48 protein-coding genes, 1 tRNA gene and 1 pseudogene (1 of these 50 only partly in view) are annotated in these 57,291 nt (G+C 70.3%); 28 read left to right on the top strand and 22 right to left on the bottom strand.

Annotation, left to right across the window (positions count from 1 at the left end):
- The 7 genes from ACJMNC_RS15500 to ACJMNC_RS15470 all read left to right on the top strand — a co-directional run.
- A protein-coding gene (locus tag ACJMNC_RS15500; protein WP_408948862.1) for an LLM class flavin-dependent oxidoreductase crosses the window boundary here: on the top strand, positions 1-352 show its 3' end. The gene continues 887 nt to the left of window position 1, outside the view; the window shows 352 of its 1,239 coding nt (coding positions 888-1,239); the start codon falls outside the window, past its left edge; it ends in the stop codon at positions 350-352.
- Between the two features lie 15 nt (positions 353-367).
- On the top strand, positions 368-1,261 hold the full coding sequence (locus ACJMNC_RS15495) for an LLM class flavin-dependent oxidoreductase (RefSeq protein ID WP_408948861.1): 894 nt from the start codon (positions 368-370) through the stop codon (positions 1,259-1,261).
- Positions 1,258-2,466, top strand: coding sequence for an acyl-CoA dehydrogenase family protein (locus ACJMNC_RS15490; RefSeq protein WP_408948860.1), 1,209 nt, complete (start codon positions 1,258-1,260; stop codon positions 2,464-2,466). The genes ACJMNC_RS15495 and ACJMNC_RS15490 overlap by 4 nt, the downstream gene beginning before the upstream one ends.
- A gap of 123 nt (positions 2,467-2,589) precedes the next feature.
- On the top strand, positions 2,590-3,615 hold the full coding sequence (locus ACJMNC_RS15485) for an aldo/keto reductase (protein WP_408948859.1): 1,026 nt from the start codon (positions 2,590-2,592) through the stop codon (positions 3,613-3,615).
- A gap of 35 nt (positions 3,616-3,650) precedes the next feature.
- On the top strand, positions 3,651-4,682 hold the full coding sequence (locus tag ACJMNC_RS15480; RefSeq protein WP_408948858.1) for an aldo/keto reductase: 1,032 nt from the start codon (positions 3,651-3,653) through the stop codon (positions 4,680-4,682).
- Between the two features lies 1 nt (position 4,683).
- Positions 4,684-5,772, top strand: a complete 1,089-nt coding sequence (locus ACJMNC_RS15475) for an LLM class flavin-dependent oxidoreductase (protein WP_408948857.1) — start codon at positions 4,684-4,686, stop codon at positions 5,770-5,772.
- Positions 5,769-7,088, top strand: coding sequence for an NtaA/DmoA family FMN-dependent monooxygenase (locus tag ACJMNC_RS15470; RefSeq protein WP_408948856.1), 1,320 nt, complete (start codon positions 5,769-5,771; stop codon positions 7,086-7,088). Before ACJMNC_RS15475 ends, ACJMNC_RS15470 begins: the two co-directional genes overlap by 4 nt.
- Before the next feature lie 6 nt (positions 7,089-7,094).
- Here ACJMNC_RS15470 and ACJMNC_RS15465 read toward each other — a convergent pair whose 3' ends face one another.
- The 3 genes from ACJMNC_RS15465 to ACJMNC_RS15455 all read right to left on the bottom strand — a co-directional run bounded on the left by ACJMNC_RS15465 (position 7,095) and on the right by ACJMNC_RS15455 (position 10,912).
- Positions 7,095-7,853 (bottom strand): metallophosphoesterase, encoded by a 759-nt coding sequence (locus tag ACJMNC_RS15465; RefSeq protein ID WP_408948878.1) that lies wholly within the window; start codon positions 7,851-7,853, stop codon positions 7,095-7,097.
- An 81-nt stretch (positions 7,854-7,934) separates the two neighbouring features.
- Positions 7,935-9,560 (bottom strand): substrate-binding domain-containing protein, encoded by a 1,626-nt coding sequence (locus ACJMNC_RS15460; RefSeq protein WP_408948855.1) that lies wholly within the window; start codon positions 9,558-9,560, stop codon positions 7,935-7,937.
- Positions 9,561-9,682: 122 nt separating this feature from the next.
- Complete coding sequence (locus ACJMNC_RS15455; protein ID WP_408948854.1) at positions 9,683-10,912, bottom strand: GAF domain-containing protein; 1,230 nt, start codon at positions 10,910-10,912, stop codon at positions 9,683-9,685.
- A 165-nt stretch (positions 10,913-11,077) separates the two neighbouring features.
- Between ACJMNC_RS15455 and ACJMNC_RS15450 the strand changes: the two genes are divergently transcribed.
- Positions 11,078-12,919 (top strand): NAD(P)-binding domain-containing protein, encoded by a 1,842-nt coding sequence (locus ACJMNC_RS15450; RefSeq protein WP_408948853.1) that lies wholly within the window; start codon positions 11,078-11,080, stop codon positions 12,917-12,919.
- Positions 12,920-12,992: 73 nt separating this feature from the next.
- Here the strand turns inward: ACJMNC_RS15450 and ACJMNC_RS15445 are convergent, their stop codons facing one another.
- From ACJMNC_RS15445 to ACJMNC_RS15425, 5 genes are all read right to left on the bottom strand, one after another.
- The gene (locus ACJMNC_RS15445; RefSeq protein ID WP_408948852.1) at positions 12,993-16,421 is read right to left on the bottom strand and encodes an arabinosyltransferase domain-containing protein; all 3,429 of its coding nucleotides are present in this window, start codon (positions 16,419-16,421) and stop codon (positions 12,993-12,995) included.
- Positions 16,418-19,759: an arabinosyltransferase domain-containing protein gene (locus ACJMNC_RS15440; RefSeq protein WP_408948851.1), complete on the bottom strand. Its 3,342-nt coding sequence runs from the start codon at positions 19,757-19,759 to the stop codon at positions 16,418-16,420. The genes ACJMNC_RS15445 and ACJMNC_RS15440 overlap by 4 nt, the downstream gene beginning before the upstream one ends.
- 82 nt (positions 19,760-19,841) lie before the next feature.
- On the bottom strand, positions 19,842-23,174 hold the full coding sequence (locus ACJMNC_RS15435) for an arabinosyltransferase domain-containing protein (RefSeq protein ID WP_408948850.1): 3,333 nt from the start codon (positions 23,172-23,174) through the stop codon (positions 19,842-19,844).
- A 58-nt stretch (positions 23,175-23,232) separates the two neighbouring features.
- A complete protein-coding gene (locus tag ACJMNC_RS15430; protein ID WP_408948849.1) occupies positions 23,233-23,826 on the bottom strand; it encodes a hypothetical protein in 594 nt (197 codons plus the stop codon).
- Between the two features lie 145 nt (positions 23,827-23,971).
- Positions 23,972-24,322, bottom strand: coding sequence for a hypothetical protein (locus ACJMNC_RS15425; RefSeq protein WP_408948848.1), 351 nt, complete (start codon positions 24,320-24,322; stop codon positions 23,972-23,974).
- Between the two features lie 261 nt (positions 24,323-24,583).
- Here ACJMNC_RS15425 and aroQ point away from each other — a divergent pair, with 261 nt between their 5' ends.
- A complete protein-coding gene (aroQ, locus tag ACJMNC_RS15420; protein ID WP_408948847.1) occupies positions 24,584-25,030 on the top strand; it encodes a type II 3-dehydroquinate dehydratase in 447 nt (148 codons plus the stop codon).
- Between the two features lie 252 nt (positions 25,031-25,282).
- Positions 25,283-26,848 carry a DEAD/DEAH box helicase gene (locus ACJMNC_RS15415; protein WP_408948846.1) on the top strand — a complete coding sequence of 522 codons (1,566 nt, stop codon included), beginning with the start codon at positions 25,283-25,285 and terminating at the stop codon, positions 26,846-26,848.
- Between the two features lie 36 nt (positions 26,849-26,884).
- Here ACJMNC_RS15415 and ACJMNC_RS15410 read toward each other — a convergent pair whose 3' ends face one another.
- Genes ACJMNC_RS15410 through ACJMNC_RS15395 form a run of 4 tightly spaced genes read right to left on the bottom strand, consistent with a single transcriptional unit; the run spans position 26,885 to position 31,813 of the window.
- Positions 26,885-27,628: an MBL fold metallo-hydrolase gene (locus ACJMNC_RS15410; protein ID WP_408948845.1), complete on the bottom strand. Its 744-nt coding sequence runs from the start codon at positions 27,626-27,628 to the stop codon at positions 26,885-26,887.
- Positions 27,625-29,583, bottom strand: coding sequence for an arabinofuranosyltransferase (locus ACJMNC_RS15405; RefSeq protein ID WP_408948844.1), 1,959 nt, complete (start codon positions 29,581-29,583; stop codon positions 27,625-27,627). Before ACJMNC_RS15405 ends, ACJMNC_RS15410 begins: the two co-directional genes overlap by 4 nt.
- A gap of 5 nt (positions 29,584-29,588) precedes the next feature.
- Positions 29,589-30,350: a decaprenylphospho-beta-D-erythro-pentofuranosid-2-ulose 2-reductase gene (locus ACJMNC_RS15400; protein ID WP_408948843.1), complete on the bottom strand. Its 762-nt coding sequence runs from the start codon at positions 30,348-30,350 to the stop codon at positions 29,589-29,591.
- A 44-nt stretch (positions 30,351-30,394) separates the two neighbouring features.
- Positions 30,395-31,813, bottom strand: coding sequence for an FAD-binding protein (locus ACJMNC_RS15395; protein ID WP_408948842.1), 1,419 nt, complete (start codon positions 31,811-31,813; stop codon positions 30,395-30,397).
- A gap of 134 nt (positions 31,814-31,947) precedes the next feature.
- Between ACJMNC_RS15395 and ACJMNC_RS15390 the strand changes: the two are divergent.
- Positions 31,948-32,322 (top strand): annotated as a pseudogene (locus ACJMNC_RS15390) (universal stress protein); the annotation flags it as partial.
- Between the two features lie 107 nt (positions 32,323-32,429).
- Here ACJMNC_RS15390 and ACJMNC_RS15385 read toward each other — a convergent pair.
- Both ACJMNC_RS15385 and ACJMNC_RS15380 read right to left on the bottom strand, forming a co-directional pair.
- A complete protein-coding gene (locus ACJMNC_RS15385) occupies positions 32,430-33,638 on the bottom strand; it encodes an alpha/beta hydrolase family protein (RefSeq protein WP_408948841.1) in 1,209 nt (402 codons plus the stop codon).
- Between the two features lie 36 nt (positions 33,639-33,674).
- Entirely contained in the window at positions 33,675-34,187 is a 513-nt protein-coding gene (locus tag ACJMNC_RS15380; protein ID WP_408948840.1) for a hypothetical protein, read from the bottom strand.
- A 138-nt stretch (positions 34,188-34,325) separates the two neighbouring features.
- On the opposite strand from ACJMNC_RS15380, the gene ACJMNC_RS15375 reads away from it, so the two are divergent.
- From ACJMNC_RS15375 to ACJMNC_RS15365, 3 genes are all read left to right on the top strand, one after another.
- Positions 34,326-34,757: a GtrA family protein gene (locus ACJMNC_RS15375; RefSeq protein WP_408948877.1), complete on the top strand. Its 432-nt coding sequence runs from the start codon at positions 34,326-34,328 to the stop codon at positions 34,755-34,757.
- A 16-nt stretch (positions 34,758-34,773) separates the two neighbouring features.
- Positions 34,774-36,189 (top strand): phytoene desaturase family protein, encoded by a 1,416-nt coding sequence (locus tag ACJMNC_RS15370; protein ID WP_408948839.1) that lies wholly within the window; start codon positions 34,774-34,776, stop codon positions 36,187-36,189.
- Between the two features lie 145 nt (positions 36,190-36,334).
- Complete coding sequence (locus ACJMNC_RS15365; protein ID WP_408948838.1) at positions 36,335-37,294, top strand: hypothetical protein; 960 nt, start codon at positions 36,335-36,337, stop codon at positions 37,292-37,294.
- A 35-nt stretch (positions 37,295-37,329) separates the two neighbouring features.
- Here ACJMNC_RS15365 and ACJMNC_RS15360 read toward each other — a convergent pair whose 3' ends face one another.
- The 5 genes from ACJMNC_RS15360 to ACJMNC_RS15340 form a co-directional block, all read right to left on the bottom strand.
- Entirely contained in the window at positions 37,330-38,208 is an 879-nt protein-coding gene (locus ACJMNC_RS15360) for a TIGR03619 family F420-dependent LLM class oxidoreductase (protein ID WP_408948837.1), read from the bottom strand.
- Positions 38,209-38,290: 82 nt separating this feature from the next.
- Positions 38,291-39,208: a glycosyltransferase gene (locus ACJMNC_RS15355; RefSeq protein ID WP_408948836.1), complete on the bottom strand. Its 918-nt coding sequence runs from the start codon at positions 39,206-39,208 to the stop codon at positions 38,291-38,293.
- Positions 39,205-40,014 carry an ABC transporter ATP-binding protein gene (locus tag ACJMNC_RS15350; protein WP_408948835.1) on the bottom strand — a complete coding sequence of 270 codons (810 nt, stop codon included), beginning with the start codon at positions 40,012-40,014 and terminating at the stop codon, positions 39,205-39,207. Before ACJMNC_RS15350 ends, ACJMNC_RS15355 begins: the two co-directional genes overlap by 4 nt.
- A gap of 48 nt (positions 40,015-40,062) precedes the next feature.
- A complete protein-coding gene (locus tag ACJMNC_RS15345; RefSeq protein ID WP_408948834.1) occupies positions 40,063-40,926 on the bottom strand; it encodes an ABC transporter permease in 864 nt (287 codons plus the stop codon).
- Between the two features lie 24 nt (positions 40,927-40,950).
- Entirely contained in the window at positions 40,951-41,520 is a 570-nt protein-coding gene (locus tag ACJMNC_RS15340) for a bacterial proteasome activator family protein (protein WP_408948833.1), read from the bottom strand.
- A 107-nt stretch (positions 41,521-41,627) separates the two neighbouring features.
- Between ACJMNC_RS15340 and ACJMNC_RS15335 the strand changes: the two genes are divergently transcribed.
- Both ACJMNC_RS15335 and ACJMNC_RS15330 read left to right on the top strand, forming a co-directional pair.
- The gene (locus tag ACJMNC_RS15335; RefSeq protein WP_408948832.1) at positions 41,628-42,821 is read left to right on the top strand and encodes an aminotransferase class V-fold PLP-dependent enzyme; all 1,194 of its coding nucleotides are present in this window, start codon (positions 41,628-41,630) and stop codon (positions 42,819-42,821) included.
- A 129-nt stretch (positions 42,822-42,950) separates the two neighbouring features.
- Positions 42,951-43,415: a MarR family winged helix-turn-helix transcriptional regulator gene (locus tag ACJMNC_RS15330; protein WP_408948831.1), complete on the top strand. Its 465-nt coding sequence runs from the start codon at positions 42,951-42,953 to the stop codon at positions 43,413-43,415.
- 16 nt (positions 43,416-43,431) lie between these two features.
- On the opposite strand, the gene ACJMNC_RS15325 is transcribed toward ACJMNC_RS15330, so the two are convergent.
- Entirely contained in the window at positions 43,432-44,397 is a 966-nt protein-coding gene (locus tag ACJMNC_RS15325) for an NAD(P)H-quinone oxidoreductase (RefSeq protein ID WP_408948830.1), read from the bottom strand.
- A gap of 88 nt (positions 44,398-44,485) precedes the next feature.
- The gene (locus ACJMNC_RS15320) at positions 44,486-45,100 is read right to left on the bottom strand and encodes a TetR/AcrR family transcriptional regulator (protein ID WP_408948829.1); all 615 of its coding nucleotides are present in this window, start codon (positions 45,098-45,100) and stop codon (positions 44,486-44,488) included.
- A 284-nt stretch (positions 45,101-45,384) separates the two neighbouring features.
- Between ACJMNC_RS15320 and ACJMNC_RS15315 the strand changes: the two genes are divergently transcribed.
- From ACJMNC_RS15315 to ACJMNC_RS15270, 10 genes are read left to right on the top strand one after another with little or no spacing between them, the layout of a single operon-like run.
- Positions 45,385-46,146, top strand: coding sequence for an MlaE family ABC transporter permease (locus ACJMNC_RS15315; RefSeq protein ID WP_408948828.1), 762 nt, complete (start codon positions 45,385-45,387; stop codon positions 46,144-46,146).
- 1 nt (position 46,147) lies between these two features.
- A complete protein-coding gene (locus ACJMNC_RS15310; protein ID WP_408948827.1) occupies positions 46,148-47,011 on the top strand; it encodes an MlaE family ABC transporter permease in 864 nt (287 codons plus the stop codon).
- Positions 47,008-48,027 (top strand): MlaD family protein, encoded by a 1,020-nt coding sequence (locus ACJMNC_RS15305; protein WP_408948826.1) that lies wholly within the window; start codon positions 47,008-47,010, stop codon positions 48,025-48,027. The genes ACJMNC_RS15310 and ACJMNC_RS15305 overlap by 4 nt, the downstream gene beginning before the upstream one ends.
- Positions 48,024-49,076 (top strand): MlaD family protein, encoded by a 1,053-nt coding sequence (locus ACJMNC_RS15300; RefSeq protein WP_408948825.1) that lies wholly within the window; start codon positions 48,024-48,026, stop codon positions 49,074-49,076. The genes ACJMNC_RS15305 and ACJMNC_RS15300 overlap by 4 nt, the downstream gene beginning before the upstream one ends.
- A complete protein-coding gene (locus tag ACJMNC_RS15295) occupies positions 49,073-50,080 on the top strand; it encodes an MlaD family protein (protein WP_408948824.1) in 1,008 nt (335 codons plus the stop codon). Before ACJMNC_RS15300 ends, ACJMNC_RS15295 begins: the two co-directional genes overlap by 4 nt.
- Positions 50,074-51,111, top strand: coding sequence for an MlaD family protein (locus tag ACJMNC_RS15290; protein WP_408948823.1), 1,038 nt, complete (start codon positions 50,074-50,076; stop codon positions 51,109-51,111). The genes ACJMNC_RS15295 and ACJMNC_RS15290 overlap by 7 nt, the downstream gene beginning before the upstream one ends.
- 60 nt (positions 51,112-51,171) lie before the next feature.
- Positions 51,172-52,197 (top strand): MlaD family protein, encoded by a 1,026-nt coding sequence (locus ACJMNC_RS15285; protein ID WP_408948822.1) that lies wholly within the window; start codon positions 51,172-51,174, stop codon positions 52,195-52,197.
- Positions 52,194-53,153 carry an MlaD family protein gene (locus ACJMNC_RS15280; protein ID WP_408948821.1) on the top strand — a complete coding sequence of 320 codons (960 nt, stop codon included), beginning with the start codon at positions 52,194-52,196 and terminating at the stop codon, positions 53,151-53,153. Before ACJMNC_RS15285 ends, ACJMNC_RS15280 begins: the two co-directional genes overlap by 4 nt.
- Positions 53,154-53,165: 12 nt before the next feature.
- Positions 53,166-54,122 (top strand): serine/threonine protein kinase, encoded by a 957-nt coding sequence (locus ACJMNC_RS15275; RefSeq protein ID WP_408948820.1) that lies wholly within the window; start codon positions 53,166-53,168, stop codon positions 54,120-54,122.
- Positions 54,119-54,661, top strand: a complete 543-nt coding sequence (locus ACJMNC_RS15270) for a hypothetical protein (RefSeq protein WP_408948819.1) — start codon at positions 54,119-54,121, stop codon at positions 54,659-54,661. Before ACJMNC_RS15275 ends, ACJMNC_RS15270 begins: the two co-directional genes overlap by 4 nt.
- A gap of 24 nt (positions 54,662-54,685) precedes the next feature.
- On the opposite strand, the gene ACJMNC_RS15265 is transcribed toward ACJMNC_RS15270, so the two are convergent.
- Positions 54,686-55,420, bottom strand: a complete 735-nt coding sequence (locus tag ACJMNC_RS15265; RefSeq protein WP_408948818.1) for a glucose 1-dehydrogenase — start codon at positions 55,418-55,420, stop codon at positions 54,686-54,688.
- A gap of 159 nt (positions 55,421-55,579) precedes the next feature.
- Between ACJMNC_RS15265 and ACJMNC_RS15260 the strand changes: the two genes are divergently transcribed.
- The gene (locus tag ACJMNC_RS15260) at positions 55,580-56,656 is read left to right on the top strand and encodes a diacylglycerol kinase (RefSeq protein WP_408948817.1); all 1,077 of its coding nucleotides are present in this window, start codon (positions 55,580-55,582) and stop codon (positions 56,654-56,656) included.
- A gap of 129 nt (positions 56,657-56,785) precedes the next feature.
- Positions 56,786-56,870 (top strand) — tRNA-Ser (locus ACJMNC_RS15255).
- Positions 56,871-57,291 lie beyond the last annotated feature (421 nt).

Raw genomic sequence — 57,291 nt, 5'->3', positions numbered from 1 at the left:
GACCTTCTACCGGGTCATCCGCGGCATCATCGAGCGCGAGAATCCCACTCTGCGTCAGTTGCTGGTGAAGCTCTCCGGAGGGGGCGGGCACCGCATCGTCGTCGGGACGCCCGAACAGGTCGCCGACGACATCGAGGTCTGGTTCCGCTCCGGCGCCGCCGACGGCTTCAACGTGATGCCCGACGTGCTGCCCTCGGGCTTCGACGATTTCGCCGACCAGCTGGTGCCCGAACTGGTGCGCCGCGGCCTGTTCCGCTCCGAATACCGTTCCGGCACTCTGCGCGACCATCTGGGGCTGGCCGCACCGGCCGTCCCGCAGCCGTCCACCAACCCGCTGATCAGCGCCATCTAGGAGCGTGTCTCACCGATGACTGTCTTCCTCGAATTCTCCGTCGACGACCGCCCGGGGGCGATCTCCCCGGATGACGCCGGCACCATCGCCGCGCTCGCCGGCGCCGCCGGTCTGGCCGGCCTGCGGCTGACCGATCCAGGTGTCCCGCACCGCGGCCTCGATCCCTCGCTGGTCGCCGCCTACCTGGCCGACCGCTATCCCGGACTGCCGATCGTCTTCGACGCGCCGACCACCGGCAACGCCCCCTACAACCTCGCCCGCCGGGCGGCCTCGGTGGACCGGGCCAGCGGCGGCCGGACCGGGCTGGTGCTGCGGGCCGGCGGCGGCGACGAGGTCAGTGCTGCGCTGACCCCGGACGGGCCCGCCGATCCGGCGGAGCGGTGGAGCGAGTACAGCAGGATCCTGCGGGAGCTGTGGGAGTCGTTTCCGGCCTCGGCGCTGATCGGCGATCAGGACGCGGGCCGGGTGATCGACGACGCGCAGCTGACCCCCATCGACCACGAGGGCGACTACTACCGGGTGCGCGGGCCGCTCGACGGGCCCGCCTCGCCGCAGGGACGCCCGGTGCTGCTGGCCGCCGATCCGCACGTCCTCGGCTACCGCCGCATCGCCGATACGGCCGACGCTGTGCTGCTGACCGCAGATCAGTTGCCGGCGGCGATCGCCGAGTTCGCTGCGGCACGGCGCCGGCCCGCACTGCTGTTGACCGCACCGGCAGACACCGGGGTTCCCGAGCTGCGCCGGCTGCGGGGCGAATACCCGCTGACCGGGGTGGTGCTGAGCGTGACGACCCCGGACGAGGCGGTGCACGCGATCCGCTCGGTGGCGCCGCGCCTGCACACCGCCTCCCCGACCACGCTGCAGGCCGTTCTCAGCGCCGATCCCGTGCCGGCGGGGGCGGGCCGATGACCGTCACCGTTCCCGCCGAACGCATCGCCGTCGACGGCGTCTCCGGGATCCGGCAGACCATCGCACCGGTGCTCGCGACCCTGGCGGCCACCGCACACGCCCGGGAAGCCCGGCGCGACTACGCCTTCGGCGAGGTCGCCGAACTGGCCCGGGCCGGAATCGGCCTGACCGAGATCCCGGTGACCGAGGGCGGTGCGGGCGGCACGGTGCGCGACGCCGTCGAACTGGTGTCGGCCATCTCGCGCGCGGATTCGAGTGTCGCGCAAGCCCTGCGGCCCACCTTCCTGGCTGCGCACCAGGTGGCCGAACGCCCGGACGGACCGCTGCGCGCGGTCACTCTGGACCGGCTGCGCACCGGGGCGCTGTTCGTCGGCACCGGCAACGAACGCAACGGCGGCGCCAGCGGCAGCGTCTCCACCACGGCTCGCCGCCACGCCGACGGCTATCTGGTCACCGGCCGCAAGTTCTACTCCACCGGCGGCCTGTACGCCTCCTACTTCTCCACCCAGGCCGTCACCGAGGACGGCACCGTCATCCGCTTCACCATCCCGGTGGACCGGCCCGGCCTGCAACGGCTCGACGACTTCGACGCCGTCGGCCAGCGGCTCACGCAGAGCGGCACCACGGTGCTCGACGAGGTGTGGGTCTCGGATGAGGAGGTGGTGATCGTCGCCGAGCAGACGCCGGACAATCCGTGGACCGGTTCGTTCGCGCAGCTGTATCTGGCGGCGGTGCAGGCCGGGGTGGCCGCACGCGCCCTCGACGACGCGGTGAGCTTCGTCCGGGAGAAGGCACGGCCGATCAAGCACAGCACGGCCGCCACCAGTGCCGAGGATCCGTATGTGCGGATCACGGTGGGGGAGATCGCGGCTCGGGCGCAGGCCGCGGAGGCCGTCGTCGTCCAGGCCGCCGAGGCCCTGCAGGAACTGCGCGGGCTGACCGGTTCGGCGGCGCGCGAGGCCGGTGCCCGGGCCGCGGTCCGGGTGGCCGGTGCCGGTCAGATCGCGATCGAGTCGGCGCTGCGGGCCGCAGAACTGCTCTTCGACGTCGGCGGCGGCTCCATCACCGACCGCTCGCTGGGCTTCGACCGGCACTGGCGCAACGCCCGGACCGCAGCCAATCACAATCCGCGGCAGTGGAAGGCGGCGGTGGCCGGGGCCTACCACCTCACCGGGGAGGAGCCGCCCACCACCGGCCTGTTCTGACCGCCCCGACCCGACCGCCCCGACCCGACCACGCCGCCGCGCGGTGCGACCCGCCGGCGGCGTCATCACCCGCACCACCTCGTACGACACTCACGACCTTCACGAAAGGAACCGGATACTCCCATGTCCGTTGAACTCGACCGCACTCTCGGCCGCACCGGGGTGCGCGTCACCCCGTTGACGCTGGGCACCATGAACTTCGGCCGCTGGCAGAGCGAGGAGGAGAGCCTGCGCATCGTCGACGCCGCCCTCGACGCCGGCATCCGGGTGGTCGACACCGCCGACGCCTATGCCGACGGGGTCACCGAGGAGATCGTCGGCAGAGCCCTGCGCGGGCGCCGGGACCGCGTCTTCCTGGCCACCAAGTTCCACTTCCAGATCGGCGACGACCCGTCGCACGCCGGCAACTCCCGGCGCTGGATCACCCAGGCCGTCGAGGACAGCCTGCGCCGGCTGGGCACCGATCACATCGACCTCTATCAGGCCCACCGCCCGGATCCGGAGACCGACCTGCTCGAAACCCTGCAGACCCTCAACGACCTGATCCGGGCCGGCAAGATCAGCTACTACGGAACCTCGGTGTTCCCGGCGCACGAACAGGTCCGGGCGCACTGGCTGGCCGAGAAGCACGGGCTGATCGCGCCGCACACCGAGCAGTTGCCCTATTCGTTGCTCGTCCGGGGCGCCGAACGCGAGGTCTTTCCCACAGTCCGCGAATACGGGGTGGGCGTGCTCACCTACGGTCCGCTCGCCGCCGGCTGGCTCTCCGGCAAGTACCGGATCGGCGGCGCACAACCGGAATCGGCGCGCGCCGACCTGATTCCGGGCCGCTTCGACGTCGACGCCCCGGCCAACCGGCACAAGCTGGCCGCCGCCGACGCGCTCGCCGCGCTGGCCGAGCAGAACGATCTGAGCCTGGTGGAGCTGGCGGTGGCCTTCGCGCTGAACCATCCCGCGGTCAGCAGCGTGATCATCGGTCCCCGTACCCGCGAACACCTCGATGCCTATCTGCGCGGCGCGCAGGTGCAGTTGTCCGACGAGATCCTCGACGCGGTCGACGCCATCGTCGAACCGGGAACCCAGTTCCACGACCGGGACACCGGACGCAACACGCCGTCGCTGCAGCCGGCCGCGCTGCGCCGCCGCTGACGCCCCCACCCCCGTACCTCCCGAAAGGAACCCTCATGTCCTACGGACCCGTCGACACCGTCTACACCGCCGATACCGACCGCTACGAGAACGCGAGCTTCCGCCGCACCGGCGACTCCGGCCTGCAGCTGCCGTCGTTCTCGTTCGGCCTCTGGCAGAAGTTCGGCACCGACTACCCCTTCGAGACGCAGCGCGAGATCATCCGCCACGCCTTCGATCTGGGCATCACCCACTTCGACAACGCCGACCGCTACGGGCCCCCGCACCGGGCCGCGCAGCAGAACTTCGGCCGGGTGCTCGCCGAGGACCTCGCGCCCTACCGGGACGAGCTGATCCTCTCGACCAAGGCCGGCAATGCGATCGGTGCCAGTCCCTATCTGAAGGGCGGTTCCCGCAAGTCGCTGCTCACCTCGCTCGAGCACAGCCTGCGCGACCTGCGCACCGACTACGTCGACATCTTCTACAGCCACAGCCCGGACCTGAACACCCCGCTGGAAGAGACCGTGGAAGCGCTGGTCTCGGCGGTGCAGCAGGGCAAGGCGCTCTATGCCGGCATCTCCAACTATCAGCCCGATCGCGCCCACGAGGCGGCGGTGCTGCTGCGCGAGGCCGGGGTGCCGCTGCTCATCCATCAGCCTCGGTACTCGATCTTCGATCGCAGCGTCGAGCGCAACGGACTGCTGGAGCTGGCCGAACAGGACGGCTTCGGGCTGATCGTCTATTCGCCGCTGGCCCAGGGGCTGCTCACCGACAAGTACCTCGAGTCCATTCCGGACGGCGCGCGGGCGGTCAACAGCACCTTCCTGAATCCGGACGTGATCACCGACGGCTACCGGGAGCGGGCGGCCCGGCTCAACGAACTCGCCGCCGCCCGCGGTCAGTCCCTGGCCCAGCTGGCCCTGCAGTGGGTGCTGCGGCGGCCGGAGATCAGCTCGGCGCTGATCGGTGCGAGCTCGGTGTGGCAGCTCGACCACAATGTGGCGGCGCTGGACTTCCCCGAACTGACCGACGACGAGCTGGCGATCATCGACGAGCACGGTGTGCACGGGACCGGACTGGCGGCCTGACATGAGTACCCCGGATTCCCCGGACTCCCTGGCGCGCAACGCGATACCGGCGCCGACCCTGCGACTGGGCTTTCTGCTGCACCTGGATCGGGACGTGGAACCGGGGCAGGCCTACCGGGAGGCGATCGAGCTCTTCGTCGCCGCCGAGGAGCTGGGATACGACTCCGGCTGGGTGATCCACCGGCACTTCCGGCAGGGCAACGAACACGTCTCCTCGCCGCTGGTGCTGCTGGCGGCGATCGCCGAACACACCAGCCGGATCCGGCTGGGCACCGGCGTCTACGTGCTGCCTCTCGACGACCCGCTGCGGGTGGCCGAGGACGCCGTCACCCTGGACGCGCTCTCCGGCGGGCGCCTGGAACTCGGGGTGGGGTCGGGTCCCTTCCCGAGCGCCTGGGAAGCCTTCGGGCGGGACCTGGGCGATCGGCACCGGATCTACGCGAACTCGGTGCGGCGGCTGCACGAGGTGCTCGACGGCCGCCCCCTGAACACCGCCGGGGAGCGCCTCCACCCGTCGGGAACCGCTGTGCGGCAACGTCTGTGGCAGGCCACGACCAGTCATCCGGAGCATGCGATCGCCGCGGCGGAGGCGGCCGGCCGCGCCGGCGACGGGCTCGCGCTGTCCCGCGCCAACGTCTGGCGCGGTGCCGGTGATGCGGCCGCGGCCCGTCGCGAGCAGGCGGACTGGATCCGCGCCTACCGAGAGGCGTCTGCGGCGGTGGGCGCCGCCCCGCGGGTGCAGGTCTCCCGGGCCGTGTACCCGCATCGGGACCGCGACCAGGCGGTGCGGCTGGTGACGCCGGGTGTGCGGCGCTGGCAGAGCTGGAGCACCTCGGGGGAGCCGAAACCGGCGGAGACCGTCGAGGAGTATCTGGCCGCCGACGGGGCGCTGCTCGGGCCCAGCGAGGAGATCGCCGCGACCCTGGCCCGGGATCCGGCGGTGGCGCTGGCCACCGACCTGCTGGTCAGCTTCGTCCCCGGAGTTCCAGGTCACGCCGAACATCTGCGGTTGCTGCAGGAGACGGCGGGGCAGCTGGTGCCCGAACTGGTGCGACGGCGGTCCGCGCAGGTCGCGGGGGCGGCGTCGTGACCGGCCTGCACCTGAACCTGTCGCTGCTCACCCCGGGGCACTTCCGGCAGGCGTGGCGGCTGCCCGAGGCGGATCCGCTGGCCTATCTCGACGTCGACAACTTCGTGCGGCTGGCCCGGCTGGCCGAGGACGCGAAGCTCGATGCCGTCTTCCTCGGCGACGCCCCGGCGCTGCGCGGGGAGATCGCGTCGGCGCCGGGCAGCGGACTCGATCCGCTGGTGCTGCTCGGGCATGTGGCCGCACGCACCGAGCGGGTCGGCGTGGTGATCACCAGTTCCAGCACCTTCAATTCGCCGTACAACCTGGCTCGCCGGTTCCAGACCCTCGATCATGTGACCAAGGGGCGGGCGGCGGTGAACATCGTGACGACGGCGGCCGCGTCGGCGTCGGCGAACTTCGGGCTCGAGAGACATCCTGGCCGGGCCGAACGCTACCGGCGGGCCACCGAGTTCCTGGAGGTGGTGACCGGCTTGTGGGACGGCTGGCAGCCGGACTGGCTGATCGCGGACAAGGAGTCCGGGCGGTACGCCGACACCGCGCGCATCGGGTCGCTGGATCATCGCGGCGAGTACTTCAGTGTGGCCGGTCCGCTGCCCACACCGCCCGGGCCGCAGGGGCGCCCCGTGCTGGTGCAGGCCGGCGGATCCGCGGGCGGGCTGGCGCTGGCCGGCCGCTTCGCCGACGTGGTCTTCACCGTCGCGCAGACCGCGGACGAGGCTGTCGCCTTCCGCTCGGAAGTCCACGCGGCGGCCGTGCAGGCCGGCCGCGGTCCGGAGCAGGTGAAGGTCTCCCTCGGGGTGGTGGTGCTGGTCGGGCGCACCGATGCCGAGGCGCAGCAGCGGCTGACGGAGCTGGCCGCGACCCTGCCGATCGAGCGGCTCGGCGCGGGGCTGCTGCACGGGCTGGGGCTCGACCCGCGGGCCTTCGGCCCGGACGATCCGATCACCGCCGCCGACCTGCCCGACGAGCTGCCCGACGACGCCTTCTCGGCCGGCTTCAGCCGGGCGCTGCGGTCGCTGATCGCACAGCGCCCGGTCACCCCGCGCGAGCTGGTGATCGCCAGCGCCGGCGGCTCCGGTCATCGGCTAGTGGTCGGCGGCCCGGAGACGGTGGCCGCGGACCTGCGTGACTGGTATGCGGCCGGGGCGGCCGACGGCTTCACCGTGATGCCGGCCGACAGCGCCGTCGACGCCGCCAACTTCACCGGCCTGGTGGTGCCCCTGCTGCAGGAGTGGGGTCTGTTCCGGCGTGACTACCCGGCGGGCTCGTTGCGCGACCGGCTGTTCGGGGCGGTGCCGGCGGACGTCGGCGGCTGAGCCGGCTCACCAGGAGTCGATGACCCGGAAGTGCGAGGTCATCCGGTGGCCGTCGATCAGGTGGAAGACCAGGCCCGGGCCCTGGGAGGCGTTGATGATGCCGCCGTCCTCGACGGGCAGGTTCAGCGTCGACGCCACCCCGGGTCCGACGATCAGCGGGCGGCCGGCGAAGACGGTGGCCGCTGCGGTGTGGGCGTGACCCACCGCGACGCCCACGATGTTCGGGTGATCGGCGATCAACTGCTCGAGGCCGCTCGCGTCGAAGAGGCGCATGTCGTCCATGAACGGCATGCCGATCGTGGTCGGCGGATGGTGGAAGGCCAGCAGCACCTGGGCGCCGTCGGCGGCGCGGATCTGTGCGGCCGCCCATGCCAGGGTCTCCTCGCTCAGCTCGCCGTCGGCCCGGCCGGGGATCGACGAGTCCAGGGCCAGGATCAGCAGGCCGCCCGGGCGCTCCGGCGTACCCGGCAGCAGCAGCGCTGAATTGACCGGCTCGGCACTCGCGGCACCGGCGGCGACGCCGGTGAACTCGGCCCGATCGTCGTGGTTTCCCAGCAGCAGCGCCCGCGGCCACGGCACCACCAGATTCTCCAGTGCCTCCCGGTACTCCGCGGCGGCGCCGTGATCGGTCAGATCTCCGGTCACCAGCAGAGCGTCGATCGGTCCGTCGCAGGAGGTCAGGTAGTCCAGTACGCCGTGCACCCGGGCCCGGTTCCCGGGGGTGCCGTTGAAGTGCAGGTCGCTGATCTGAGCGACGACGTACATCGATACCTCCGGGCCGGAACCGTCCGCGCCTGCGGACACGTCTCCAGCCTAGACGCCGCCGGGCGGCCGGCCCGGCGCCGGTCAGCGGCCCGCGGCGGCGACCCGGGCGGAGATCGCGTCGACGAGCACAGTGCGGATGTCGCTCGCCTTGCGCTCGACGTGCGTGGTGCCGCCGGTGGCCTCGGCGATCTGCTTCAGCGAGGCGGTGTCGGCGTCGTCGGAGATGCCGATGGTCACCACGATCACCGGGCGGGCCGGATCCTGCAGCGTCTTCAGTTCGCCGAGCAGCTGATCGAGCGAGATCCCGTTCGGATCCTCGTTGGCGCCGTCGGTCATGATGATGACGCTGTTGCTGTACTTGGGATCCCAGTTCTTCTGGACGGCCTTGAAGGCCGCCAGCGTGGTGTCGTACAGACCGGTGCCGCCGCCGAGGCGCGTACGCATCGCCTGCTTGGTGCGCGCGCCGAGCAACTCGCGGTGCGTCTGGTCGCCGTCCTGAGCATCGAGGCGGCGGATGGGGGCGAACTCGTCCCAGTCCTGTCCCTGCCCGCCTTTGTCCACCCCGAACAGCCAGCCGCCGACCTGCGCATTGTTCGGCAGGATCTGCAGTGCGGTCAGGCAGGCCTGGGACAGGAGCTGTGCGCGTGTTCCGCTGCCGGCCGCCTGCTCCATCGAACCCGAACCGTCCAGGGCGACGATCGTGCGCATCGGCACCGAGACCACCTGCCACTGCTGCAGGGCGGTGTCGATCTGGTCTGGATCGGCCAGCTTGAGCGGTGCCACCGGATCGCCGACGCCGGTGCCGTCCGCGGCCCGGAATCCCGCGTCGCTGAGTGCCTTGCGGCCCGAATCGGACGCCGCCGCGGCGGCCAGCAGCGCGCCGGCCTCGGCCGCCTTCTGCCTGTTCTCCGGTCGTGCCGTGTTCACCAGCGGAAACTCCAGCAGGACTGCACCGCTGGCCGGCATCGACTGCTGCAGACCGGAATTCGGGTGCAGCTTGGTGAACCGCAGGAACTGCTGCTCGGTGGTCACCACCGGCGCTTGGCCGTCGGCGGCCGTCGTCAGCCGGGTGGCGTCCGTGTCGAATGCCGGCCGCGCATTGTTCTGCTGCTGGCCCAGGGTGGTCAACGCCCCCAGCAACTGCTTCTGGGTGAGCTTGCCCGCCTGCACCTCGGTGAGCGCGCCCACCACGGGACTGTCGCCGGTGGAGGTCTCCACCGGCGAACCCATCCGCAGGTCCGGCAGCGTCATCACGTCCACCCAGCTGTCGAGTTCGGGAACGCTCTTGCCGGCGATCACCGTGGGTGTGGTGGCCAGCGACTCGGACACGTACTCGGGGGTCTGATCGATCTGGCCGAGGATCCGGCGCGAGCGTTCCTGCGAATCGGAGACCCACAGGTCGGGCGCGTTCTCGGTGTCGGTGACCCGGGACGGGATGTCGGAGGCCTGGATCCGTTCGACGTGGAAGGAGTAGCACTCGTCGTCGGGCACCGCGCCGGCCACCGCGTCGACGGTGTCCGACATCGTCGGATCGGTGACGACGGTCACCGAGGTGCGGTCGCCGCAGCCCCGGAAAGCGGTGAACCACACCAGATAGGCACAGGCGAGGATCGCGATCGCCGACAGTGCCAGCAGCGGCCACAACCAGCGTCGACGATCATCGGTACCGCCGGCCGCAATGCGGCCGGACGTAGTGTGACGCCCCATGTATATGTGCTCCCCTGTGTGATCGGCCACCGGTACCTTACCGAGAGGTCAACTCAGATCAAACCTGGGAATCGTGAACGGCCCGAACGGTCCGGACGCTCAGCCGCCGGTCCGCGTGCAGGTCACGGTGCCGGAGTGCCGTCGACGACCGGCACCACCGTGGCGGCCAGGCGGTACGGTTCGGCCAGCAGCAGGGCGCCGAACCGTTTGCGCAGCCGGGAGATCTCGGCGCGCACCGTCACCGTGCGCGCCGCGTCGCCGAACAGTGCCACCGCCAGTTCGGCCGCCGTCATCCCGCCCGGGTTGCGGGCCAGCAGCCGCAGCAGCTGGGCGTGGCGGGGCGAGGGCCGATGCACCCACGAGCCGTCCGCGCCGGACACCCGCACCAGCGGATCCGCGGCCTGCTCGCCGGGGATCTCCAGCAGCACCTGCCGGGTCCGCCCGTCGTCGGGGGCGGTCACCCGCACCAGCCAGCCGCCGGGCAGCGGCTCCAGATCGCAGTCGCCCAAGCCGTGCAGATACAGCCGGCCCGGCGGGCACGCCTGCGGCAGCGGCAGCCGCTCGCGCGGCGACACCCCGTCGACGGCGGCCACCCAGCCGAAGCCGTCGACGGCCAGCACCGGTCCCGACGAACGCGCCAGCATCGGGGCGGCCACCGTGCGCAGCGTGTCGAGCCGGGAGCGATGACGTTCGCGCAGTTGTGATTCGGCGAGTTTGGCGACGGTATCGACCAGTGCCAGGGTGGTCGGGTGGATGGTGGCGGCGGGCCCGCTCACATCCACCACGCCCAGCACGCCGCCGGTGCGCGGATCGTGGATCGGCGCACCCGCACAGGTCCACGCGTGATGGCTGCGCACGAAGTGTTCGGCGGAGAAGACCTGCACCGCCCGCCCGGAGGCGAGGGCGGTGCCGATGGCGTTGGTGCCCACCGCCGTCTCCGCCCAGGACGCGCCCTCGGCGAAACCGAGCCGGTCGGCCCGGCACAGCACCTGCGGATGCCCGTCCCGCCAGAGCACCTGACCGTTCGCATCGGCGACGACCAGGACGTTGTCGCCGTCGGCGATCAGGGTGTCGAGGTGATGCATCACCGCATCGAGGACCTCGCCGAGCCCGGACTCGCTGCGCCGGAACGCCAGCTGCGTCCGGTCCAGTGTCGGGGTGGGCGTGCCGCTGTCGGGATCCACGCCGGCCTGCTGCACCCGGTCCCAGGAGTCGCCGATCACCGCGCGCGGCCGGGCCGGGGCGCGATCGCCCGACATCCGTGCGTCGTAGACGGCGTGCAGCACCGCGGCGAAGGCCCGCGGATCGTCGCCCGCGGCCATCGCCGGCTCCGGCGCCTGGTCCGCCGCCATGTGCCACCTCCGCACCGTCTGTGTTCCGAGTCACATTCGAGGGTGCGTCCCCGGCCGGTGGGAGTCAAGCCCGGCCGGCTGCAACCCCCTGCAACCCTTGCCGCCACGATGCCGCCGGGAGTGTGCTGTAGCTCACATCCAGATCGGCACGACCCAGGAGGAACCATGACCCAGACCCTCGAACCCGACACCCAGGCTGCGGTGCGCGGCCCGCAACAGCGCATCGAGGACTGGCTGGCCCGGCTCGACGGAGCCCTCAGCGCGGGCGACGCGGCCGGCGCCGCGGAGCTGTTCGCCGTCGACGGCTTCTGGCGCGACCTGGTGGCCTTCACCTGGAACCTGAAGACCTCCGAAGGGCGCGACGACATCGCCGCCATGCTCGGTGCCCGGCTCGCCGACACCGCGCCCACCGGCTGGCACACCACCGACGACGCGGTGGAATCCGAGGGCGGCGTCGCCGAAGCCTTCATCGCCTTCGAGACCGCCGTCGGCCGCGGCGAAGGGCACCTGCGGCTCAAGCCCGGCCCCGACGGGCAGGACCAGGGCTGGACCCTGCTGACCACCCTGCAGGAGCTCACCGGCCACGAAGAGCCCACCGGGCATTCCCGTCCGCTCGGCGCCGTGCACGGCTCCGACCCGGACCGGCGGTCCTGGGCGGAGAAGAAGGAGGACGAGGAGGCCGAGCTCGGCCGGGCGGTCCAGCCCTATGTACTGGTGATCGGCGGCGGCCAGGGCGGTATCGCGCTCGGTGCCCGGCTGCGTCAGCTCGGGGTGTCCTCGCTCGTCGTCGACAAGTACGACCGGCCCGGGGACCAGTGGCGCGGCCGCTACAAGACGCTCTGCCTGCACGACCCGGTCTGGTACGACCATCTCCCGTACCTGCCGTTCCCGGAGAACTGGCCGGTGTTCGCGCCGAAGGACAAGATCGGCGACTGGCTCGAGTTCTACACCCGCGTCATGGAGGTGCCGTACTGGTCGAAGACCGAATGCACCAGTGCCCGCTACGACGAGGAACAGCAGCGCTGGACCGTCGAACTGATCCGCGACGGCGAGCCGCTGACGCTCTACCCGACGCAACTGGTGCTGGCCACCGGCATGTCCGGCAAGCCCAACATCCCGTCGTTCCCCGGCGCGGACGTCTTCGCGGGCGAACAGCACCATTCCAGCCGGCACCCGGGTCCGGACGCCTACGCAGGCAAGAAGGTGGTGATCATCGGCGCCAACAACTCCGCACACGACATCGCCAAGGCGCTGGTGGAGAACGGGGTGGACACCACCATGGTGCAGCGCTCGTCCACCCACATCGTCAAGTCGGACTCGCTGATGGAGATCGGGCTCGGAGCGCTCTACAGCCAGCAGGCGGTGGACTCCGGGATGACCACCAAGAAGGCCGACCTGACCTTCGCGTCCATGCCGTACCGGATCATGCACGAGTGGCAGATCCCGCTCTACGACCGGATCCGGGAGCGGGACAAGGACTTCTACGACCGGCTCGAGGCGGCCGGCTTCGACCTGGACTTCGGCGACGACGGCTCCGGGCTGTTCATGAAGTACCTGCGGCGCGGCTCCGGCTACTACATCGACGTCGGCGCCTGCGAGCTGGTCGCCGACGGCTCGATCAAGCTGGCGCACGGCGGCGTCGACCGCCTCACCGAGAACTCGGTGGTGCTCACCGACGGCACGGAACTGCCGGCCGACGTGATCGTCTACGCCACGGGCTACGGCTCGATGAACGGCTGGGCCGCCGATCTGATGGGCCAGGACGTGGCCGACCGGGTGGGCAAGGTGTGGGGGCTGGGCTCGGAGACCACCAAGGATCCCGGTCCGTGGGAGGGCGAACAGCGCAACATGTGGAAGCCCACCCAACAGCCCGGGCTGTGGTTCCACGGCGGCAATCTGCACCAGTCGCGGCACTACTCGCTGTACCTGGCCCTGCAGCTCAAGGCGCGCTTCGAGGGTCTGGACACCCCCGTCTACGGGCTGGCCCCGGTGCACCATCTGAGTTGACCGCTCGACGCGGACCGCCCGGAGGCCGATCGGCCTCCGGGCGGTTCGTCGTGTGCGGGGTGGCCGCGGCCGGTCAGTAGCCGAGCCAGCGCATCGGTGCCTGGCTGGTGAAGCCGTTCACCGTGCGGTACCCCAGTTCCAGCCGGGCCGGGGTGGCCTGCGGAACCAGCGGGGTGAACCGTTCCAGACCGCCCCAGTCGCGCGCCCAGTTGTTCCGCAGATAGGTCGGAACCAGCGTGTTGGACAGCAGTGCGTCGGTGATGCCCAGCGGGCCGCCGTTCACGCCGGCCGACCAGGTCTGGCTGTTCTTCTGCGTCGCATCCGCGTCCGGCATGATCCGCCAGTCCGGGAGCTCGAGCACGCCGTCGCGCACCGCGATCGGCCGCTGGCACGGGAACACCAGGCCCGGCATCCAGTCGATCAGCACCGGATCGGTGGAGCCCACCACGTCGTTGAGGGTCCGCAGATGCGGCACCCGCGGCGGGGTGAAGGCCAGCCACTCCGCGGCCGCACCGGCGTCGTCGACCACCTGCAACCGCACCAGCGTCGCGCCGGCCGGAGCGTCGGCGAGCGGGAAGCGCAGCGTGCGCCAGTCCGAGTTGGTCTCCATCGCGTCGAGCGGGATCAGCGGCTTGCCGACCGTCCGGACCGAGCCGTCGGCGTTCCGGCGGCCGAACTCGGCGACCAGCTTCCGGCCGCTGGTGAGCACCCCGAGGCCGTTGTAGGCCTCGATCGAGCCGGCGGCGGCCACCGCGATCAACGGTGCGTCGGCGGGCGCCTTGCCGGCAGCGAAGCCGATGTCGTACCAGTCGGTGGTCACCGACGAGACCCCGGACGCCCGGTAGCTGCCGAGCACCGGAGTACTGGCCGGCGAGAGGCCGTAGGGCAGGCGCACGGCCGACTCGGTGGGCGCCGCCTCGGTTTCGGCGATCTGCTCCTCGGTCTCGTCCTGCGAGTCGCCGGTGCCGTCGTCGCCGGTGCCGGTACCGGTGCCGGCACCGGCGTCCCGGCCGCCGGAGACGTCGTCGGTCGACGCCATCTGCACGGCATCGTCCTCGTCCTCATCGGAGTTGGAACCGGTCTTCTTCTCCAGCGGATCGATCAGCACCCCGGACGGGACGCCGGTGGCGGTGAAGCCCACGTTCTTCCCGCCCAGCGCCGCCTTGGCCGACGGCCGGCGGCCGTCCACCTCGGCCGGGGTCAGCATCGCGGCCGCCGGATCCTCTTCCACCAGAACGTCGTTGGCCAGCCCGCAGATGTCACCGGTCAGTGCCCGGGCATTGGATTTGGTCCACGACCAGCTGTCGCGCTGCACCCAGGCGCCCTTGGCGAACGAGGCGAGCATGAACAGCACCACCAGACCGGCGATGACCGGGATCGGCGACACCTTGAGTCGGTCGATGCCGGTGCGGTCGAAGCCGGTACGGGTCTGCTCGTCGACGTAGTCGTCGCGGAAGTGGTACCAGAGGCCGACGGCGACGGCGACCAGCGCCAGAGCCAGCGCGATCCAGCTCAGGTTCACCCCGGCGATCGAGACCGGCCGGTCCCACCACGGCACCCCGTAGCTGCCCACGTACCACCACATGTTGGTGCCGGCCGCCGACACACCGGTCACCAGCAGCACGGCGGCGGCGAAGAACGCCCGGTTGCGGCGCGAACGCAGCAGCGGCGGGGCCATCATGGCGGCCGCGGCCGCGGCCACACAAGCACCGATACAGGCGTACACGCCCAGATGATGGGTCCATTTGGTGGGCGTGAACGCGATGAAGAACATGGTGCCGAGCATCACCGCGACCAGCCGCCAGATGGGGGCGCGCGCCACCGCCGGCGGCCGGTGCGCGGCCATCAGGCGGAAGATCACCACCATCAGGCACAGGATCATGATCAGGATGCCGAAGCGGCGCGGGAAGGTGCCGTCGCCGGTCTGCAGCACCAGGTAGTAGTAGCGGATCGGCTCCTGCCACCACTCCTGGGTCGGTCCCACCTCGGAGGCCACCATCGAACCCTCGATGAGTGGCCGCAGCGGGTGCGCGTAGAAGATCACGAACAGCACCGAGGTGCCGGCCGCCAGGATCGGCGCCAGCATCGGCAGCAGACCGTCGCGTTCGCGGCGGGCGACGATGCCGCGCACCACCGGCCGCAGACCGGCCAGCAGCGCGGCCACGGCCATCAGGCCGCCGGGCGCCACCGCCAGGGTGAACGCCGCCAGAATGGCGGCCACCGCGTAGGGCAGCAGTCGCCGGGTGGCGATGGCGCGCTCGACGGCGCACCAGGTGAGCAGGGCGCCCACCGCCTCCACCGGCTCGAAGCGGATGCCGTTGTTGTACGGCAGCCAGATCGCCAGGAAGACCAGCGCGCCGGTCCACACCGCGGCCTTGCTCGTCCGCACGGCGCGGCCCAGACGCGGGATCACCTCACGGCTGATCACCCACCAGCCGAGCAGACCCAGCAGCAGCGAGGGCAGTCGCAGCCACGGTGTCGCGACGCTCACGTGGGTCATCCACGACAGGATCTGATACGGCCAGCCGAACGGATCCTGCGGGACGCCGAAGTACCGGAAGTAGTTGTCCGCGTAGCCCGCCTCGGAGGTGATGCGGGCGACGGTGATGTTGTAACCGTCGTCGGAGGTGTTGCCGCCGCCGAGCCACCACAGCACCAGCACTACGAAGACCACCACGTCGGGAGGGCGGATGGTGAACCAGCCGCGCGGCAGGAATCGCTTGTGCGCCCGGCCGTCCCGGCTGTCGAGCACCCCGAGAGCCACCAGCGACAGCAGCATCATGACGACGCCGAAGATGATGGCCGCCAGCTTGATCGGTGTCGGCGAGTTCACGAAACGGGTGTCGATGTCGGCGTGCAGCGACAGACCCTCGCGCGGGGCGTCGGCGGGAAGGTCGGAGAAGACGCCGACGATCTGCGGACGCATGTCCGGGTCGTCGGTGTCGTAGCGCAGGCCGTCGGCGTCCTGTCCGCCGGACAGCCCGGTCACTGCGGCGTGCAGCCCGTCGGCACCGCCGTCGACGGTGATCATGCAGTCCGGATCGGCCTGGGCGGCGGCCCGATCCGTGCTCAGCAGCAGCACGTCGCGGGCGGTCACCGTGAGCTCGCTGTCGGTGGCACGGATGAACATGCCGCGCGCGGAGGCCTGCTTGCCGGCGGCCGGAATGGTCGATAGCAGCACGCCGCCCCCGGCGGGCAGGTCGCCGGCCAGCCGGCAGGGCACGCTCACCGTCATCGAGGTGGGCACGAAGGACACCAGCGGGGCCGTCACATCGGCCACCGTGCCCTGCTGAGGCCACTGCACCGCCGAACTGCGCTGCTGCACCGGCAGCAGCGGGGCGAGCACCGCCATCAGGAAGCCGAGCAGACCGGCCACGACGGCGACCAGTTTGGTCACCCGGTAGTCGTTGCGCTTCAGCAGCTCCCAGCGGTCACCGCGGCCGGCCGGCTGCGCCGGCTGCTCGGCCCGCGGGGCGTCCTGGGGATCGGGACCGTCGGTCATTTCGTCCTCTCCACGCGGATCGAGCCGTTGCGGGACAGGCCCGAGACGGTCGCCGTGTGCGTCTGCACGCGCGCGGGCGCGGCCTGCGGAGCCAGCGGGGTGAGCTTCTCGAGTGAACCCCAGTCCTCGTGCCAGTCATCCTTGAGATAGGTGGGCACCGTGGTGGCCTTGGTGGTGCCCTCGGAGACGGCCAGCAGGCCACCGCCCGAGGCGGCCATCCAGGTCTTGGACTGCATGTTCATCGTCACGTAGTCGGGCAGGATCCGCCACTGCGGCACCTCGACCACACCGTGGCGCACACCGATCGGCTGCTGGCACGGGAAGTGCGCCGCCACCGGGAAGTCGATCAGCGTCGGCGAATCCGAGCCGACCACTGCCTGCAGGGTCTGCAGGCGCGGCGCGCGGGGCGGGGTGAGCCCGATGAACTGCAGGGCACCGAGATTCGTGTCGTCGGCCACCAGCCGCATCACGGTGGCGCCGGCCGGCACCGCCGACATCGGAACCCGCAGATTGCGCCACGGCAGGTTGGCGATCACCGGACCGGGATCGATCGGAACGACCCGCGGGCCGATCTGCTCGAAGCCGCCGTCCGCGCCCGCCCTGCCGAATTCGGCGACGAGTTTCTGCCCGGGGACCCGGACCCCGTCGGCGTCGATGGTGGAGATCGGGCCGGCGGTGGCGAAGACGATCAGCGGTGAGGCCGAACGGTCCGGCAACTGGTACCAGCCGGTGGTGAGGTGGGCGTTGCCCTGGTAGCCGAAGCTGCCCAGCACCGGAGTGGTGTCCGGGTCCAGGCCGAAGGGCAGGGCCACGGTGGAGCCGTTCACGGTCTTCGGTCCGGTGCCGCCGGTGGTGCCGGCGCCGAGGGTGCCCGAGGTGGCGAAGGGCCGCGAGGTGGAACCGGCCACATGCATCTGACCGGGCCGGGAGGACACCCGGGAGGTGGGCGTCAGATCGTTGGCGATGCCGTTGGGGGTGAAGCCCACCGCATCGGTGCCGGCCAGTGCGGCCGAGGCGGACCGGCCGTCGGCCGGCACCAGCATGCCGGCGTTCGGGTCGTCCTCGACGAGCACCTCGTCGGCCATGGCACAGGTCGATCCGGTGAGCGTCGCGAGGTTGTTCGACGCCACCGACATCGCCGGGCGCTGCGAGATCGCACCCTTGGCCAGGGAGCCGAGCATCACCAGCACCATCAGCGCGGCGATCACCGCGATCGGCGACGAGGCCAGCGCGAGGCGGCGTCGGTCGGCGACGGAATCGGGTTCGCCGCTGCCGTGATGGGCCATGCCGCGGTTGCGCACGTAGTCCAGCCGCAGCGTCTGCCACAGGGCCAGCGCCGACGTCAGCACCGCCAGGATCAGCAGCAGCGAGGAGATCTCCTGACCGGCGATCACCGGTGCCTTGTCGAACCAGGGCACGCCGAACCGGTACCCGTACGGCCAGGCGTTGCGGCCCGACATCGAGGCGGCCAGCGCGAACAGCAGTCCGGCGGCGAAGACGGTGAGATTGCGCGACGACCGGGATGCGGCCTGGGCCACGGCCAGGGTGCCGGTCGCGGCCAGCGCCGCACCCAGACCGGCGAAGACGCCGAAGTGGATGGTCCACTTCATCGGGACGAAGAAGAACAGCAGCAGGCTCACGCACAGGGCGCCGACCAGCCGCCACACCGGATTGCGGGAGACGCCCTCGATGCGTCCGCGGCGCAGCTGCATGGCGGCGGTCACCACGGCCGCGGCGAAGAGCAGCACCACCGGGATGCGGCGGGCGATGGCCCCGTCCGGGGTGGGCACGGAGAGGAAGTAGTAGCGCAGGAACTCCTGGTGCCACGGGATGGTGGGGCCGGTCTGGTACTTGACCTTCATGGCCTCGAGCACCGTCATCAGGGTCTGATCGCGGAACACCACCACCAGCACCACCAGGCCGGCGGCGGCGATCGGGGCGAGCAGCGGAAGCAGACCATCGGTGCGGCGGCGCTCGAGCAGCACCCGCAGCAGTGCGCGGGCACTGACCAGCAGGATCGCGACGCCCACCACACCCTGCGGGGCCAGCGAGAGGGTGAGCGCCGCCGCCGTCGCGGCGAGCGCCGCCGGCAGCAGCTGCTTGCTGGTGATCGCCTTCTCGGCCGCCCACCAGGTCAGCAGGGAGCCGAGCACGATGACGCCCTCGGTGCGCAGGCCCGAGCAGAACGGCATCCAGAACGAGAGGAAGACGGCGGCGGCGGCCCAGTTGGCCCACCGGTTCGCGGCCAGAGCGCTGCCCAGACGCGGCAGCATCACCCGGCTGATCACGAACCAGGAGATCAGGCCGGCCACCAGCGCCGGAATGTGCATCCACAGCAGCGACGGCGAGACCTTGGACCACAGCGCCAGGAAGTTGTAGTACCAGTCGAACGGGGCTTCGCTGACCCCGTAGAAGCGGTAGTAGTTCGGCAGATAGCCGGCGTCGTCGGCCACCCGGCCCATGTTGAGGATGTAGCCGTCGTCGGGGGCGCCCGCACCCAGGAAGAGCCAGACGATCAGGATCGCGGTGACCACGGCGTCGGTGGCGCGCATCCGGACGGCGCGCACCGCCGTCCGCAGCCGCAGCACCGGCGGCCCGCGATACCCGCCGGAGCGGTCCAGGCAGTACAGCGCGAACAGTGCGATCAGGGTGGCCAGGACCGCGATCGCCATCACCAGGATCTTCAGCACGGTGGGGCTGGTCTCGTAGCGGTTGTCGACGGCGATCGACGCCCGCAGTCCCTGCCCGGCCAGGTCCGTGACCTGGTCGGTGGTCAGTGAGGTGAACAGGCCGTCGATCTGCGGCCGTTTGTCCGGGTCGAGGGTGGTGCCCGGGCCGAGCCCGACGAACTGGGCGCCGGCGCCGGAAGGCCCGGCGAAGACGTGCAGCCGGGTGCATTCGCTCGACGCGATCTGCTGCCGGGTGGCGGTGGCGGCGGTGCTCGACCGGAAGGTGACCGCCACCCGGTCGGCGTTCGCCGAGATCACCAGGGCGCCGCTGTTGAAACGGGTGGCCTTGGCCGGCATGGTCGCCAGCACCGTGGTCGGTTCGGCGGGCAGGGCGGCCAGCGCGCGGCACGGGATCACCACGTCCAGGTTCTGCGCGGACTGGGCGATCAGCGGGGCCACGATCGACGGATCGTCGGCGTTGAGCGTCTGCCCCTGCGGCCAGCCGATGGTGGCGTCGGTGGTGTGCACCGGCATCAGCGGAGTGAGCACGGCGGCGACCACGGCCACCAGGCCGCCGACGACGGCGAGCAGCTTGGCCTGACGAGTCGACAGGGGCGCAGGCTTCTCCTCCTGCGCGTCCGGCGAATCTTCCGAGGCAGGGGACGTCATCGGCACTGGCACGACTCCTCAGGCTAATGCACAAAGCTGAGGACAGGCCAACCGCACGCCGGAGCACCGGCAGGTCAGCGGGTCAGTAGCGGATCGGTGCCGGACTCCACAGTCCGCTGCGGGTGGCGGTGCCGTGGTCGATGATCGCCGGGCGGGCGGGATCGTAGGACTCGTAGCGTTCGAGGGCGCCCCAGTCGCGGCCGATATCGCCCTTGAGGTAGGTGGCGACGGTCTCGGCGCGCTGCGAGACCTCCAGCCAGCCGAGTGGTCCGCCGCCGGGCGCGCTCTGCCAGGTGCCCACCGCGGCCGCCAGATCCGAGCCCGGCCGGATCCGCCAGTCGGGGATCTCGGCGACGCCGGCGTGGAAGTCGAACGGGCGCTGGCACGGCACCACCAGACCGGAGGTCCAGTCCACATGCACCGGATCCTCGCTGCCGACGGTCTCCTGCAGGGTGGTCAGCTCCGGCAGCCGCGGCGGCGTCACCACGATGTACCGGTCGTCCGAGAGAGTGTGGTTGTCGGCGACGATGCGCACCGCGGTGGCGTCGGCCGGCAGCGAATCGGTGTCGAGGCGGACATTGCGCCAGGATGGGCGCGGGCCCGGATCGATCATCGGGACGCCGCCCTGCGTGCGCAGCTGCCCGTCTCGCGTGCCGTCGGTGATCGGCTGGTCGGTGTACTCCAGGCGCAGTTCGGAGGGGGAGAAGTTGCCGGCCACCGAGAAGACGAGCAGTTCGTGGTCCTGGAAGTCCTTCGGCAGGGCGTACCAGGAGGAGGTGAGTCCGGCGGGGCTGCGCCGGTCCTCCGAGTAGCTGCCCAGCACCGGGGTCCGGGCCGGGTCCAGCCCGAACGGCAGCTCGGCGTGGCTGCCGTTGACTCCGGCGGTGGCGCGGGTGCCGCCGCCGGTGCCGCCGCTGTTGGCGATCAGCAGGTCCTCGTCGGCCGCGGCATCGCCGGCCAGCACCCCGAGACTGCCGCTGCTGGCCCGATTGTTGAGATCCTCGGGCACCCCGTCGGCGGTGAATCCGGTGGTGGAGCGGCGGTCGGCCCCGGCCGGCTGGCTGGTGGGGCCGGACAGCGGGTCGGCGACGGAGCCGTCGACGGGAGTGAGCAGACCGGCGCTCGGATCGGCCTCCACCCAGACCTTGTCGGCCATGCTGCAGACCTTGCCGGACAGCGCCTCGAGGTTGGTGCGCGGCACCGAGTACGAGCCGCTCTGCTGGATACCGGCCATGGCGGCGGTCACCAGGGCGAAGACGACGACGGCGGCGGCGGCCACCCCGAGCGGCGACTGGGCCAGCCGGTTGCCGGCCCGGCGCAGCCGGGCGGTGCGCGGGCCGCGAGGCGGATGGGCCGCCACCGGGTCGGTGCCGGTGAACGGCTCCCGGAAATGGAACCAGAGCGCCAGGGCCAGCAGCGCCAGCGTGATACCGAGGAGGATCGAGCCGACCTTCTGGTCGCCGATCGTGACCTGCTCCACACCCCACGGCATCCCCCACGCCGAGGAGTAGTAGTACGAGTTCGGTGCGGTCAGCGCCAGACCGGTGATGAACACGACCAGGGCCGCGAAGACGGTGCGGTTGCGGCGCGAATGCGTGGCCCGGGCCGAGGCGGCGATGGTCGCGATCGCGGCGAGGGCGGCGGCCAGCCCGGCGAAGACGCCGAAATGGTGGGTCCACTTGGTGGGGGTGAACATCAGGAACAGCAGCGAGGCGAAGGTGATCCCGACGATGCGCTGGGTGGGACCGGCGGCGGTGCCGGGGATCCGGCCCTTGCGGATCAGCAGGGCGCCGGAGACGGCCAGCGACAGGATCATGGCCAGCACCGCGAAGCGGCGGGTGATGGAGCCGTCGGCGGAGAAGGCGAACAGTGACGAGTACCGGTCGATCTCGTTGTACCAGTTCAGCGACGGCCCCACATCGGTCTTCATCGCCGAGCTCTGCGAGAACAGCGTCAGGGTGAGGCCCTGGAAGACCACGAACAGCACCAGGGTGCCGGCCGCCAGGATCGGGGCGATCAGCGCGGCGTACGCCCAGCCGATGGCGCGCCCGGTCTGCCGGGCCACCTCGCGGGCGCGTTTGATCAGGGACAGCACCATCGGCCGGGCCCCGGCGACGAGGGCGGCCACCGCCAGCACGCCGGTGGGGCCGGCGGCGATGGAGAAGGCGCCGACGGTGCAGGCCACCGCGGCCGGCAACAGCCGTCCGGTGGCGATCGCCCGCTCCACCGAGCACCAGGTGAGCAGGGCACCCAGACAGATGATCGGTTCGGGCCGCAGGCCGTTGTTGAACGGGAACCAGCAGGCCAGGAAGACTGCGGCGGCCGTCCAGGCGGGCGCCTGCCAGGCCTTGGCGGTGCGGCCGAGCCGGGGGATCACCTCGTGGCTGATGATGAGCCAGCTGATCATGCCGCAGGCCAGCGCGGGCAGACGCATCCACGGGCTGGCCACGCTGATGTGGCTGAGCAGACCGAAGGCCTGGTAGTACCACCCGAACGGGGCCTCCGGGGCCCCGAACCAGCGGAAGTAGTTGGCGGTGTAGTCGCTGTCCTGGGCCACCCGCGACATGGTCATCAGGTAGCCGTCGTCGGAGGTGTTGGGGCCGATGAAGTGCCACACCAGCAGGGCGCCGAGCACCACGTAGTCGCGGGCGTTGAGCCGCCACCAGCGTGCAGGGAAGATCCGCCGGTGGCCGCGGCCGTCGGTGCCGTCGAGGCGGGCCAGCGCGGCCAGCGAGATCACGGTGGCCAGCACGCCGACGATGATCGCCAGCCATTTGATGAGCGTCGGGGTGGTCGAGTAGCGCGAATCGATCTCCACCTGCGCGGACATCGTCGGCAGCGCCGAGGCGGGGCCGTGCAGCTGGGTGAACAGGCCGGTCAGCTGCGGTCGCTGATCGCCCTGCCCGGTGTCGGTGGTCGATCCGGTCAACGGCTCGCCGGCGTCGTCGTGCAGGCCGGCGAAGGAGGCGGTCACCGCGTCGGCGGTGGCCGAGACGTCGATGCCCCGGCACTGCGGGGTGAGCACCTGATCGAGGGGGGCCGACACCAGCGGATTGTTGCGATTGACCACCTCGACGGTCCGGTCCGCGGCGGGCTGGCCTGCGGTGCCGGTCACCCGGATGAACAGTCCGCGGCCCGCGGACTTCTCTGCCGACGGCGGCAGCGTGGACAGCAGAACCGTGTCGGTGCCGGTCAGCTCGCCGGCGGCGGTGCACGGCAGGTGCACGTCCATGGAGATCGGCACGTACGAGATCAGCGGCGCTTCCACCGATTCGATGGTCCCGCGCTGCGGCCAGGAGATCTCCGCGGTCGTCTGATGGACCGGCAGCAGCGGGGTGGCCAATGCCAGCAGAAGGCCCAGAAGGCCTGTGACGAGGGCGGTGATCTGTGCCCGCCGGACCGAGTTCACTGGCACAGGGGAATAGTACTGATGCCCGGCGGCGGGAGTCGCCGTGTGTCGCCGGTGCCGGTGCTCAGACGTGGATGGCGTCCCGGCGCAGCCGTTGCACATCCACGTAGCGCAGGCGTTCGCGGGTGTGCCCGGCGCACCGTTGCGCGAGCTCGACGAGGGCGTCCGGGGATCCCGAGTGCGGTTCCTCGAGGACCATGGTGTCGCCGTCGGCGAAGCACAACTGCACGGCCACGTGCGGGAGCGGTTCGCTGGTCGAATCGCCGGGCTCGTCGAAGTCGTACAGACGGGCGGTGGTGGTGGCCAGACGCGCCGAGACCTTGCCCCCGCGGGGGCGTTCGACGATGAAGCCGCGCTCGAAGAGATGCAACACCAGCGGACCGCGGCGCAGCTGTGTGACCGCGGCGTACGACAGTCCGGCCCCGACGACGGCGATCAACGCGAGCAGTATCAGCATCGGCCAGGTGTAGCCGCGTGAGCCGAGGCCGGAGTAGAACGCCGCGCCGAGCCCCACCACGCCGACGATCAGCATCGGCAGCGCGTTGATCAGGACCTTCTTCTCCCGGCGGCTGTCGACGCGGGTGGTGCGCTCGAGCCGGCCGAAGTCCCGCTCGACGGCGATCTGCGCGGAGTCGCTGCTCAGGTCCGTCTTCGCCATCGGGGGCCTCACTCCCTGGTGCTGTCCACCGATCGGGGGACGAATGGCATCACAGTACCGGGGCGGCCGGACGGCGACGGCGCAGACGGCCCGGGGCGCCCACCGTGTGCGGTGGGCGCCCCGGGCCGGTCGTGGACGGTGGGTGTCAGAGGCCGCGCCAGTTGGCGACCGACCAGATCACGATGATCTGGAGGACGATCACCAGGATCGACCACCAGGGGGTGTACGGGAGCCACAGGAAGTTCGAGACGATGGAGATCGCCGCGATGACGATGGCGGCCACGCGCGCCCACTCGGCGGCCCGGAACAGGCCCCAGGCGATCAGCAAGCCGATGATGCCGACCACCAGGTGGATCCAGCCCCAGGTGGTGAGACTGAACTCGTACACGTAGTCGGTGGTCTCGTCGAAGACCACCAGCGTGTCATCGCCGACCAGCGCCGCGATCGCCTGGAAGATGGCCAGCACCGAGGCGATGAGCAGCAGGGATGCGGCCACCAGGACCACGCCTGCGGCCCACGGCGACGAGGTCCTCTCCGGCGCCGGCGGCGGGGGTGCGGGCTGGTGAGAGGCCGGCTGGTGAGGCGCGGGCTGCTGGGGTGCGGAATGGTGAGGCGTGGGCTGCTGATGCGCAGGCGGCTGGGGCGCGGGCTGCTGAGGTGCAGGCTGCTGAGGCTGAGGACCGGAGGTTGGGGATGTCATGGTCTGGAAATACCACGCAAATCCGAGACTCTCTCGCTGAATCACTAGACTGGGCACATGGCGAATGAGGAACGGCCGATTCTGCTGCTCAACGGACCCAATCTGAACACTCTCGGGCTCCGGCAGCCGGAGATCTACGGCACCGCGACCCTCGCCGACGTGGTGGCCCTGGTCGAGCGGACCGCCGCCGATCTCGGCTACGGGGTGCGCGCCCTGCAGACCAATCACGAGGGCGAGATGATCGACGCGATCCACGCCGCCCGCGGGCAGATCTCCGGGATCGTCGTCAACCCCGCCGGCTGGACGCACACCTCGGTGGCGCTGGCCGATGCCCTGGTGGTTCCCGAGGTGCCGGTCATCGAGGTGCACATCTCGAATGTGGCTGCCCGCGAACCCTTCCGGCACCACTCCTATGTCTCGCCGATCGCCTCGGCGGTGATCGCCGGGTGCGGTATCCGCGGCTACGAGTACGCGGTGCGGCAGATGGTGACGCTCGTCTCCTGATTCGCCGCGGTGGCGCCGGTGCCGTACCGTGGAGTCATCGGCAGTGCTGAGCCGCAGTCCGGTTCGCACCCGCCGCGCGTCGTAGAAACGCAATCGCCGAGGCTTGATTCCCGGCGGAGATGTCTTCGTACGGCGAACGGATACGCGCACCCGCGTGTTCGCCATTGACGATTCTCGTGCTCCGCCTGCGTGGCCGATGTCCGGTCGCCTGTCGTGCGCCCGAGAATCCCTGAGCCGCAAAGGCTTTCTTTCATGACTGTGACTTTCGCCGATCTCGGCGTGCCCGCCCCGATCGTGGCGGCCCTGACCGCCGACGGTAAGACCGCGCCCTTCCCCATCCAGGAGAAGACGCTGCCCGATTCACTCGCAGGCCGGGACGTGCTCGGCCGCGGCAAGACCGGCTCGGGCAAGACGCTGGCCTTCTCCATCCCGCTGGCCACCCGCCTCGGCGGTTCCCGTGCCGCGCGCCCGGGCCGGCCCACCGGGCTGGTGCTGGCCCCCACCCGTGAGCTCGCCACCCAGATCGCCACCGCCCTGACCCCGCTCGCCGAGGCGATGGGTCTGCGGGTGACCACCGTCTTCGGCGGGGTCAAGCAGAACCGGCAGGAGCGCGAACTGCGCGCCGGTGTCGACATCGTGGTGGCCTGCCCCGGCCGGCTCGAGGACCTGATGGGTCAGCGCATCGTCTCCCTCGACGACGTGCAGATCACCGTCCTGGACGAGGCCGATCACATGGCGGACCTGGGCTTTTTGCCCGGCGTCACCCGGATCCTCTCGGCCACCCCGGCCGACGGTCAGCGGATGCTCTTCTCGGCCACCCTCGACAACGGGGTGGACAAGCTGGTGCGCCGCTTCCTGCACAAGCCCGTCACCCACTCGCTCGAAGAGGCCACCAGCCCGGTGGAGAAGATGACCCACCACGTCTTCGAGGTGCGCTCGGGCGAGCAGAAGAACCAGCTGGTCCAGACCCTCGCCTCGGGCACCGGACGACGGATCCTGTTCACCCGCACCAAGCACCAGGCCAAGAAGCTGGCCCGCAAGCTCACCTCGGCCGGGATTCCGGCGGTGGACCTGCACGGCAACCTGAGCCAGGCGCAGCGTGACCGCAACCTGGCCTCGTTCTCCTCCGACGACGGCGCCCGGGTGCTCGTCGCCACCGACATCGCGGCCCGCGGCGTGCACGTCGACGGCGTCGAGCTGGTGGTCCACGTGGATCCGCCGGCCGAGCACAAGGCATTCCTGCACCGGTCCGGGCGCACCGCCCGCGCCGGGAGCAACGGTGACGTGGCCACGGTCTGCCTGCCCGAGCAGCGCGCCGATCTGCGCAAGCTGCTGGCCAAGGCCGACATCAAGGTCAAGCCGCAGCAGGTGACCGCGGATTCGCCGCAGGTGCTCGAGCTGGTCGGGGAGCAGGCGCCGCTGCGCGAGCTGCCGCCGCCGGCTCCGGCCCAGCAGCAGTCCGCCGCCGGCGGTGCCGGTTCGCGCCGGCGCGGCAGCCGGGGCAACAGCCGGGGTCGCGGCGGCCAGAACGGTCAGAACGGTGGCGGTCAGAGCCGCGGCGGTCGTGGCCGGGACGGTTCGGGCCGGGATTCCGTTGGCGGACAGGGACGTTCGCAGCACCGCAGTACCCGGTCGGGCGGGGCGGTCTCGGGCGGTGCCCGCTCGGGCAGCGGTCAGGGCACCGGCTCGCAGTCGGGACGGCAGCGCAGCAGCGCCGGAGCGGGACGCGCGGCGTCGCAGCCGCGCGCGCAGCAGGGCGGTGCCCCGGCGCGCCGTCGCCGGGCCTCGCGTCCGGCCGGCGCTCCCGCCGCGCGCTGAGGCTCAGGCGCCGTCCGTGCTGCGCAGGCCCCTTGGTCAGCGCAGCGCGGCGGTCACCGCATCGCGCACCCGGCCCCGCCACAGCGGTCCGTGGCCGGGCATGATCACCGGGGTGTCGAGTCCGGCGAGCGCCTCGAGTCCGGCGGCGTTGGCCGCCGGGTCGTGCGTGAAGATCGGGCCCAGGCACTGCGGTCCGGCGTGCGGCTGGATCGGATGACCGGTGACCAGCGCATCGCCGGAGACCAGCACCTCGCCGTCGGCCACCAGGAAAGCGCTGTGGCCGCGCGTGTGCCCGTGGCAGGCGACGGCCTCCGGGGCGCCGGGCAGGGCCGTGAGGTCGCCGAACGGCTGAGCCCGGCTGAGCCCGGTCCTGCTGAGAGCGCCGAGAGGCACGATCTGCGCCAGCCAGCGCGCCACCCGCGGGCGCCAGAGCACCGGCACGATCGACGCGGCATCGGCCTGCTCGAGATACTCGCGCCGGGCGTGACTCACCTCGTCCGCATCGGCGAACGTCGGGAAGTCATGCGCGCCGGTCAGTTTCACCAGGCCGCCCAGATGGTCCACGTGGGCGTGGGTGAGGAGCGCGGCGCGGATCTCCTCCGGTGCACTGCCCACCCGACGCAGCGATTCGGCCACCGCCCCGGCGTGGCCGGGATAGCCGCCGTCGATCAGCGTGACGCCCTCACCCGATTGCAGGATCACCCAGTTGACCGTGCCGGTGCTGACCAGATGGGTACGCGCGGAGCCGCTGCCGATCGAGTCGATCTGCAGCGAACTCACGGCCGATGCACCACCAGTACGAACGGACCCACCTCGGTCACGGTGAACGCCGGATCGTCGAAGGCCGCCGGATCGAAGGTCACCGTGTACCGCTTGACGTTCGGATCGTTCGGGTACACGTCCTTGGCCAGCCGCAGGGAGTAGCCGTCGGCACTGTAGCGGAACAGGAAGACGTTCGGCGCCGGCCACGGACTGTGCTTGAGTGCTGCGGTCAACTCGGCCGGGGTGGTCAGCTCCGCCCAGCGTTCGATGGTTGCGGCCCGCTTCTCGAACTCCGCCAGAGGATTCGCGTAATGCGAGGTCAGTCCCTGGAAACCCCAGTACGGGTACACCGACAGGAAGCTGTAGTCGGCGGTGAGCACCACATTGCCGGTGGCCGCCCGGCCGGTCTGTGCGCGGATCAGCCGATGCAGCTCCGGATAGTACGACTCGGCGCCGGGCGGGCGGTGGTCGGCGCGCTGGCCGGAGCCGTCGGTGTCGGTGTACGCCAGCGAGATCTCGCCGGACATCGACGACGGGATCGCCTGCGTCAGGGCCAGGGCGGCGAGCGCGGCGATGACGCCGATCGCGGTGCGCACGTCCCCGAACCGGCGCACCGCCGCGCGGCCGGCCTCGGCGACGGCCAGCACCCCGGCCGCGGCGAGCAGCCCGGCGGTGAGCGCCTCGAGCCGGAAGGAGAGCAGCGTGCTGCCCACGGCGGTGCGCGCCAGCGAGGCGAAGGTCAGCACCAGGATGCCCACCAGCCCGGTCGCCAGGGTGGCGGCGATGGTGCGCCGGCGCATGTGCACCAGCACCCAGATCAGGCCGGCCAGGGTCAGCAGGCCGATCAGCGACCAGTGGAACATGGGCAGCCCCAGCACCGCGCCGCCCTCGGGCAGGTAGTGCTCGGCCGCCCCGGAACCGCTCACCGGTGCGGTGGCGCGCCGGCGCAGCCACGGCAGCCAGAAGCACAGGGCCACGGCCACCGCGATCACACCCGTCACCAGCAGGCGCACCGCCACACCGAGCATCTCGGCCCGGCGTACCGAGCGGCGCACCTCGTCGGCCACCGCGGCGTTGCGGTTCCGCGCCCACGCGGTCGCCAGCCAGAGCAGTGCCAGCAGGATCGCGGTCCCGGCGAAGAAGGCGGTGTAGAGCGTGTACGTCGTCGCGGAGACACCGATGAACAGACCGCCGGCCACCACCGCGAGCCAGTTGGTCCGGTCGAGCGGCTGAGGGCCGTCGGCGAGCCGGCCGCGGCCACGCAGCGCCGAGGCGATCACGACCAGCATCGGGACGCCCACCAGCACGAGGACCGCGGCGTAGGGTTCGGCGGCGGCATAGCGCAGCGTCACCGCGGTGACGGCGATGCCGATCGGGCCGCCCACCTTGACCCCCACCATCCGGGTCCACAGGGCGGTGCCGAGGGCGGCCGCCGCCGCGATCGAGATGATCGCCCACGGTTTGTAGGCCTCCCAGCCGGGCAGTCCGGTCAGCTGTGCGTAGCGGCCGCCGAACCAGAACCAGGCCGCCGGATAGTAGGGCGGCAGGTCCAGGTAGGTCATGTCCGCCAGCCGCGGGCTGCTGGTCAGCCGGGTCAGGTATTCGGTGCGGAACTGCTGGTCGCCGGAGAGGCCGTTGAGAAACAGGCGGGTGGCGCCCAGCGGCATGCCGAGCGTCACCGTCGCCAGTCCCGCCGAGGCCGCCGCGGACAGCCACGACGAGATCAGCGGGATCCGCCGGTAGTGCGCGCAGATCACCGCGATCACCGCGACCAGCAGAAAGGCCGCCTGCCCCAGAGTGGTGAGGGAACGGGTGACGTTGGAGGTGTTGAACGCCGGCCAGTCGACCACGTCGATCACCTTCAGGCCGACGACGGCGACGGCCAGACCCAGGACCAGGCCGCCTCCGAGGACCGCCAGATCCCGCAGGCGCCGGTTCGCGATCGACGGGGTCACGCTGGCTGCGGTGCTCACGCCGATCAGATGGGGAGCTTGCGGAAGACCGGGCGCGGGATGTGCCGCAGCACCATCATGATGTAGCGGAACGGTCCGGGCACCCAGATGACGTCCTTGCCCTTGTCGACGGCGGCCACCACCATCGCGGCGACGTCCTCCTTGTTCACCGTCAGCGGGGCCTCGGCGACATGCGCGGACAGCCGGGTGCGGACCTGGCCGGGCCGGACCACCAGCACCCGGATGCCCTCCGGCCGCAGCGCCTCGCCCAGCCCCAGATAGAAGCCGTCCAGACCGGCCTTGGTGGAGCCGTAGACGAAGTTGGAGCGGCGCACCCGCTCACCGGCCACCGAGCTCATCGCCACGATCTGCCCGTGCCCCTGCTCGCGCAGCTTCTCGCCGAGCAGCACGCCCACCGAGACGGCGGCGGTGTAGTTGATCTCCGCTTCGAGGACGGCGAGTTTCTGGTCCTGCCAGGCCTGCTCGTCGTCGCCCTGGATGCCGAAAGCCACGATGGCCACGTCGATGTCGCCGCCGGCGAAGGCCTCGTCGATCACCTTCGGGTGGCTGGCGGTGTCCCGGGCGTCGAAGTCGATCTGGGTCACGCTGGTGGCGCCGGCGGCGGTGATCGTCTCGACGGCGGCCGCCGCGGCCGGATCGTTCGGGACGGTGGCCAGCACCACGCGGGCCGGGTTCTTGGCGAGGAACTCGGCGGTGATGGCCAGGCCGATCTCCGAGCTGCCGCCGAGGACGAGGATGGACTGCGGAACGCCGACGGCGTTGAACATGTGAGATTTCCTTTTCGGTCGGTGGTGTCCGGAAGCGGTGCGGCTCAGACGAGCTCGAGCCGGCGGCCCATGTCGGACATGAAGACACCGGTCGGATCCACCCGGCGGCGCACGGCCAGCCACTCGTCGATCCGCGGATACATGGCGTGGAAGGTCGCCGCGGTGGTCCGCGAATCCTTGGCGGTGTAGAGCCGGCCGCCGATGGACATGACGCGGCGGTCGAGTTCGGAGACGAACTCGTGCAGGCCGCGCTTGATCGGGAAGTCGACGCAGATGTTCCAGCCCGGCATCGGGAAGCTCAGCGGTGCCTGGTTGCCCTCGCCGAAGAGCTTGAAGACGTTCAGGAAGCTCACGTGTCCGGAGGCCTGGATGTCGTAGATGATGCCCTTGAACTCGTCGACCGCCTCGGGCGGGACGATGAACTGATACTGCAGGAAGCCCTTGGATCCGTAGGCGCGGTTCCAGTTCCCGAACAGATCCAGCGGGTGATAGAACTGCGTCAGATTCTGGATCTTGCCCCGGTAGTTGCCGCCCATCCGGTAGTACGCCTCGCCGACCAGCGAGAAGTTGAACTTGTTGGCCAGCCCGTTGGGGAAGACGTCCGGGAAGTTCAGCAGGGTGGGGGCGTCGAACTTGAGCGGGTCCTTGGCCAGCTTGTCGGGCAGCTGGTCGAGGGTGGCCAGCGAGCCGCGGGAGAAGGTGCCCCGGCCCAGCTTCGGTGGCTTGCTGATCGCGTCGAACCAGCCGGAGCTGTACGTGTAGTTCTCTTCGGAGCCGTCGGTGTGCAGCGCGATGGTCTCTTCGAGGCTGTGGGTCACCGAGCCGTCGGCGATGAAGTAGGCCGTCTCGGTGCGCGTCATCTGGATCTTGGCGCGCAGCACGATGCCGGTCAGGCCGATGCCGCCGACGGTGGCCCAGAAGATGGAGGCGTCCGGGTCGTCGTCGGTGCCCGTCGGGGTGAGGGTGAGGATCGTGCCTGCCGCGGTCAGCAGCGAGATCTCGCGCACATGGTTGCCGAAGCTGCCGGCGCTGTGGTGATTCTTGCCGTGGATGTCGCAGCCGATCGCGCCGCCGACGGTCACCTGGCGGGTGCCCGGCAGCACCGGGACCCACAGGCCGTGCGGCAGGGCGATGCGCATCAGGGTGTCGAGGTCGACGCCGGCGTCGAGATCGATGATCCCGGTCTCGTCGTCGATGGAGTAGATCCGGGTCAGCTGCGTCATGTCGATGGTCAGCCCACCGGCGTTCTGCGCGTTCTCCCCGTAGGAGCGGCCCAGACCGCGGGCGATCACGCCGCGCTTGAGATAGGACGGCTTGTCGGCGTCCTCGTCGGCCACCCGGGCCACCGCGTCGGCGATGACCTCCGGGTACGGCGTGGACAGCACGTGGCCCTCGATCGGCATCGTGCGGCCCCAGCCCATCAGCGTGCGGGTCTGCACCGGAAGTAGTTCTGCGTTCGTCATCGCTTCAAGAGAGTACTCGCTGCGCCCTCATAAAACCCTGAGCCGTGTGACCGCAAGCGACGCCGGTTACATTCGAATCAGCCCCGAATACCGGTGCGGCGGCGAGACGAGAAGACGGAAAGCGGGGTCCGGGAATGATCGTGGTCGGGTACACGGCAGGCGCGTTCGGCCGGGCCTGTCTGGCCGAGGGCATTGCGCAGGCGCGGGTGCACGACGCCGAGCTGCTGGTGATCAGCGCCGTCTCCGAGGCGCGGGGCCAGCGCATCGCCGATGCGAACGAGATCGCCTGGGTGGAGCGGCAGCTCGAGCAGTCCGGGCTGCGCTGGCGGCTGACCCAGCCGATCGGCGGCACCCCGGCCGAGGAACTGCTGGCCGCGATGGACGATCCGGCGGCCATCATGCTGGTGATCGGGATGCGCCGGCGCACCCAGGTGGGCAAGCTGCTGCTCGGCAGCACCTCGCAGTATCTGCTCGTCGAGTGCCGCAAGCCGGTCCTGGTGGTCAAGCCGGGCGACGATCACCGTCGCCCGCCGGTCTCGCCGGCGTCGCCGGTCGACGAGGCGGCCGAACTGCCGTGGTCGGGCTCGGAGATCGAGCCCTGAATCCGTCCTCGCCGTCAGCGCAGGAGGCGCGCCACGAACGGGGTGGAGTCCCGGAGTGAGGCCAGCACGGTGCCGGAGTGGTCCTGGTCCGGGTAGACGTGCAGCTCCACCGGCTGTCCGGCAGCCTTCATCTGGGCGTACAGGGACAGTGCGGACGGCGCCGGCACATCCATGTCACGCAGGCCCTGGCCGAGGAAGATCGGCCGGTCGTAACCCGAGTACGGGGTGCTCATGTAGTCCACCAGTGCGGCCTGCACCCCCGGGATCGAGGTGATCGGGCGCGTGAACCAGTCGGCGGTCTTCGCTCCGTCGAGTTTCTCGCTCAGCTCGCCGTAGCAGAGGGTGCGGGCCTGCCGCACGGCGCGACGGCCCTGGGCGGTGAGGATCCGGTCGGTGTGCAGATCGGGCCGGGCGTCGTCGAAGCCGGCCAGAATGTACGAGACATAGGCGTTGAGGGCGGCGGGCAGGGTGACCGGCGGGAAGCCGGGTCCGGCCTGCCACAGGATGTGCTCGATGTTGGCGGGGGTGCCGGTGGCGACCACGCCGCGGTAGTCCAGGCCGCTGCCCTTCGACAGCGAGTTGGCGCGGCGCGCGGCGTTCAGGGCCGCCGCGGCGCCCTGAGACTGGCCGACGATGGCCCAGCGCTTGGCCAGCGGCAGTCCGGCGTGCTGGGCCGAGATCACCGAGTCGACCACGGAATTCGCCGAGACCGTGCCGCTGAGGTAGTTCATCAGGCCCGGGGTGCCCAGGCCCACGTAGTCGGTGGCCACCACCGCATAGCCCTGCCGCAGCCAGTGGCTCAGGTAGGTCGAGTCGCGCTCCGACCGCGGCTGCGCCGACGGCGCGCACTGGTCGGCCAGGCCGACGGTGCCGTGCGCCCAGGCGATCACCGGGTAGCCGCCGGCCGGGGCGGGGGTGCGCGGCAGGAAGACGGCCCCGGTGCTGGTGGCCGGTGCGCCGTGAACGTCACGGCTGGCGTAGAGCACGCGGTAGGCGCGGCCGGCGCCGGGCAGCGACAGGGCGGGGTCGAGCGCGGTCTTGGCCAGCAGGGTGCCGGGTGCGCCGATCGGTCCGGAGTAGTCGCGGGCGTCGAGTCCCGACCAGATCGGGGCCGGGGTGGCGCCCGGCACCGCGCCGGCGGGACCGGGAGCCTGGGCGGCCAGCAGTGCCGCGGCGGCGAGGGCGACGGCGGCGAGGGTGTGGCGGACGGAGCGGCGGGTCATGGAAGCCGACGGTAGTCCACCGCGCCGCCGCGCGGATCAGCGCACGCGAACCGGGGTGGCCGCCAGTCGCTGCGGGGCCATGCCGCCGAGGCTGCGCGAGGACTGATGGTCTTCGACGATCGCCACCGAGCAGCCGCCGAAGGCGGCGCAGTTGACCCGGGTGTCGTTGGGGATGGGGCCGAACAGTGAGGTGTCGTGCAGGGCGATCCGCAGGGTGCCGGAGGCGGTGCCGTTCTTGGCGATCGCCACCGCCTGGGTGTCCCGGTTGCTCAGGTGCACGAAGCTGTTGCGGATCTCGCCGGGGCGGGCGCAGACCGGGAAGAAGTCGGGCTGGTTCTGGCAGAGCATCACGTAGTACCCGGCGGCCGGATTCAGCCCGCTGGCCTGGAACTTCACGAGCTGACCGACGTGCAGGGTGCGGTCGGCCACGGTGATCGCGGGGGTCCGGGCCGCATCGGCCGGTCCGGCGGCGGTGATACCCGCTCCGAGCAGTCCGGCGGTGACGAGCGCGGCCGACGCGCCGGCCGCGAGACGGTTCTTCTTCTGCATACCGCAACAATATTGGTGAGGCTTACCTAAAGACAACCTCGGTGCGGGGCGTCGTACCCTGGCACCGTGCGAGAAAGCGACCCGAGAGACCTCCCGCGGCATCCGAACCACGAGGACTTCGCCACCCGGCATGCCCCGATGCCCGTCGAGCTGCCGCTCGACGACGAGGAGGCCTCGACCTCGGTACCGCTCAAGACCCAGCTGATCCGGTTCGTCGCGACCGGCGCCGGGTCCGCGGTGCTGGACTACGGACTCACCCTGGCTCTGCAGTACGGCCTGGGGGCGCCGTTCGGCGTCGCGAAGGCCTTCGGCTTCATCCTGGGCACCACCGTCGCCTACCTGATCAACCGGCGCTGGACATTCCGGGCCGAGCCGAGCACCGCCCGGTTCGTCGCAGTGCTCGCGCTCTACGCGGTGACCTTCGCGGTGAACGTCGGCCTGTACTCCTGGCTCTCGCACGCCTGGGAGGAGACCTTCGTCTACAGCACGGCGGCGTTCGTCGTCGCACAGGGCGTGGCCACGGTGATCAACTTCGTGGTCCAACGGGCAGTCATCTTCAAGATCCGCTGAACGGTGGGCAGCGACGATGACCCGTGCGATTGTCGTCGGCAGCGGCCCCAACGGTCTGGTCGCCGCCGTGGTGCTGGCCCGTGCCGGGATCGCCGTGCACGTGCTCGAGGCGGCGGCGACCATCGGCGGCGGCGCCAGGTCGGACGAGATCTTCCGTAGCGGCATCGTCCACGACCACTGCTCGGCCTTCCATCCGCTCGGCGCGGTCTCCCCGGCATTCGCCGAGCTGGGACTGGCCGACTACGGGCTGCGCTGGCGGCACGCACCCTACGACCTGGGGCACGCACTCGACGACGGCCCCGCGGTGCTGCTCTCGACCTCGGTGGCCGAAACCGCCGGTCGGCTGGGCCGGGACGGACCGGTGTGGCAGGACGTATTCGGCGATCTGGCCGACGGCTTCGGTGAGCTGGCAGCCGATGCGCTCGGCCCGATGCTGGCCCGCCCCGAGCATCCGTTGCGGCTGCTCGACTTCGGCCGGCGTGCGCTCTTTCCCGCCACCGGGCTGTCCCGGATGTTCCGCACCGAACCGGCGCGGGCCCTGTTCGGCGGTGCGGCCGCACACGCCTTCACCGCGCTCGACGGTCCCGGCTCCTCGGCGGCCGGACTCATGCTGCTCGCGGCCGGGCACCGCGGCGGCTGGCCGGCGGCGGAGGGCGGGTCGTCGTCGATCATCGCCGCGCTGGCCACTGCGCTGATCGACGCGGGCGGACGCATCAGCACCGGAACCCCGGTGACCGAGCGCGGCCGGCTCGACGAGGCGGACCTGGTGCTGCTGGATCTGATGCCCGGTGCGGCGGCACGGCTGCTCGGTTCGGCGATGCCGGCCCGGATCGCCCGCGCCTACCGCCGTTACCGGCACGGTCCGGCGGCGTTCAAGGTGGACTATCTGATCGACGGCGAGGTGGGCTGGCGCGATCCGGAACTGGCCCGGGCCGGCACCGTGCACCTCGGCGGCACCGTCGAGCAGCTGGCCGCCGCCGAGGCGCAGGCGCTGGCCGGGAGGCTGCCGGAGCGGCCCTTCGTACTGGTGGGGCAGCAGTGGGTGGCCGATCCCTCACGGGCGCCGGGGCCGCTCAAACCGCTCTGGGCGTACGCCCATGTGCCGCACGGATATTCCGGAGATGCGAGCGAGGCGGTCACCGCGCAGATCGAACGCTGGGCGCCTGGCTTCCGGGAGCGGATCGTGGAGCAGACCTCGCGCGGTCCGGCCGCGTTCGAGGCCGGTAACGCCAACTATGTGGGCGGCGACATCGGCGGCGGGCGCAATGACCTGCGCGGCCTGATCGCCCGGCCGCGACTGACACCGCGCCCGTACTTCACCGGGGTCGACGGGGTGTACCTGTGCAGTTCGGCCACCCCGCCCGGCGGTGGCGTGCACGGCATGTGCGGCTACCACGCCGCCCGCGCCGCACTCGCCGACCTCGCGCGCTGACGCCGCCCGGCCTGCCGTGGTTCGTGACCGGTATGCCGTCACGAACCTCGGCACCTCGGGCCGGGGTGTGGATGGGGGGAGGGGCGTGGTGCGGATTGTGGGTGGCGGGCTTCCCTGCGAGGCGGTCGGCGGACAGGCTCGGTGCATGGGGGATCGGCAGCCGGCACCGGAGATCGCGGAACTGTTGGACAGACAGGACGGGGTGATCGCCCGGCGTCAGGTGCTCGCCTGCGGGGAGACCTCGCGCGACTGCCGGCGCCGGCTGGCCCGTCGCGAATGGGTGTCGGTGTATCCGGGCATCTACATCGCCCACACCGGTCCGCTGACCTGGCAGCAGCGGGCCTGGTGCGCGGTGCTCGATGCGCATCCCGCGGCACTGTGCCGGTCCTCGGCGCTGCCGGTGACGGGGGTGCGGGCGCCCGGCGAACCGGTGCACGTGCTCGTCGACCGGCATCGCCGGGTCACCCGGCGTCCGGGTGTGGTGGTGCACTACGCGGCCTCGACGGATGCGGTGCTCTGGCATGCGTTCCCACCGCGGCAGCGGACGGACGACGCGGTGGTGGATCTGGCCGGCGACGCGCGCACCGCCGTCGCGGCGATCGCCGTGCTGGCCGACGCCGTACAGGCCAGGATCACTACCGCCGGCCGACTGGCGGCCGTGGTGCGCGGCCGACCCACTCTGCGTCGACGCCGGCTGCTGCTGGCCGTGCTCGACGACATCGCCGGTGGGGTGTGCTCGGCGCTCGAGCACCAGTACCTGACGAATGTCGAACGCGCACACGGCCTGCCGGCACCGCGCCGGCAGGCACCGACCCGGGCCGGGCGGCCCGGCCTCCGGGACGTCGACTACGACGACTACCGCCTCACGATCGAGCTCGACGGCCGGGCCTTTCACAGTGACGCCCGCGCCCGGGACCGGGACATGGACCGCGATCTGGCTGCGGCCGTGGCGCAGGACCGGACCACGCTGCGGCTGTGCTGGGGGCAGGTGGTGGACCGGGCCTGCAGCACCGCCCGCGCCGTGGCCCGGATACTGCGCGGGCGCGGCTGGACCGGCACCTTCCGTCGCTGCCCCCGCTGTCCGCCCGGCGAACCGTTGCCGTAGATCGTGACGGGGATGCCGTCACGATCTGCGGCAGGTCAGGCGTTGACCTTGGCGATGATGTTCTCGCCGTACCAGTTCAGGTGGTCGATCTTCTTCTGCAGCGGCTCGGTGTCCGAGCCCATGATGTAGGGCAGCCGGAAGCCGACGATCACATCGGTGATGCCCTTGTCCTCGAGTGCGCGCACGCCGTCGACCGTGTAGGCGTCCATGGAGATCACATGGATCTCGAAGGGCTTGTCGTTCAGGCCCTCCGCCGTCCGGATACCGGCGATCTTCTCGAGCAGCGCGTCGAGCTCCTCGGCGGGGCCGCCGCCGTGCATCCAGCCGTCGCCGCGGATCACCGCGCGGCGCAGCGCCAGATCGGCATGCCCGCCGACCAGCAGCGGAACCGGTTCGGTGGGCGCCGGCGACATCTTGATCTTCGGGATGTCGTAGAACTCGCCGTGAAACTCGAAGTAGTCGCCGCTGGTGAGGCCGCGGATGACGTCCATGCACTCGTCCATCCGCTTGCCGCGGCGTTTGAAATCGACGCCCATCATGTCGTAGTCCTCCGGCCACGGACTGGTGCCGACGCCCAGCGAGAGCCGGTTGCCGGTGAGCGCGGCCACCGACGACGCCTGCTTGGCCACCAGGACCGGCGGTCGGATCGGCAGCTTGAGGACGAACGGCAGGAACCGGATGGTGCTGGTGACCGCACCCAGGTAGGCGGCCTGGGTGAAGGGCTCGACGAAGTCCTTGCCCTCGAGGAACTCGCGGTTCCCGTCGGGCGTGTACGGATACTTCGCATCCGAGACCTCCGGGTAGGCGATCGAGTCGGCGATCGTCAGCCCGTCGAAGCCGGCGGCTTCGGCGGCCTGGGCGAGCGGGGCGTAGTAGCTGAGGTCGGTCATCGCTTCGGCGAAGGTGAAACGCATACCGTCTAGACTAGAACATGTTCTAGTTCTGTGTGCAGGGTGCCGGATGACCGATCCGCGGCCGCGGGTCGGCCACCGCTGTTCAGGGACGCCGGAAGTCCTCGGCACGGCCCTGCTTACGCAGCCGCATCCACTCCCGGAAACCGGCCCAGTCGCGCTGCTGCACCAGGAAGTACCAGGCGAAACGCGCGTACTCCTGGGGCAGCAGCTTGCGCATCCCCGGCTGGCTCATCAGGTACCCGCGGTTGCGGTAGGTGAAGAAGCGTTTGGTCTCGTTGTCCGGATACTGGGTGTGCATCCGTCCACCCAGGATCGGCCGGAACTCGTCGCTGCCGTCCGGGTGCAGGTAGGCCGTCGTCAGGCAGGTGCCGAAGTCGACACCGGCGCGGGCCAGCCGCCGATGCATCTCCACCTCGTCGCCGCGGACGAACAGCCGCAGGTCCGGCACCCCCACCCGGTCGAGGGTGCCGGCGGAGAACAGCGCTCCGTTCATCAGCGAGGCGATGCCCGGGAGCAGGTCGTCGTCGCGGCTCTCGCCGGGCGCGAACAGTTCGCTGCGTGTGCGCCGCCAGACCAGGCCGCGCCGCAGCGGGAAGGCGAGCGCCTCCGGGTCGTCGATGTTGACCACGACCGGTGAGACCTCGCCCAGGCCGTGGTGCTGCGCGCAGCGCAGCAGAGTCCCGAGCACCTGCGGACCCTCCGGCCGGCCGTCGTCGTCGGCGCACCACACCCAGTCGGCGCCCAGCGACAGCGCATGCAGCATGCCCAGCGCGAAACCGCCCGCGCCGCCGAGATTGTGCTGCGACGGCAGATACGTCGTCGGCACCGGCTGGCTCGCGACCAGCTCGCCCACTTCGTCTTCGGCAGCGTTGTCGACGACGATCAGGTGGTCGAGCGGACGGTCCTGGTGTGCGAGCACCTCCAGCGAGGCGGCGAGCAGTTCACGCCGCCGATGGGTGACGACGACGCCGATCACCCGGCCGTCGGCAGGCGAGCTCACGCGGCCCCGTCCTTGCCCTGTTCGGCGAGCACCTTGCGGACCTGCGCGGCGGCATCCTCGCCCTGATAGGCGCCGACGACCTTCTCGATGTCGCCGTCCATCCGGATCTGTCCGTGATCGATCCACAGCGCCCGATCGCACAGTTGGGCCAGGAACTCGTTGGAGTGACTGGCGAAGACCAGGATGCCCGAGCGCTCCACCAGTGCCTGCAGCCGCACGCGGGCCTTCTTCATGAACTCCGCGTCCACCGCGCCGATCCCCTCGTCGAGGATGAGGATCTCGGGGTCGATGCTGGTCACCACGCCCAGCGCAAGACGCACGCGCATACCGGTGGAGTAGGTGCGCAGCGGCATCTCCAGGTAGTCGCCCAGCTCCGAGAACTCGGCGATCTCATCGGTCTTGGCCAGCATCGCCTTGCGGCTCATACCCAGGAACATGCCGCGGATCAGGATGTTCTCGTAGCCGGAGATCTCCGGGTCCATGCCCACACCCAGGTCGAAGACCGGTGCCACCCGGCCCGTGACCCGGCAGGAGCCGCGGGTGGGCTCGTAGATGCCCGAGAGCAGCCGCAGCAGCGTCGACTTGCCGGCGCCGTTGTGGCCCACCAGGCCCACCCGGTCGCCGTGCTTGAGATGCAGGTTGATGTCGCGGACCGCCTCGACCACCACGGTCCGGGAGGTATTGGCGCCGATCACGCCGCCGGCGGCGCCGATCACCGACTTCTTCAGCGAGCGGGTCTTGGCGTCGAAGATCGGGAAGTCGACGCAGGCATCCCACGTATCGACCCGGATGTCGGTGCGGCTCATCGTCGTCCTTACCTCTAAACCCAGTAGACCGTTAAACCCAGTAGACCGTTAAACCCAGTAGGGCACGCGGGCCCGGAAATTACGCATCACGACCAGTGCGGCCAGGCAGCCGACCACGGTGCAGCCGATCACCACCAGCCAATGGTAGAAGGCCACGTGGTGACCGAGTAGCGGCCCGCGGGTGATCTCCAGGTAGTGATACATCGGGTTCAGCTCCACCAGCCGGGCCCGGCCCGAGACGTCACCGGCCGCGTTCTGCAGGCTCTGCGCAGACCAGATGATCGGCGTCATGAAGAAGACCAGTTGCACCATGGTGGTGAGCAGCTGGCCGATGTCGCGGAACCGGGTCGAGAGGATGCCGAAGACGATGGTCACCCAGACCGAATTGAGCACAAACAGGGCCAGGGCGGGGATGACCAGGAATCCGGTCCAGCCGATCGGCGGCCGGAAGACCGCCACGATGATCACGAAGATCACGATGTTGTGCGAGAAGATGATCAGCTGCCGCCACACCACGCGGTAGACGTGCACGCTGATCGGCGCCGGCAGCTGTTTGATCAGGCCCTCGTTGGTGGAGAAGACCACCGCGCCGTCGAGGATCGAGTTCGAGATGAAGTACCAGAAGATCAGGCCGAGCGTGACGTACGGCAGGAAGAAGTCCAGGTCCATGCCGAAGAGCTGGCCGTAGAGCAGGCCCATCGCGATCGCGGTGACGCCGGTCGCCAGGGTGATCCACAGCGGGCCGAGCACCGAGCGCTTGTAGCGCTGCTTGATGTCGGTCCAGCCCAGATGCAGCCACAGCTCCCGGTTGCGCAGACCGTCGGTGAGGTCGGCCCAGGCGCGACGGAAGGTCCGTGAATCGGAGACCGGAGGGGGCGGGGGAACGGCACCCTCGCTGGTTTCGACTGACACAGGGTCACACCTTACAAGCGGGCATCAGAGGTACTGACCGGTGCTGTGTCCGTCGGGGCCGATCGGACCGCCCGGCGGCAGCACGCCCTGGCGCATCTGCTCGAGCTGGGCTCGAGCCGCCATCTGCTGCGCGAACAGTGCCGTCTGGATGCCGTGGAAAAGCCCTTCCAGCCAGCCGACGAGCTGGGCCTGGGCGATCCGCAGCTCCGCATCGGAGGGGGTCTGCTCGTCCGAGAACGGCAACGCCAGCCGGTCGAGCTCCTCGCGCAGTTCCGGGGCCAGGCCGTCGGACAGCTCCTTGATGGAGCTGCGATGGATGTCACGCAGCCGGTTGCGGCTGGCGTCGTCGAGCGGCGCCGAACGGACCTCCTCGAGGAGCTGCTTGATCATCGTGCCGATCCGCATCACTTTGGCCGGCTGCTCCACCATGCCGGCCACGGCGGCGGCCCCGGCCGCCTCCTCGTCCTCGAGCGGACCCTGACCCGCTCCCGCGGGCTCGCCGTCGGGGCCCTGCGGGGGCAGGATCAGCGGCGAGTCGCCGGGGCCGGGGCCGGGTGCGCCGGACCGGTTGAGGGGACTGGGGCCGTCGCTCATGCGGGGAAGGTCGGGAAACATGGCCTCCATTGTGCCGTCGACGGCGGCGGGCGTGGAAGCACCGGCACGCGGCGGCGCGGAGAAAACGTTCTCGCTATCGTTAGCGCATGCCGTTCGACGTCGCCTCCGTCCGAGGCCTGTTCCCCTCTCTGGGTGACGGCTGGATCCGTTTCGACGCCCAGGTCGGTATGCAGATCCCGGCCTCGGTGGCGTCGGCGATCACCGCCGGGGTGCGCCGGCTGCCGGTTGCCGCCGGAGGGACCTCGCCGCAGGCAGTCGCGGCCGCCGAGGCGCAGGATTCGGCCCGCCGGGCGCTCGGCGACCTGCTCGACGCGGACCCGGCCGGGGCGGTGCTCGGCTACAGCCGGCACGCGCTGGTCACTGCGCTGACCGATGCCCTGCCGGTGTCCACCTGGGCCGGGGAGGTGGTCTGCTCTCGCCTCGACGACGAGGAGAACATCGTGCCCTGGCTGCGGGCGGCCCGCCGATTCGGATCGCGGGTGCGCTGGGCCGAACTGGACGTGATCGACGGGGCGCTGCCGCTCTCGCAGTTCGACGAGGTGATCGGCGGGCACACCAAGGTGGTGGCGGTGACGCTGGCCTCCTCGGTGCTCGGGTCGATCACCGATCTGGCGCCGATCGCCGCGCACGCCCGTGCGGTGGGCGCGCTCCTGGTGGTGGATGCGAGTTCGGCCGCACCGTATGTGCGGCTGGCGATCGACGAACTGGGCGCCGATGTGGTGCTGGTGAGCCCGCATCGGTGGGGTGGTCCGCGCATGGCCGGCATGGTCTTCGCCGATCCGGATCGCATCGCATCGTTGCGGCCGGTGGCGCTGGATCCGCGGGCCGAGGGACCGGCTCGGCTGGAGGCCGAGCCGCTGGCCGGTCCGTTGCTCACCGGGCTGGCCGCCTCCGTGGAGTATCTGGCCGATCTGGATCCGGCGGCGGCCGGCAAACGTCGTCAGCGGTTGTCCACGTCGATGACCGGGGTGTTCGACTATCTGCAGCGCCTCACGATCTACCTCGTCGAGTCGCTCACCGCGCTGCCTCGGGTGCGGGTCATCGGCCCCGGCGTGCATCGGGTGCCGGCGGTGAGTTTCACCGTCGACGGGCTGTCCGCGCAGCAGGTGTGCGCACGGCTGGCCGACAACGGCATCAGCGCGGTCCACGATGCGCCGAGCCGGGCTCTGGCCCAGATCGGAGTGGCCGAGGTGGGGGGTGCGGTCACGGTGGGTCTGGGACCGTACGCCGTCCCGTACGAAGTGGATCAGCTGGCCCGGGTACTCGGCTCGTTCGGCTGACCGCGGCCCGTCGAGGTCTGTCGCGGTCTGTACTCCGAACGGGGGATCCGCCGCCGCTTTGGCTACCCTTGAGTGCACTCGTGTATTTGCGACGGGTATTCATGCCGGGGAGGGGCAGACATGGAATCGATGGGGGAACCGATCGCTGGCGAAGTCGAGCTCGGCTCGAAGCAGCGGGACGATTGGACCAGGTACGTGCTCGGCGGGTGGGCGCTGCACAACGAGATGCGCAAGCGGATGACGGCGATCTCCAAGCTCAGTACGGCTGAGTGGCGGGTGCTCGAAGTCCTGTCCGCGGTGCCGAGCATGCAGATCTCGGGTCTCGCCGAGGCGACGCAACTGGGAATCAGCACGGTCTCGCGGCAGGTGGCCCGGTCGATCGCCGCCGGTTACGTCTCGATGGTCGAATCGCCGGGCACCGACGGCCGGCAGAAGTGGGTGGCGATCACCGATCTCGGCCGCGAGGCGGTGGCGCCGGCGCTGCAGATCCGCGACGAGGTGATCGCCGAGCTGGTGCTGGAGGAGATGACCGAGGACGAACTCGCCTGGCTGGGCGAGGCCTTCGACCGCATCCGGCTGCGCTGCCACAGTTGAGCGACGTTCCGCGCGGTCACGAGACGGTCAGCAGGACCTTGCCGATCGCCTCGCCGCCGGTGAGCCGCTCGTGTGCGGCGGCCGCCTCCGTCAGCGGATAGACCGAGTCGATCACCGGGACCACCGCGCCGTCGGCGATCAGCGGCCAGGTGCCGACCAGGGTCTGCGCGACGATCTCGGCCTTGGAACCGGGGCCGGTGGCCGGCCGGGAGCGCAGCGTGGTCCCGCAGATGCCGGCCCGCTTGTTCATCAGGGCGGCGATGTCGAGTTCGGCCCGGCGTCCGCCCTGCATGCCGATGATCACCAGCCGCCCGCCGGTTGCGAGCGCCTGCACATTGGCCGACAGATACTTGGCGCCGACGATGTCGAGGATGACGTCGGCGCCGCCGTGGTCGCCGACGACGGCGGCGAAGTCCTCGGTGGTGTAGTCGATGGTCAGTTCGGCGCCGAGCTCGGCGCACCGGGCCAGCTTCTCCGGGGTGCGCGCCGTGACCGCGACCCGCGCTCCGAAGGCGGCGGCCACCTGCACCGCGTGGGTGCCGATACCGCTCGAGCCGCCGTGCACCAGCAGCAGTTCGCCGGGGGCGAGCCGGGCGGTGGAGAAGACGTTCGACATCACCGTGCACGCGGCCTCGGGCAGCGCGGCGGCGTCGCGCACGCTCACCCCGGCCGGAACCGGCAGCAGTTGTGCCGCCGGGACGGCCACCTTCTCGGCGTAGCCGCCGCCGGAGAGCAGGGCGCACACCGGGTCGCCGATCTGCCAGCCCACCACCTGGTCGCCGACCGATTCGATGTGCCCGGACACCTCCAGGCCGAGGATCTCCGAGGCGCCCGGCGGCGGGGGATAGTGTCCGGCGCGCTGGAGGACGTCGGCCCGGTTCAGCCCGGCGGCGGTGACCGCGATGATCACCTCGTCGACGCCGGGCGCGGGGTCGGGCAGCTCGGTGACGACGAGCTGATCGGAGCCGGTGATGGCGCGCATGTCTTCAGTCTTCCAGTACCGGCGCGCGGCGTCGAGCGGGGAGTGGCCGGGCCGGTACGGTCTCGCCGCGCTGCCGCGGCCGGCGGGCTCACCAGACCATCGGAGCGAGGAAGTCCTCGGCGAACGCGCGGAGCTGTCGTTCGTCCCCGATGTCGAGGACTGCGGAAGGGGCGGTGGTCAGCGAGATGAACATCCGCACCTGCACCTCGGCGGCCAGCTGCAGCTGGCGGTCGGGCATGCTGGCGCCGGAGCTTCGCAGGGTCTGCGCGATCCCGCGGCTGAACTCGCTGATCATGTCCTCGACCTGCGGGTCCGCAGCGCCGACGAAGACGTCGACCGCCTCCGGATTCTCGCCGAGCAGCCGGCGCGGCAGTTCGTCGTTGCGGAAGTAGGTCATCGCCAGACAGAAGGCTTCGACGACGGTGGCCCGCGGATCGAGGCCGGCGAGGGTGTCGGCCACCTCCTTCACCAGATCGCGCCGGACCTGGTGGATCACCGCGATGAGCAGATCTTCTCTGCTCGGAAACCGGCGGTAAAGGGTGCTCCGGCTGACGCCGGCCTCGTCGGCGATGCGTTCGATGTTGGCGTGCCGCACGCCCGACCGGCGGAACTCGTTGCCGGCTGCGCCGATGATGCGGGCCTCCTGTTCGAGCTGGCTGCGCTGCCGCCGGCCGAGGGGCACTGGAGAGCTCGCCGATCGCATGCGTCCTCCGTTCGCCGTGTCCTGATGAGCTTTTAGTGAATCACAGTAGGTAAGTGAGTCTCAGGTCTTTGATTGACCGCCCACTGAGTTCCAGTCCGATGCCCCTGTGGTCTACCGCTGAGGTCCAGTTGAGACGGGTTCTGTCAGTGGATATGTGACAGGAGCCACGATGCTGTGTGAAGATGTCCGTGCTCACAATGTGACACTGGATCAGCCCGCGAGTCTCAACTTCGGTCCGGTGCGCTCGCAGCGACAGGAGGTGACACGTGACCGCGGCGGCGAGTATGCAGAGTTTCGGACGCACCGTGCGCCTCGGCGCGCGCACCCCCGTCATCGCGGTCACGGACCTGGTGACCGGGCGCTTCCCACTCCGGGAGACCGTGGTGCAGGCCTGGTTCCTGCTCAGCATCACCGTGCTGCCCGCCCTGCTCATGGCCATCCCGTTCGGAGTGATCGTGGCCGTGCAGATCGGCGGCCTCACCAGCAACCTGGGTGCCACGTCGATGGCCGGTGCGGTCGGCGGCATGGGCGTCATCCAGCAGGGTGCGCCGATGGCCGCGGCGCTGCTGCTCGGCGGGGCCGGAGCCTCGGCCATCACCGCGGATCTGGGTGCGCGCACCGTGCGCGAGGAGATCGACGCCATGCGCACCCTGGGCATCGACCCCACCCGCCGGCTGGTGGCCCCGCGCATGGTGGCGATGGTGCTGGTGGCGCCGGTGCTGTCGATTCTGATCATCGTCATCGCGGTGTGCGCCAGTTTCATCGTCGCCATCCTCGGCCAGGGGGTGGTGGCCGGCTCGTACTGGCAGTCGTTCGGCACCTACGCCTCGACCACCGACCTGTGGATCTGCCTGCTCAAGTCGGTGATCTTCGGCTTCGTGGTGGTGGTCATCGCCAGCCGCCGGGGCCTGGAGGCCAGCGGGGGCGCGCGGGGAGTGGCCGACGCCGTGAACGCTTCGGTGGTCCTGGGCATCGTCGCTTCGATGGTGCTCAACGTGATCATCACCCAGATCACCGCGCTGTTCATTCCGGTACAGGTGATCTGAGATGACGCTGAGCACCCGCGGGCAGATGCCCAGCGTGCAGCACCCGAGACTCGACGCCACCGCGCGGATGGCCGGCCGGCCCTTCGAGAACATCGGCCGGGTGGTCACCTTCGTGCTCGACGTGCTCGCCGGGCTGCCGCACACGCTGCGCACCTACCGGAAACAGACCCTGTCGGCCTTCGCCGAGACCACGTGGGGCAACGGTTCGATCCTGGTCGGCGGCGGCATCGCCAGCGTGCTCGCCATACTGGGGCTGTCGGTGGGCGGCATGATCGGTATCCTGGGCGTCACCAGCCTGCAGTCGCTGAACCTCTCTCCGATGGCCGGCCTGATCACCGGCTATGCGGCCACCCGGGAGATGGCGCCGATCATCGCCGCCGTCGGATTCGCCGCGCAGGCAGGTTGCCGGATGACCGCTGAGATCGGCTCGATGCGCATCTCCGAGGAGATCGATGCGCTTGAGGCGCAGGCGATCCGGCCCATCCCCTTCGTGGTCGGCACCCGCGTGGTGGCCGGTGTCACTGCGATCGTGCCCTTCTATCTGATGTCGCTGTGCCTGGCCTACCTCGCCTCACGGGTGGTGGTCAGCGTCGCCTACGGGCAGTCCGCCGGGGCCTACGACCGTTACGTCGAAGCCTTCGTGAGCCCGGTGGACGTGCTCTATTCGACGATCAAGGTGATCGTCTTCGCCGTGGTGGTGATCATCGCGCACACGTACTACGGCTTCTTCGCCAGCGGTGGTCCGGAGGGAGTCGGCATCGCCTCGGGCCGGGCGATCCGCGCCAGCCTGGTCCTCATCGTCACCTTCGATATGCTTCTCTCCCTTGCGTTCTGGGGCCTGAACTCGGGGCTGAACTTCGCATGAGGGGTGGTCGTGAACCGTCGGCGTCGACGCTGCGCAACCGGGGCCTGATCACGGTCGCGGTGCTCGCGGTGGTCATCGGACTCGTCGCCTGGAACCCCTTCGCCAGCGACGACCGGGTGCGTTTCTCGATCGTCGCTCCGACTCTCCCGGACGGGATCCGCGAGGGCGTGCCGGTGGACGTCCGCGGCGAGACCGTCGGCGAGGTGTGCGACCTGGACCTCTCTCGGCAGGACAGCACCCGCGTGGTGGTCTGCGTGGAGCCGTCGGCGACGCCGGAGCTGACCGACGAGGCGGCCGTCAGCTTCGTCTCCCGGAACCTGTTCGGCTCGGATGCCCTGCGGCTCACTCCCACCGGCGTCGGCCGGCCGATCTCGGCCGGCAGCACCCTCGCCCTGCCGCAGGCCCCGGCGGACTATACGATCACCGCCACCGTACGCAGTGCCGGTGCGTTCACTCTGCCGGTGCTCACCCCCGAACTGAGCGGTCTGCTCAACCAGGTCAGCGACACCACCATCCGGCTGGCACCGTTCCTCACCGCGGCCACGATCACCCTGCAGACCATGGACCGCGGCCACGCCACCGACCTGACCGGAATGCTTCCGGTGCTCGCCGATGCATTCGACGGTGTCAGTGCATCCGCCACCGGCGGCATCGATGCGCTGCAGACGGTGATCGGCAACCGGCTGCTCGCCGACGACGATTACACCGGCCGCGTGGCGGACATGATCGCCCACATCGGCGCCCTGTTCTCCGACCTGGGATCGCTGTTCAACGGCATGAGCGGTCTGGGCGCGACGATGGATGTGATGACGGCCTTCACCACCCCGCTGACCGTCGCACTCCGCGACGTGACCCCGGCGCAGGTGAGCACCCTCATCGATCACCTCGGGGGCGTCTTTCACCGGGATCCGGTGAGCGGCAAGACGATTCTCGACGTCGAAGCAGATTTGGACGTGGTGCCGGGAGCGGCTGCACCGCTGAACCTGCTGCTAGCCGGAAAGGGGGCGGGCTCGTGAGAACGCCGTCGGCCGCCGTCAAACGGATTCTCCTGGTTCTGGCCGTGGTGATCCTGGCCGTCTATGCCATCGTGCAGGCCATCAACCGTCCGGTCAGTGGCGATGTATATACCTACCGGGCCGAGTTCACCGACGTCTTCGGTCTCCGGGAGAACGGCGACGTCCGGGTGCGTGGAGTTCAGGTGGGCAAGGTCGTCGACATCAGCCTGCAGCGATCCGGGGCGGCCCGCGTGGAATTCACTGTGCGGAGCCGGGATCGGCTCACCGACCAGGACGAGCTGGCCATCCGCTTCCAGAACCTGGTGGGCCAGAGATATCTGGCGATCCTGCGGCCCGGCGAGGAGGCTCGAGCCGACAGCGGCGAGGCCGTACCCGCGCCGGGGACGGCGACTCCGCTCGATCCGGGTGTGTTGATCCCGGCCGACCGCACCTCCGGTTCCTTCGACATCACCAGGCTGTTCAACGGCCTGCGGCCGATCCTGCAGGGTGCCGACCCCGCCGTGTTCAACACCTTCGCCGACAACATGATCAAACTCCTCCAGGGCGAGGACGGCGTGGGAGTGGGCGATGTGCTCGGCGATGTGGAGAAGCTCAGCGCCTTCGCCTCCGACAAGAGCCGGATGATCCGGGTGATCATCACCAATCTGGGCGTGGTCGCCGACCAGCTGCAGGGCAAGTCGTCGATCATCGAGAACCTGATGGGCAACATGGAGATGCTCTTCAACACGCTCGAGGGAAACCTGGAACTGCTCAAAGGTGCCTTCGGCGAGGGGGCGCGGGTCTTCCCGCCGATCGTCGAGGTGATGAAGAGCACCTTCGATCTGTCACTCGGCGGACACGATCACGTCCGGGATCGGCTGATGGAACTGATCCCCGACACCGATGCGCTCGCCGCATCGATCTCGGTGGTGCCGTCCCTGATGGCCGCCGTCAACGGCAGCCTCGACCAGCTCAACGGCCGACCGCACTGCTCCCACGGTCAGGTGCCTCTGCCGCCGATGGGCGAGGTGCTCATCGGGGGAAAGAAGGTGACGCTGTGCAAGGCATGAAACGCTTGCAGGCCTTCGCCGTTCAGGACGAGACCGATCCGCGCACCGAGGTGCTGTGGGCGCTCGCCGCACTCGTCGTGGTGGTGGTGCTGACGGTGGTGCTCGCCGTGGTGTACCTGCGACCGCCCGGCCGCGTGGAGTACCGCGCCCGGCTCGAGGAGAGCGGCGGCGTGGTGACCGGCACCGAGGTCCGGGTGGCCGGCATCCCGGTCGGCAAGGTCGTGGACGTGACCCTGCGCGACGATCGTGTCGACGTGCGCATGGCCGTCGAGGACACGGTCTTCATCGGCGACCAGACCTCCCTGCAGGTCCGCATGCTCACCGTGGTCGGCGGCGCCTATGTGGCGCTGCTTCCGGCCGGGGTGCAGCCGTTGGGCTCCGCAGCCATCCCGGCGGCGCGCACCAGCATTCCCTACTCGACGTCCGAGGTGCTCAACGCCGCCGCACAGACCGTCGAGGACATCGACGCGATGAAGCTGCGCCGGGCCGCGGTGCGGGTGACCGACTCGCTGGACTCGGCACCGGGAGCGGTCCGCTCGATCGCCGACGACGTGGAGACGCTCACCGCCCTGCTCGACGAGCAGCAGGGCCAGGTCACCGCGCTGGCGTCGCTCGGTGCGGAGTACACCTCGCAGCTCGCGGCGCAGCAGGACATGCTCGAGCAGATGATCCAGCGGATCCGGGCGGTGCTGCCGGTGATGATCGGCTACAAGGACCGCGGCATCCTCACCTACGACGCGCTCGGCGAGATGGTGTTGTATGTGGGCGACATCCTCGGAGATCCGTACATGAAACGGTTGAAGATGCCGCTCGAGGAGCTGGTGACGTCGGCGACGGCCACCAAGGACACCGCCGAACGGATGGGCTCGGCGATCGATTCGCTCAAACAGCTCGTCGACGGGCTGTCCGCGGTGGCGCACCCGGGCGGCCTCCGGATGGACTTCGGCGAGCAGGTCGTCGACGACTCGGCGATCTGCATTCCGATTGCGGGGCGCTCATGCTGAAACGTTCCGGGCGGACCGGCGCCCTCTTCACGGCGGTCGTGGTGGTGCTGCTGGTGATCGGTGCCGCGATCGTCTACGTGCGCTACTCCGATCGCGACACCCGCGCACTGTGCGCCGAGCTGCCGGATTCCGCGGGTCTGTACCCGGGCAACGCGGTCAACATCCGCGGCGTCAAAGTCGGTGAGGTGAAGAAGGTTTCGCCGTCGCCCGGGAAGGTCACCGTCGAGATGGCGGTGCGGGACCGGCCGCTGAGCGCTGGCATGAAGGTGGTCGCTGTGAACAACTCGGTGCTGGCCGATCGCCGCCTGGAACTGGTGGACGTGGTGCCGCACGGCGGTGCGGAACTGCCCGGCGACCGTTGCGTCACCCGCGCCTACACGCCCATCTCGGTGAGCACCGCATTCCAGTCGTTCACCGACATGTTCGACGAGATCGGTGGCGCCGCAGACGATTCCGCGAAGCCGGTGACTGAGCTGATCGAGGCCGCCGACAGCCAGTTCGAGGGCGCCGGTCCGGACCTGAGCCGGATCCTGACGAACCTGTCCGGATTCATGTCCGACCCGGACGAGTTCCTGTCGCAGATGCGCACCGTCTTCGACAATCTCGCAGTCCTCACCGATGTCGCCGGCAACAACTGGGATGCGCTCGAAGACATCGGCCGGAACGCTGCGGACCTCACCTACTTCATGGGCAAGCTCTTCGAGAGCTTCATCTACATCTTCGACGGTCTCGGAGAGTCCGGTCCGGGCCTCGACCACCTGCTCACCAAGGTGGCCACCCCGATGCTCGACATGACCGACGACTTCCTTCCGGTCATCCAGGTGGGCCTGGACCGGGTGGACGATCTGACCGCCATGCTCAAGGAGATGCCGGGGATCGCCAAGGGGATCCAGACCTCGCTCGACCGGAAGACCGGCGGCCTGAGGATCGGTGTCCGCGGCCCTTCGGTGGTCGCGGACACTCCGGATGCGGCCACCCTGTGCCGGATGATGAACGCCGCCGACGCCGGCAGCTGTGATCCGCGCGGGTAAGGCCGCGGTGGTGGACCTGAGCTCGCTGGTCACCCGGGCCGTGCAGGGGAAGGCCGGCCGATGAGACGTGGACTGGGCACCGTGCTGTGCGTGCTGGCGGTGGTCGCCGCAATGGTCGCCGTGATCGCCGGCCGCGGCTACAACCCGGCGAACATGCTGCCGCGGCTCACTGCGTCGTCGGGATCGCGCACGCTCTACGTCGACTTCGTCTCGGTGGTGAATCTGCCGCTCGGCGCCCGCGTGCTGTCCCGGGGTGCGCAGATCGGCACCGTCGAGGACATCGAGCTGGTGCCCGACGCCGCCCGGCTCACGCTCGGCATCGAACCCGAGGTGACGCTGCCGGTGGGCACCAGGGCGGAGCTGCGGCAGCTGACCATGCTCGGTGACATCTACGTGGCGCTGACCCCGCCGGCGGGTGGGCAGAACGGCGCGCGGCTCGGCGACGGCGATGTGATCGGCCTCGGCGACTCGGATCCCGGACCGCAGATCGAGGACATCATCACCCATCTCGCCGACTTCATGGCCGGCGGCTCCATCATGCGGGTGCAGGATGCGATCCGGCAGGTCAACGATGCGGTGGACATCCACGATGTGAACCTGCCCGCCGCATCGGCCACCGGCGCGCAGACCATCGAGGACCTGGCGGCGGGGACCTCGGAGCTGAGCGCGATGATCGACTCGCTCGATGCGGCCGCGGGGGAGATCGCCGCCGATCCCGCAGAGCTGGGCTATGCCTTCGGTCCGGCCGGACACACCGGTCTCGATGCCGTGTTCAACGCCGTCAATGAGGGCTTCAAACTGGTGGCCGGATCGAGCCGGCTGGCGTTCGGTCTCAGCTGGCTCACACCGCGTCTGGCGCAGCTGAACCCCTTCATGGACAAACTCGTTCCGCTGCTCCGGTCGTACTCGGCGCACTCGACCCAGTTCAACGGGAACGCCGGTGCACTGATCGACCTGACCGAGAACACGCTCGTCCCCTTCGCCCGGAACGGCGGCGTCTCACTGGAGAAGATCACACTCTCCGGCGATGACGAGGTCACCGGCTCGGTGATCGCCGTGCTGCGGATGATCGGGGCGCTGCGATGACCGTGCGTGCGGGAATCTCCATACTGGCCACCGTCGCCGTGCTGGTGGGATCGCTGGTCTACCTGGCCGGCTCGGTGCTGCGGGTGCAGACCTTCACGGCGCAGACCCGGCTCTCGGTGGCCGCGCCGCAGAGCAACGGCCTGCACGCGGGCTCGGCGGTGGTGTACCGGGGTGTGCCGATCGGCCAGGTCAGCGACGTCTCATATGCCGGTGGCGGGGCGGTGAAGATCGACCTCGGCTACGACGCCGACTACCGGATCCCGGTGGACACCGAGCTGGTGATCGAGAACCAGTCGATGCTCGGTGAGACCGCGATCTACTTCCAGCCGCGCACCGATTCCGGTCCCTACATCGACGGCAGCGCCTCGCTCACCGCCCGGATCGTCGAGGTGCCGGCGTCGGTGCCCGAGCTGCTCGGTTCGGCGCAGACCCTCCTCGACCAGGTGGATCCGAGCCTGGTGAGCCGACTGGTCGAGACCCTCGAGCAGGCGCTGGAGGGCACTACGGGGGCGGTTCGGGCGCTGACACCGGCGGCGCAGGTGCTCGCGGCCACCATGATCTACTCCGAGCCCGCGCTGGTGAAGATCCTGCGGAACAGCTCGACGATGATGGCCGACGGTGCGTGGATCGGTCCGGCCCTGCGGCCGACCAAGAAGGAACTGCGCGTGGCCGGGAAGCACCTGCGCGATGTGATCACCCACGTCAAACCGTTCGCGGATTTCACCGACGGCGGCCGGGTCATCGCTGAGCGGTGGAAGCCGGCGCTCGAGAAGTCCGCGGCCACCGTCGGTCTGCTGGTGCCGCCGATCGGCCGGCTCGCGCAGGTGCTCACCCCGGCCGCACAGGAGTCGGGGGCCGCGATGCTCGGCACGCTCAACGTCGCCACTCTGCTGACCGCAGCCATGCAGGCGCTGCCCGGGGATGCACTGCGTCTCTCGGTGGACCTGCCGAAGTAGGAATGAGAATCGATGTCGCATACGCCCGATCGCCGAGACGACGCCGCCGAGTCCGGCCCGGCCGAGCTCTCCACGCCGGCCGCAGCCGAGCCGGAGTCCACCACGGATGCGGAAACCGCCGGGGCGCAGACGGAAGCAGCCGAGGAGCAGACGGAAACCGCTGTGGCCCAGAAGGAGACAGCTGAGACCGAGTCCGGCCCGGTGGGCGCCGAGAAGAAGAAAAAGAAGAAGCGCAAGCGGGACGAGGCCGCGCGGCTCGAGCAGGCCCGGCAGGAGGCCGTCGCACAGGCCGAGGCCGATCGGCTGCGGCGGGAGAAGGAACGGTCGCCCGTCAGCAGGCTGCGCGAGTACCTCAATCCGCGTCGGCACCCGGTCGTCGTCACCATGACGGCGCTGTGCGTGACCGCACTGGTCGCCATGTCGGTGCTGGCCTGGCTCTTCACCGACCGGGACACTCGACTCTCGGATCTGCAGCGGCTCGACCGGGACAAGGCGGCTGCCGAGAAGGTGGCCGGCGACTACGCCGCCGCGGCGGCCACCCTGAGCTATCAGGACCTTCCGGGCTGGGCGGAGACGCTCAAGCGGGGTACGGCGAGCGAGCTGAGCTCCCGGTTCGACACCGCAGTGAAGACGGTGACGCCGCTGTTCCAGGAGGTGCAGTGGTCGCAGACCGGCACCCTGATCGCCGCCACGACCGTTGACGTGCGCGCCGACCGGCAGTTCGTGGTGCAGGTCTTCGTCGACACCAAGCTGACCAGCACGCAGAACCCGTCCGGACTCAACATCATCACCCCGTACACGATCACCCTCGACCGTGACGAGAACTGGCTGATCACCGATGTCGCGGACATCGCCGGGGTCGCCCAGGACGGGTCGATCGGCGCAGGCGTGCCCGATCTGACGGGGACCGGCGGGCAGGGAGACCGGTCCGGTGGGCAGGGCACGGAGCAACCCGCCCCGACACCGTGACGGCCGCTGAGCCGGCGCCGCCGGTGACCGGGCGCCGGGCGGGGGCGATCGCCGGGGCGCTCGTCCTGGGAGCAGCCGTCGCCGCGGCCGCGGCACTGCTGCTTCCGTGGGCACGGGTCACCGGATCGTCGATCCCCGACACTGCGGATCCGGCGCAGGAGCAGGTGGCCCGGGCCGGGGCGCCGCAGGAGTTCACGGCCACGGGCGCCTCCGGAACGGTGGGGGCGCTGCTGCTGGTGGTGTGCTGCGCACTGGTCGCGGTGGCGCTGTGGCGGTTGAGCCCGTCGTACCGGCCGTACGCCGCGGGGTACCTGGTGATCATCGGTGCAGCCCTCGGTGGTGCCGCGGCGCTGTGGTTCCTGCTCGACGAGCAGCGGCGGGAGGAGCTGTTCGGTTCGTCTGTGCTGTTGCAGGCGGACACGATGGTGGTGACCGTGTGGCCGTGGGTGACGCTGGTCTGCTTCGCCGTCGCCGGCGCAGCGGGCGTGCTGCTGGTTCCGGGGCGCGGCGAGACCGTCCGGACGGCGGGGACGGCGTAGCGCAGCCGCCCGGACCGCCCGGTGTCAGTTGTGCGGCACGTCGGTGGACAGGCCGCCGTCCATCACGAACTCGGCGCCGGTGGCGTACGAGGACTCGTCACTGACCAGGAAGACGATGAAGGTGGCGACCTCGCTGGGTTCGGCCTGGCGGCCCATCGGCACCTTCACCATGCCCGCGGGCAGGCCCTCGGTCATCGGAGTGCGGATCAGGCCCGGGTGGATGGAGTTGACGCGCACATTGTGCGGGGCGAGTTCGAGGGCGGCCGACTTGGCCAGGCCGCGCACCGCCCACTTGGAGGCGACGTAGCCGTGCGCCCACGGGCTGCCGCGCAGACCTTCCACCGACGAGACGTTGATGATGGAACCGCCGCCGGCGGCGATCAGCGGCTCGGTGACGGCCCGGATACCCAGGAAGGTGCCGGTGAGGTTCACGTCGATGATCTGCCGCCACTTGTCCACCCGGAACTTCTGGATCGGCGCACCGTTGACGATGCCGGCGTTGTTCACCAGAGCGGTGATCGTGCCGAATTCGCGGATGGCCGTCTCCACGGCGGTGGTCCAGTCGTCCTCACTCGTGACGTCGAGATTCAGGTAGCGGGCCGACGGCCCGATCTCCGCGGCGAGCGCCCGTCCCTCGTCGTCGAGCACGTCGCCGATGAGCACCTTGGCGCCCTCGGCGACGAGTGCCCGCGCATGCTCGGCACCCATGCCCCGAGCGCCGCCGGTGATGATCACGACCTTGTCGTCTACACGTCCCATGGGCAGAAACATACCTGTTGAAACCATGAATGAGAACAAGTTCTACCTATTGCCGGAGGCTTCGTGTTCTACTGAACTGGACACTAGTCCAAACAGATGTACATCTACCTGCGGCGATGGCTCGCGAGGCCGTTGTCGGGGGTGAGGAGGATTCTTTTCATGACCATTCGTGTCGGGCACGTCGGAACCGGGAACGCCGGGCGCATCGGCTTGACGCAGCTCATCGAGGATCCTCGTTTCGAACTGGTCGGCCTGTGCGTCTCGACGCCGGAGAAGGTGGGCAGGGACGCCGGCGAACTCGCCGGGGCCGGGGTGCACACCGGGATCGCCGCCGTGCACACCCTCGACGAGTTGATCGCGGCCGGGCCGGAATGCGTGGTCTACTGCGCGATGGGTGACATCCGGCCGGTGGAGGCGTTCGAGGACTGCCGCAGACTGCTGGCCGCCGGGATAGACGTGGTGGGCACCTCGCCGGTCGGGCTCGTCTATCCGTGGGGCGTCATGCCCGACAAGGCGATCGACAAACTGCAGGCCACCGCACGGGAGGCGGGGACGAGCATCTTCATCAGCGGGGTGGATCCGGGGTTCGCCAACGATCTGCTGCCCTTCGCGCTGGCCGGCACGTGTCAGCGCGTCGAGCAGGTCCGGTGCATGGAGCTGGCCGACTACGCCACCTATGACGGTGCGGCGGTGATGTTCGAGGTGATGGGCTTCGGCAAACCGCTCGAGGAGACGCCGATGCTCTTCCTGCCCGGGGTGCTGGGGATGGCGTGGGGGACCACGCTGCAGATCCTGGCGAAGGGTTTCGGGGTGACGATCGACGAGGTGCTCGAGCGGCACGAGAGCGAGCCGGCGCCGGAGTCGTTCGACATCGCGGCGGGCCGGATCGAGAAGGGCACGCGTGCGGCGGTGCGCTTCGAGATCGTCGGTGTGGTGGAGGGCCGCGAGGCGATCGTGGTCGAGCACGTCACCCGGCTGCGGTCGGATCTGCGGCCGGACTGGCCGCGGCCGCACCACGGCGAGGGCGCCTACAGGGTGGAGATCACCGGTGAGCCGTCGTACGTCGTGGACGTCACGCCGTCGAGCGCCCGGGGCGATCACAATCACGCGGCCATCGCCGCGGGGGTGAGCCGGGTGGTCAACGCGATTCCGGCGGTGCGCAGGGCCGAGCCGGGGATCCGCACCACCCTGGACATGCCGCTGATCACCGGACCGGGTCTGACGGCTCCGCACTGACCCGCTTCGGCGCCGACTCGAGAAACTTGGGCGACCGGACCGACCCCTGAGGTCGGTCAGGTCGCCCAAATTCTGCGCTGTGCGCTAGGCGCCGGCGGCGTCGGGCGGTGCGCTAGTCTGGAACGCCAGGGAAGCGTGGCAGAGCGGCCGAATGCACTCGCCTTGAAAGCGAGCGTCCGTAACAGGACCGGGGGTTCAAATCCCTCCGCTTCCGCAGTGTGATGAGTCGCGACATCGTTGACACACGATGTCGCGACTCATCTGTTTTCCGGGGGGTTCAGGGCGGGTCTTGTGCGGGTCGGCCGTCCCCTGTCAGTGGCTGCCGTCGTCGAACGCCGTTGTGGCGCTTCGTCTACGGGCCGTCGCATGGTGCGAGTCAGCTCGCGTGACACAGCAGGATATAGTCGTGCGCACCCGAATCACCGTGGTGCGGAATCAGTCAGCGTCTCGATCACACAGAACTGAGCCGAGACGGGTTCGGCCGCACCGCCGAGGCCGGCAAGAGTAAGGAAATCGCTGTGTCGAATCTGATGAGCGCGTGCACGACACGCATGGTGTGGAGGCTCGGCGTGTCCGTGCTGTCCGCCTGCGTGTGGATTGCGGCCACCGGCAGTGACGCCAACGCCGAACGCTGG

The organism is Gordonia sp. VNK21 (assembly GCF_046098115.1).
Taxonomy (GTDB): domain Bacteria; phylum Actinomycetota; class Actinomycetes; order Mycobacteriales; family Mycobacteriaceae; genus Gordonia.
The sequence above is the reverse complement of the archived record's forward strand: the minus strand, read 5'-3'. Positions and strand labels throughout refer to the sequence as shown.

Coding starts and splice junctions, on each gene's coding strand:
- ACJMNC_RS15315 (WP_408948828.1), top strand. CDS start 45,385: ATGCAGAGTTTCGGACGCACCGTGCGCCTCGGCGCGCGCACCCCCGTC.
- ACJMNC_RS15395 (WP_408948842.1), bottom strand. CDS start 31,813: ATGACGAACGCAGAACTACTTCCGGTGCAGACCCGCACGCTGATGGGC.
- ACJMNC_RS15350 (WP_408948835.1), bottom strand. CDS start 40,014: ATGAGCCGCACCGACATCCGGGTCGATACGTGGGATGCCTGCGTCGAC.
- ACJMNC_RS15450 (WP_408948853.1), top strand. CDS start 11,078: ATGACCCAGACCCTCGAACCCGACACCCAGGCTGCGGTGCGCGGCCCG.
- aroQ (WP_408948847.1), top strand. CDS start 24,584: ATGGCGAATGAGGAACGGCCGATTCTGCTGCTCAACGGACCCAATCTG.
- ACJMNC_RS15475 (WP_408948857.1), top strand. CDS start 4,684: ATGAGTACCCCGGATTCCCCGGACTCCCTGGCGCGCAACGCGATACCG.
- ACJMNC_RS15480 (WP_408948858.1), top strand. CDS start 3,651: ATGTCCTACGGACCCGTCGACACCGTCTACACCGCCGATACCGACCGC.
- ACJMNC_RS15430 (WP_408948849.1), bottom strand. CDS start 23,826: ATGGCGAAGACGGACCTGAGCAGCGACTCCGCGCAGATCGCCGTCGAG.
- ACJMNC_RS15490 (WP_408948860.1), top strand. CDS start 1,258: ATGACCGTCACCGTTCCCGCCGAACGCATCGCCGTCGACGGCGTCTCC.
- ACJMNC_RS15340 (WP_408948833.1), bottom strand. CDS start 41,520: ATGAGCGACGGCCCCAGTCCCCTCAACCGGTCCGGCGCACCCGGCCCC.
- ACJMNC_RS15310 (WP_408948827.1), top strand. CDS start 46,148: ATGACGCTGAGCACCCGCGGGCAGATGCCCAGCGTGCAGCACCCGAGA.
- ACJMNC_RS15335 (WP_408948832.1), top strand. CDS start 41,628: ATGCCGTTCGACGTCGCCTCCGTCCGAGGCCTGTTCCCCTCTCTGGGT.
- ACJMNC_RS15400 (WP_408948843.1), bottom strand. CDS start 30,350: ATGTTCAACGCCGTCGGCGTTCCGCAGTCCATCCTCGTCCTCGGCGGC.
- ACJMNC_RS15305 (WP_408948826.1), top strand. CDS start 47,008: ATGAGGGGTGGTCGTGAACCGTCGGCGTCGACGCTGCGCAACCGGGGC.
- ACJMNC_RS15290 (WP_408948823.1), top strand. CDS start 50,074: ATGCTGAAACGTTCCGGGCGGACCGGCGCCCTCTTCACGGCGGTCGTG.
- ACJMNC_RS15465 (WP_408948878.1), bottom strand. CDS start 7,853: ATGTACGTCGTCGCTCAGATCAGCGACCTGCACTTCAACGGCACCCCC.
- ACJMNC_RS15440 (WP_408948851.1), bottom strand. CDS start 19,759: ATGACGTCCCCTGCCTCGGAAGATTCGCCGGACGCGCAGGAGGAGAAG.
- ACJMNC_RS15280 (WP_408948821.1), top strand. CDS start 52,194: ATGACCGTGCGTGCGGGAATCTCCATACTGGCCACCGTCGCCGTGCTG.
- ACJMNC_RS15360 (WP_408948837.1), bottom strand. CDS start 38,208: ATGCGTTTCACCTTCGCCGAAGCGATGACCGACCTCAGCTACTACGCC.
- ACJMNC_RS15265 (WP_408948818.1), bottom strand. CDS start 55,420: ATGGGACGTGTAGACGACAAGGTCGTGATCATCACCGGCGGCGCTCGG.
- ACJMNC_RS15385 (WP_408948841.1), bottom strand. CDS start 33,638: ATGACCCGCCGCTCCGTCCGCCACACCCTCGCCGCCGTCGCCCTCGCC.
- ACJMNC_RS15275 (WP_408948820.1), top strand. CDS start 53,166: ATGTCGCATACGCCCGATCGCCGAGACGACGCCGCCGAGTCCGGCCCG.
- ACJMNC_RS15330 (WP_408948831.1), top strand. CDS start 42,951: ATGGGGGAACCGATCGCTGGCGAAGTCGAGCTCGGCTCGAAGCAGCGG.
- ACJMNC_RS15295 (WP_408948824.1), top strand. CDS start 49,073: ATGAAACGCTTGCAGGCCTTCGCCGTTCAGGACGAGACCGATCCGCGC.
- ACJMNC_RS15285 (WP_408948822.1), top strand. CDS start 51,172: ATGAGACGTGGACTGGGCACCGTGCTGTGCGTGCTGGCGGTGGTCGCC.
- ACJMNC_RS15415 (WP_408948846.1), top strand. CDS start 25,283: ATGACTGTGACTTTCGCCGATCTCGGCGTGCCCGCCCCGATCGTGGCG.
- ACJMNC_RS15485 (WP_408948859.1), top strand. CDS start 2,590: ATGTCCGTTGAACTCGACCGCACTCTCGGCCGCACCGGGGTGCGCGTC.
- ACJMNC_RS15325 (WP_408948830.1), bottom strand. CDS start 44,397: ATGCGCGCCATCACCGGCTCCGATCAGCTCGTCGTCACCGAGCTGCCC.
- ACJMNC_RS15260 (WP_408948817.1), top strand. CDS start 55,580: ATGACCATTCGTGTCGGGCACGTCGGAACCGGGAACGCCGGGCGCATC.
- ACJMNC_RS15455 (WP_408948854.1), bottom strand. CDS start 10,912: ATGGCGGCGGACCAGGCGCCGGAGCCGGCGATGGCCGCGGGCGACGAT.
- ACJMNC_RS15445 (WP_408948852.1), bottom strand. CDS start 16,421: ATGACCGACGGTCCCGATCCCCAGGACGCCCCGCGGGCCGAGCAGCCG.
- ACJMNC_RS15380 (WP_408948840.1), bottom strand. CDS start 34,187: ATGCAGAAGAAGAACCGTCTCGCGGCCGGCGCGTCGGCCGCGCTCGTC.
- ACJMNC_RS15460 (WP_408948855.1), bottom strand. CDS start 9,560: ATGGGGCGTCACACTACGTCCGGCCGCATTGCGGCCGGCGGTACCGAT.
- ACJMNC_RS15495 (WP_408948861.1), top strand. CDS start 368: ATGACTGTCTTCCTCGAATTCTCCGTCGACGACCGCCCGGGGGCGATC.
- ACJMNC_RS15320 (WP_408948829.1), bottom strand. CDS start 45,100: ATGCGATCGGCGAGCTCTCCAGTGCCCCTCGGCCGGCGGCAGCGCAGC.
- ACJMNC_RS15365 (WP_408948838.1), top strand. CDS start 36,335: ATGGGGGATCGGCAGCCGGCACCGGAGATCGCGGAACTGTTGGACAGA.
- ACJMNC_RS15370 (WP_408948839.1), top strand. CDS start 34,774: ATGACCCGTGCGATTGTCGTCGGCAGCGGCCCCAACGGTCTGGTCGCC.
- ACJMNC_RS15375 (WP_408948877.1), top strand. CDS start 34,326: ATGCCCGTCGAGCTGCCGCTCGACGACGAGGAGGCCTCGACCTCGGTA.